Origin of the sequence: Nocardia grenadensis, from assembly GCF_050942415.1 — a bacterium.
GTDB classification, from domain to species: Bacteria; Actinomycetota; Actinomycetes; order Mycobacteriales; family Mycobacteriaceae; genus Nocardia; species Nocardia grenadensis.
Map to the genome: position 1 here is coordinate 1,601,154 of NZ_CP192054.1, position 56,770 is coordinate 1,657,923.

General features: G+C 68.8%; 52 protein-coding genes, 1 tRNA gene and 1 pseudogene (1 of these 54 running past the window's edge). 30 read left to right on the top strand and 24 right to left on the bottom strand.

Annotated elements, in window-relative coordinates:
* The first annotated feature begins 5 nt into the window (after nt 1–5).
* Nucleotides 6–248: a phosphopantetheine-binding protein gene (locus tag ACQPYS_RS07165; protein WP_063037657.1), complete on the top strand. Its 243-nt coding sequence runs from the start codon at nt 6–8 to the stop codon at nt 246–248.
* Nucleotides 249–295: 47 nt separating this feature from the next.
* Here the strand turns inward: ACQPYS_RS07165 and ACQPYS_RS07170 are convergent, their stop codons facing one another.
* Entirely contained in the window at nt 296–1,948 is a 1,653-nt protein-coding gene (locus ACQPYS_RS07170; RefSeq protein ID WP_433492064.1) for a (2,3-dihydroxybenzoyl)adenylate synthase, read from the bottom strand.
* An 86-nt stretch (nt 1,949–2,034) separates the two neighbouring features.
* Here ACQPYS_RS07170 and ACQPYS_RS07175 point away from each other — a divergent pair, with 86 nt between their 5' ends.
* The 3 genes from ACQPYS_RS07175 to ACQPYS_RS07185 all read left to right on the top strand — a co-directional run bounded on the left by ACQPYS_RS07175 (nt 2,035) and on the right by ACQPYS_RS07185 (nt 4,736).
* Nucleotides 2,035–2,841 carry an SDR family oxidoreductase gene (locus ACQPYS_RS07175; RefSeq protein WP_433492065.1) on the top strand — a complete coding sequence of 269 codons (807 nt, stop codon included), beginning with the start codon at nt 2,035–2,037 and terminating at the stop codon, nt 2,839–2,841.
* A gap of 9 nt (nt 2,842–2,850) precedes the next feature.
* On the top strand, nt 2,851–3,999 hold the full coding sequence (locus ACQPYS_RS07180; RefSeq protein ID WP_433492066.1) for an isochorismate synthase: 1,149 nt from the start codon (nt 2,851–2,853) through the stop codon (nt 3,997–3,999).
* A gap of 80 nt (nt 4,000–4,079) precedes the next feature.
* The gene (locus ACQPYS_RS07185) at nt 4,080–4,736 is read left to right on the top strand and encodes an isochorismatase family protein (RefSeq protein WP_433492067.1); all 657 of its coding nucleotides are present in this window, start codon (nt 4,080–4,082) and stop codon (nt 4,734–4,736) included.
* A 46-nt stretch (nt 4,737–4,782) separates the two neighbouring features.
* Here ACQPYS_RS07185 and ACQPYS_RS07190 read toward each other — a convergent pair whose 3' ends face one another.
* From ACQPYS_RS07190 to ACQPYS_RS07205, 4 genes are all read right to left on the bottom strand, one after another.
* Entirely contained in the window at nt 4,783–6,768 is a 1,986-nt protein-coding gene (locus ACQPYS_RS07190; RefSeq protein ID WP_433492988.1) for a 5-oxoprolinase/urea amidolyase family protein, read from the bottom strand.
* A 23-nt stretch (nt 6,769–6,791) separates the two neighbouring features.
* Nucleotides 6,792–7,415 (bottom strand): urea amidolyase associated protein UAAP2, encoded by a 624-nt coding sequence (locus tag ACQPYS_RS07195; RefSeq protein ID WP_063037961.1) that lies wholly within the window; start codon nt 7,413–7,415, stop codon nt 6,792–6,794.
* Nucleotides 7,412–8,164, bottom strand: a complete 753-nt coding sequence (locus ACQPYS_RS07200; RefSeq protein WP_433492068.1) for a DUF1989 domain-containing protein — start codon at nt 8,162–8,164, stop codon at nt 7,412–7,414. The genes ACQPYS_RS07195 and ACQPYS_RS07200 overlap by 4 nt, the downstream gene beginning before the upstream one ends.
* A 106-nt stretch (nt 8,165–8,270) precedes the next feature.
* Nucleotides 8,271–9,767 carry a sodium:solute symporter family protein gene (locus tag ACQPYS_RS07205; protein WP_433492069.1) on the bottom strand — a complete coding sequence of 499 codons (1,497 nt, stop codon included), beginning with the start codon at nt 9,765–9,767 and terminating at the stop codon, nt 8,271–8,273.
* Nucleotides 9,768–9,950: 183 nt separating this feature from the next.
* Here ACQPYS_RS07205 and ACQPYS_RS07210 point away from each other — a divergent pair, with 183 nt between their 5' ends.
* The 3 genes from ACQPYS_RS07210 to ACQPYS_RS07220 all read left to right on the top strand — a co-directional run bounded on the left by ACQPYS_RS07210 (nt 9,951) and on the right by ACQPYS_RS07220 (nt 13,990).
* Nucleotides 9,951–10,616, top strand: coding sequence for a helix-turn-helix domain-containing protein (locus ACQPYS_RS07210; RefSeq protein ID WP_433492070.1), 666 nt, complete (start codon nt 9,951–9,953; stop codon nt 10,614–10,616).
* An 83-nt stretch (nt 10,617–10,699) separates the two neighbouring features.
* Nucleotides 10,700–11,494 carry an acyl-CoA thioesterase domain-containing protein gene (locus tag ACQPYS_RS07215; RefSeq protein WP_433492071.1) on the top strand — a complete coding sequence of 265 codons (795 nt, stop codon included), beginning with the start codon at nt 10,700–10,702 and terminating at the stop codon, nt 11,492–11,494.
* Nucleotides 11,495–11,815: 321 nt separating this feature from the next.
* Entirely contained in the window at nt 11,816–13,990 is a 2,175-nt protein-coding gene (locus tag ACQPYS_RS07220) for an acyltransferase family protein (protein ID WP_433492072.1), read from the top strand.
* A gap of 188 nt (nt 13,991–14,178) precedes the next feature.
* Here ACQPYS_RS07220 and ACQPYS_RS07225 read toward each other — a convergent pair whose 3' ends face one another.
* A complete protein-coding gene (locus ACQPYS_RS07225; protein ID WP_431938608.1) occupies nt 14,179–14,646 on the bottom strand; it encodes a MarR family winged helix-turn-helix transcriptional regulator in 468 nt (155 codons plus the stop codon).
* A gap of 155 nt (nt 14,647–14,801) precedes the next feature.
* A pseudogene (locus ACQPYS_RS07230) lies at nt 14,802–15,190 on the bottom strand (NAD-dependent epimerase/dehydratase family protein); the annotation flags it as partial.
* Nucleotides 15,191–15,521: 331 nt separating this feature from the next.
* On the opposite strand from ACQPYS_RS07230, the gene ACQPYS_RS07235 reads away from it, so the two are divergent.
* Nucleotides 15,522–17,252, top strand: a complete 1,731-nt coding sequence (locus ACQPYS_RS07235) for a BCCT family transporter (RefSeq protein WP_063037627.1) — start codon at nt 15,522–15,524, stop codon at nt 17,250–17,252.
* 43 nt (nt 17,253–17,295) lie between these two features.
* On the opposite strand, the gene ACQPYS_RS07240 is transcribed toward ACQPYS_RS07235, so the two are convergent.
* Nucleotides 17,296–17,535 (bottom strand): DUF6374 family protein, encoded by a 240-nt coding sequence (locus tag ACQPYS_RS07240; RefSeq protein WP_063037625.1) that lies wholly within the window; start codon nt 17,533–17,535, stop codon nt 17,296–17,298.
* 66 nt (nt 17,536–17,601) lie between these two features.
* Nucleotides 17,602–18,252, bottom strand: coding sequence for a TetR/AcrR family transcriptional regulator (locus ACQPYS_RS07245; protein WP_433492073.1), 651 nt, complete (start codon nt 18,250–18,252; stop codon nt 17,602–17,604).
* A gap of 154 nt (nt 18,253–18,406) precedes the next feature.
* Between ACQPYS_RS07245 and abc-f the strand changes: the two genes are divergently transcribed.
* From abc-f to ACQPYS_RS07260, 3 genes are all read left to right on the top strand, one after another.
* The gene (abc-f, locus tag ACQPYS_RS07250; RefSeq protein ID WP_433492074.1) at nt 18,407–20,014 is read left to right on the top strand and encodes a ribosomal protection-like ABC-F family protein; all 1,608 of its coding nucleotides are present in this window, start codon (nt 18,407–18,409) and stop codon (nt 20,012–20,014) included.
* 95 nt (nt 20,015–20,109) lie between these two features.
* Nucleotides 20,110–20,718 (top strand): CatB-related O-acetyltransferase, encoded by a 609-nt coding sequence (locus tag ACQPYS_RS07255; RefSeq protein WP_433492989.1) that lies wholly within the window; start codon nt 20,110–20,112, stop codon nt 20,716–20,718.
* A gap of 11 nt (nt 20,719–20,729) precedes the next feature.
* Nucleotides 20,730–21,905, top strand: coding sequence for a macrolide family glycosyltransferase (locus ACQPYS_RS07260; protein ID WP_433492075.1), 1,176 nt, complete (start codon nt 20,730–20,732; stop codon nt 21,903–21,905).
* 303 nt (nt 21,906–22,208) lie between these two features.
* Here ACQPYS_RS07260 and ACQPYS_RS07265 read toward each other — a convergent pair whose 3' ends face one another.
* Nucleotides 22,209–22,484 carry a hypothetical protein gene (locus ACQPYS_RS07265; protein WP_030524066.1) on the bottom strand — a complete coding sequence of 92 codons (276 nt, stop codon included), beginning with the start codon at nt 22,482–22,484 and terminating at the stop codon, nt 22,209–22,211.
* 220 nt (nt 22,485–22,704) lie between these two features.
* Between ACQPYS_RS07265 and ACQPYS_RS07270 the strand changes: the two genes are divergently transcribed.
* Both ACQPYS_RS07270 and ACQPYS_RS07275 read left to right on the top strand, forming a co-directional pair.
* Nucleotides 22,705–22,998, top strand: coding sequence for a hypothetical protein (locus tag ACQPYS_RS07270; RefSeq protein WP_431938603.1), 294 nt, complete (start codon nt 22,705–22,707; stop codon nt 22,996–22,998).
* Nucleotides 22,999–23,090: 92 nt separating this feature from the next.
* The gene (locus tag ACQPYS_RS07275; RefSeq protein ID WP_245664625.1) at nt 23,091–24,536 is read left to right on the top strand and encodes a DUF1254 domain-containing protein; all 1,446 of its coding nucleotides are present in this window, start codon (nt 23,091–23,093) and stop codon (nt 24,534–24,536) included.
* A gap of 19 nt (nt 24,537–24,555) precedes the next feature.
* Here ACQPYS_RS07275 and ACQPYS_RS07280 read toward each other — a convergent pair whose 3' ends face one another.
* On the bottom strand, nt 24,556–26,628 hold the full coding sequence (locus tag ACQPYS_RS07280; RefSeq protein ID WP_433492076.1) for a TerD family protein: 2,073 nt from the start codon (nt 26,626–26,628) through the stop codon (nt 24,556–24,558).
* Between ACQPYS_RS07280 and ACQPYS_RS07285 the strand changes: the two genes are divergently transcribed.
* Entirely contained in the window at nt 26,627–27,112 is a 486-nt protein-coding gene (locus ACQPYS_RS07285; protein ID WP_433492077.1) for a hypothetical protein, read from the top strand. The genes ACQPYS_RS07280 and ACQPYS_RS07285 overlap by 2 nt on opposite strands.
* A 4-nt stretch (nt 27,113–27,116) precedes the next feature.
* Here ACQPYS_RS07285 and ACQPYS_RS07290 read toward each other — a convergent pair whose 3' ends face one another.
* Together ACQPYS_RS07290 and pabB are read right to left on the bottom strand one after the other, a co-directional pair.
* Entirely contained in the window at nt 27,117–27,506 is a 390-nt protein-coding gene (locus ACQPYS_RS07290) for a hypothetical protein (protein WP_063037613.1), read from the bottom strand.
* A gap of 79 nt (nt 27,507–27,585) precedes the next feature.
* The gene (gene pabB / locus ACQPYS_RS07295; protein WP_433492078.1) at nt 27,586–29,058 is read right to left on the bottom strand and encodes an aminodeoxychorismate synthase component I; all 1,473 of its coding nucleotides are present in this window, start codon (nt 29,056–29,058) and stop codon (nt 27,586–27,588) included.
* 79 nt (nt 29,059–29,137) lie between these two features.
* Here pabB and ACQPYS_RS07300 point away from each other — a divergent pair, with 79 nt between their 5' ends.
* The 7 genes from ACQPYS_RS07300 to ACQPYS_RS07330 all read left to right on the top strand — a co-directional run bounded on the left by ACQPYS_RS07300 (nt 29,138) and on the right by ACQPYS_RS07330 (nt 37,538).
* Nucleotides 29,138–30,202, top strand: a complete 1,065-nt coding sequence (locus ACQPYS_RS07300; protein WP_433492079.1) for a phosphotransferase family protein — start codon at nt 29,138–29,140, stop codon at nt 30,200–30,202.
* Between the two features lie 303 nt (nt 30,203–30,505).
* Entirely contained in the window at nt 30,506–31,636 is a 1,131-nt protein-coding gene (locus ACQPYS_RS07305) for an NDMA-dependent alcohol dehydrogenase (protein WP_433492080.1), read from the top strand.
* A 296-nt stretch (nt 31,637–31,932) separates the two neighbouring features.
* Complete coding sequence (locus ACQPYS_RS07310; RefSeq protein ID WP_433492081.1) at nt 31,933–32,763, top strand: serine hydrolase domain-containing protein; 831 nt, start codon at nt 31,933–31,935, stop codon at nt 32,761–32,763.
* A gap of 96 nt (nt 32,764–32,859) precedes the next feature.
* Nucleotides 32,860–33,393, top strand: a complete 534-nt coding sequence (locus ACQPYS_RS07315; RefSeq protein WP_433492082.1) for a DUF3145 domain-containing protein — start codon at nt 32,860–32,862, stop codon at nt 33,391–33,393.
* Between the two features lie 76 nt (nt 33,394–33,469).
* A complete protein-coding gene (locus tag ACQPYS_RS07320; RefSeq protein ID WP_431938594.1) occupies nt 33,470–34,087 on the top strand; it encodes a TetR/AcrR family transcriptional regulator in 618 nt (205 codons plus the stop codon).
* Between the two features lie 183 nt (nt 34,088–34,270).
* Nucleotides 34,271–37,051, top strand: a complete 2,781-nt coding sequence (locus tag ACQPYS_RS07325; RefSeq protein ID WP_433492083.1) for a P-loop NTPase fold protein — start codon at nt 34,271–34,273, stop codon at nt 37,049–37,051.
* Nucleotides 37,011–37,538, top strand: a complete 528-nt coding sequence (locus ACQPYS_RS07330; protein WP_433492084.1) for a YunG family protein — start codon at nt 37,011–37,013, stop codon at nt 37,536–37,538. Before ACQPYS_RS07325 ends, ACQPYS_RS07330 begins: the two co-directional genes overlap by 41 nt.
* A 98-nt stretch (nt 37,539–37,636) precedes the next feature.
* Here ACQPYS_RS07330 and ACQPYS_RS07335 read toward each other — a convergent pair whose 3' ends face one another.
* A complete protein-coding gene (locus tag ACQPYS_RS07335; protein ID WP_433492085.1) occupies nt 37,637–37,783 on the bottom strand; it encodes a helix-turn-helix domain-containing protein in 147 nt (48 codons plus the stop codon).
* A gap of 307 nt (nt 37,784–38,090) precedes the next feature.
* Here ACQPYS_RS07335 and ACQPYS_RS07340 point away from each other — a divergent pair, with 307 nt between their 5' ends.
* On the top strand, nt 38,091–38,534 hold the full coding sequence (locus ACQPYS_RS07340) for a hypothetical protein (protein ID WP_433492086.1): 444 nt from the start codon (nt 38,091–38,093) through the stop codon (nt 38,532–38,534).
* 250 nt (nt 38,535–38,784) lie between these two features.
* On the opposite strand, the gene ACQPYS_RS07345 is transcribed toward ACQPYS_RS07340, so the two are convergent.
* The 4 genes from ACQPYS_RS07345 to ACQPYS_RS07360 form a co-directional block, all read right to left on the bottom strand.
* A tRNA-Val gene (locus ACQPYS_RS07345) sits at nt 38,785–38,859 on the bottom strand.
* A gap of 31 nt (nt 38,860–38,890) precedes the next feature.
* Nucleotides 38,891–39,355, bottom strand: coding sequence for a peroxiredoxin (locus ACQPYS_RS07350; RefSeq protein ID WP_063037596.1), 465 nt, complete (start codon nt 39,353–39,355; stop codon nt 38,891–38,893).
* Nucleotides 39,356–39,422: 67 nt separating this feature from the next.
* Nucleotides 39,423–39,845 (bottom strand): DUF3052 domain-containing protein, encoded by a 423-nt coding sequence (locus tag ACQPYS_RS07355; protein ID WP_063037586.1) that lies wholly within the window; start codon nt 39,843–39,845, stop codon nt 39,423–39,425.
* 129 nt (nt 39,846–39,974) lie between these two features.
* The gene (locus tag ACQPYS_RS07360) at nt 39,975–40,529 is read right to left on the bottom strand and encodes a hypothetical protein (protein ID WP_030524043.1); all 555 of its coding nucleotides are present in this window, start codon (nt 40,527–40,529) and stop codon (nt 39,975–39,977) included.
* Nucleotides 40,530–40,772: 243 nt separating this feature from the next.
* On the opposite strand from ACQPYS_RS07360, the gene aceE reads away from it, so the two are divergent.
* From aceE to ACQPYS_RS07395, 7 genes are all read left to right on the top strand, one after another.
* Nucleotides 40,773–43,583: a pyruvate dehydrogenase (acetyl-transferring), homodimeric type gene (aceE, locus tag ACQPYS_RS07365; RefSeq protein WP_218020785.1), complete on the top strand. Its 2,811-nt coding sequence runs from the start codon at nt 40,773–40,775 to the stop codon at nt 43,581–43,583.
* A gap of 10 nt (nt 43,584–43,593) precedes the next feature.
* Nucleotides 43,594–44,928, top strand: coding sequence for a PucR family transcriptional regulator (locus ACQPYS_RS07370; RefSeq protein WP_063037946.1), 1,335 nt, complete (start codon nt 43,594–43,596; stop codon nt 44,926–44,928).
* Between the two features lie 128 nt (nt 44,929–45,056).
* A complete protein-coding gene (locus tag ACQPYS_RS07375; protein ID WP_433492087.1) occupies nt 45,057–45,971 on the top strand; it encodes an ACP S-malonyltransferase in 915 nt (304 codons plus the stop codon).
* Nucleotides 45,972–46,100: 129 nt separating this feature from the next.
* A complete protein-coding gene (acpM, locus tag ACQPYS_RS07380; protein ID WP_030524039.1) occupies nt 46,101–46,403 on the top strand; it encodes a meromycolate extension acyl carrier protein AcpM in 303 nt (100 codons plus the stop codon).
* 10 nt (nt 46,404–46,413) lie between these two features.
* Nucleotides 46,414–47,664: a KasA/KasB family beta-ketoacyl-ACP synthase gene (locus ACQPYS_RS07385; protein ID WP_063037580.1), complete on the top strand. Its 1,251-nt coding sequence runs from the start codon at nt 46,414–46,416 to the stop codon at nt 47,662–47,664.
* 123 nt (nt 47,665–47,787) lie between these two features.
* Complete coding sequence (locus ACQPYS_RS07390) at nt 47,788–49,221, top strand: acyl-CoA carboxylase subunit beta (RefSeq protein WP_431938590.1); 1,434 nt, start codon at nt 47,788–47,790, stop codon at nt 49,219–49,221.
* Between the two features lie 291 nt (nt 49,222–49,512).
* Complete coding sequence (locus ACQPYS_RS07395; RefSeq protein WP_433492088.1) at nt 49,513–51,549, top strand: Eco57I restriction-modification methylase domain-containing protein; 2,037 nt, start codon at nt 49,513–49,515, stop codon at nt 51,547–51,549.
* Nucleotides 51,550–51,557: 8 nt separating this feature from the next.
* Here the strand turns inward: ACQPYS_RS07395 and ACQPYS_RS07400 are convergent, their stop codons facing one another.
* From ACQPYS_RS07400 to sigJ, 4 genes are all read right to left on the bottom strand, one after another.
* A complete protein-coding gene (locus ACQPYS_RS07400) occupies nt 51,558–52,175 on the bottom strand; it encodes a TetR/AcrR family transcriptional regulator (RefSeq protein ID WP_433492089.1) in 618 nt (205 codons plus the stop codon).
* 64 nt (nt 52,176–52,239) lie between these two features.
* Nucleotides 52,240–52,425 carry a hypothetical protein gene (locus ACQPYS_RS07405; RefSeq protein WP_063036889.1) on the bottom strand — a complete coding sequence of 62 codons (186 nt, stop codon included), beginning with the start codon at nt 52,423–52,425 and terminating at the stop codon, nt 52,240–52,242.
* A gap of 179 nt (nt 52,426–52,604) precedes the next feature.
* The gene (locus tag ACQPYS_RS07410) at nt 52,605–53,120 is read right to left on the bottom strand and encodes a gamma carbonic anhydrase family protein (RefSeq protein ID WP_433492090.1); all 516 of its coding nucleotides are present in this window, start codon (nt 53,118–53,120) and stop codon (nt 52,605–52,607) included.
* 72 nt (nt 53,121–53,192) lie between these two features.
* Nucleotides 53,193–54,125: an RNA polymerase sigma factor SigJ gene (gene sigJ, locus ACQPYS_RS07415; RefSeq protein ID WP_433492091.1), complete on the bottom strand. Its 933-nt coding sequence runs from the start codon at nt 54,123–54,125 to the stop codon at nt 53,193–53,195.
* A 229-nt stretch (nt 54,126–54,354) separates the two neighbouring features.
* Between sigJ and ACQPYS_RS07420 the strand changes: the two genes are divergently transcribed.
* Complete coding sequence (locus ACQPYS_RS07420; protein ID WP_433492092.1) at nt 54,355–55,320, top strand: cobalamin biosynthesis protein; 966 nt, start codon at nt 54,355–54,357, stop codon at nt 55,318–55,320.
* Nucleotides 55,321–55,428: 108 nt separating this feature from the next.
* Here ACQPYS_RS07420 and ACQPYS_RS07425 read toward each other — a convergent pair whose 3' ends face one another.
* Both ACQPYS_RS07425 and ACQPYS_RS07430 read right to left on the bottom strand, forming a co-directional pair.
* Nucleotides 55,429–56,295, bottom strand: coding sequence for an SURF1 family cytochrome oxidase biogenesis protein (locus ACQPYS_RS07425; RefSeq protein WP_063036881.1), 867 nt, complete (start codon nt 56,293–56,295; stop codon nt 55,429–55,431).
* Nucleotides 56,295–56,770, bottom strand: the 3' portion of a protein-coding gene (locus tag ACQPYS_RS07430; RefSeq protein WP_433492093.1) for a low molecular weight protein-tyrosine-phosphatase. It continues 31 nt past the right edge of the window; 476 of the gene's 507 nt are visible here — the last part of the coding sequence; its start codon lies off the right edge, out of view — the gene reads right to left on this strand; it ends in the stop codon at nt 56,295–56,297. Before ACQPYS_RS07430 ends, ACQPYS_RS07425 begins: the two co-directional genes overlap by 1 nt.

Consider the following 56,770-nt stretch of genomic DNA (forward strand, 5'->3'; position numbering starts at 1 on the left):
CAGAGATGACGAACGAGCCGACCGCGGTGGCCGGCCGCGACCACTTCATCCGCGATGTGGCCGATCTGCTGGGCGTGGCGCCGGAGGAACTGTCCACCGACACCAATCTGCTCGACGCCGGACTGGATTCGGTGCGCATCATGCAGCTGGTGGAGAAATGGCGGTCGGAGGGACACGAGACCGTCGACCCGTTGATGTTGGCCGGTGACCCCGTACTGGAGTCCTGGCTGGAGGTGCTGTGCCCGTGACCGGGCACCGCGGACCGCGTGCCCGGCGCGGTCCGCGGCGGCGGGGGTCATGCGGTGCGGTGCCCCTCGGCGAGCAGCCGGCGCAGATCGCGACGGCTGGTCTTGCCCACTCCCGTTTCGGGGAATTCGGCGACGGTGACCACCGCGTCCGGCATCTTCCAGGCCGCGATACCGCGTTCCCGGACGAAAGTGCGCACCGTGGTCAGCGTCGGCGGGGTCTGCGGGTCCAGGGGCTGGACGAAAGCGCAGATCCGCTGCCCGAGTACGGGATCGGGCGTACCGATTATCACCGCGTCCCGGATTCCGGGATGTTCCAGCAGATGGGCCTCGAGCTCCTCGGCCGATACCTTCTCGCCGCCGCGATTGACCCAATCGCCCGCCCGGCCCTTCACGACCAGGTTCCCGTCCGGCCGCAGCGCGACGATATCGCCGGTGCGGTACCAGCCGTCCGCGGTGAAACTGCGGGCGTCGGCCTCGGGATTGTCGTAGTAGCCGCGGATCGTGTACGGCCCCTGGGTCAGCAGATTTCCGTCGGCGCCCGGTGTCACGTCCGTGTCCGCGTCGTCGACGACCCGGATCCGGTCGTACTCCGACATCGGCCGGCCCTGGGTGCCGACCACCACGTCGATCGGATCGTCGAGCCGGGTGTAGCAGACCAGGCCCTCCGCCATACCGAACACCTGCTGCAGCGTGACACCCAGCGCGGGGCCGACCCGGCGGGCCAGTTCGTCCGGGCAGCGGGCGCCGCCCACCTGGACCACCTGCAGACTGGACAGATCGGGGAGTTCGCCGCCCTGCTCGGCCCGTTCGACCCACAGCCGCGCCAGCGGCGGAACCAAGCCGGTGATGGTCACACCGAAACGTTCGATCGCCGCGAACGCCGTCGAGGGGGTCGGGTCAGGGGTCATGGCCACCGTGCCGCCCGCGTAGAGCGCACCGAGGATGCCCGGGGAACTCATCGGGAAGTTGTGCGCGATCGGCAGTGTCGCCAGATAGACGGTATCGGGACCCAGTTCGGTGATCTCGGCACTGCGCCGCACGCTGTACAGGTAGTCGTCGTGGGTGCGCGGAATGAGTTTCGGGATACCGGTACTGCCGCCGGACAACTGCAGGAACGCGATATCCCCGGCATCCGGCCCGGCGAGTTCGCCGGGCTCGTCCCGGTAGTCGGCGAGGTCTGCGGCGCCCTCGGCGAATTCGTGCGCGGGGTCGTCGGCGACCAGCAGTACATGACGCAGTGTCGCGACCTCGCGCCGGACCGTATCGGCCAGTGCGGCATGGTCGAACCGCTGATGCCGGTCGCAGGTGACCATCGCGACCGCCCCGCTCGCCGTGGCGATAGGGATCAGTTCGGCCTCTCGGAGCGCGGGCAGGCAGAACACCGGCAGGGCGCCCAGGTGGAACAGCGCGAAGATCACTTCGACGAATTCGGCACGGTTGGGGAGCTGGACCAGGACCCGGTCCCGCGGCCGGATGCCCCGCCGGGCGAAGCCGGTGGCCAGCGACCGCGACCGGTGCTCCAGTTCGGCGTAGGTCCAGCGGTTCGCCGCGTCCACGACCGCGATCGCCTCGGGGCTCGCGGTGGCGCGAGCTGTCAGCAGGGACCCGAATGTCTCACCTGTCCAGAGCTTTTCGGCTCGGTATCGGTCGATCTGGTCCGGCGGCCACGGTGTGATACCGGGGAGGGCGGGCGATGGCATGGAGCACCTCTTTCCGATCGGCGATCTTGTTCGATGTCACACCGCAATGCTGGCCTTACGGTGTAACTTCAGGTTAGGCTAACCTAATGGTCACGAAGCAATGGGGCGAAGGGGTCATCGTCACCGGAGCCGCAGGGGGAATCGGTGCGGCGATCGCCGCCGAACTCGCCGGCGATTCCGCTCATATATCGCTGTGGGACAGGGACTCCCGGGTGCACGAAGTCGCGGCCCGGCTCGGGCGGCAGCACGAGGGCACCGGTGTGACATCCGCCGAAGTCGATATCAGCGACGCGGCAGCGGTCGCCGAAGCGTTCGACGAAGAGCTCGCCGAACGCGGCACACCCCGGGTGGTCGTGCACGCCGCAGGCGCCATGATCGGCGGCTCGGCCCTGGATACCTCTCCGGAGGAGTGGCAGCGCTGTGTGGCCGTGAACGCAGGCGGCGCTGTGTACGTGGCCCAGCGGGCCGCGCGCGAAATGATCACGGCGGGAACCGGATCCATTGTGGTCGTCTCCTCCAACTCCGCCACCGTCCCCCGGGTGAATCTCGCCGCCTACGGCGCCGCCAAGGCCGCGGCCACGGCGTTCACCCGCTCGCTCGCGCTGCAGGTGGCACCGCACGGGGTGCGGGTCAACCTGGTCTCCCCGGGTTCCACCGATACCCCGATGCTGCGCGGAATGTACGCGGACTCCGACGAGAACGGTCTCGGCGCGGCCGGGCGGGCCGGCCTGCTCGACGGCGACCCCGAGAACTACCGGCTGGGCATCCCGTTGCGGCGGATCGCCGATCCCGCCGATATCGCCGCCGCCGTCCGCTTCCTGGCTTCCGATGCCGCGCGCCACATCACCATGCACGACCTGCGGGTCGACGGCGGTGCAACGCTGGATATGTGACACGAGAGGATGACCACCATCAACGCCGAGAACCCCGCGTCTTCCGCGGATCCCGCCTTTGTCCTGTCCCGGCCGCAGCGCACCGTGACCGCGTCTGCCGGAGGGCGTGTCTTCCACAACCCCGCCGAAGCCGTCGCGCAACTGCGTGCGCGCCGGGTCTCCCATATCGTCGGCGCGCTGCCGTTCACACCCGGCGCGCCGGCGGCGCTGTGGGCTCCCGAAACCATCTCGGTGACCGACGGTCCGCGGACCGCCCGGCCGGTCACCGCGCCCGATATCGCGGTCACCGAACACCTCCCGGAACCGGAGGAGCATCTGCGCCGGGTGGGCGCCGCGGTACGGCTGCTGGCCGATCCCGCGCAGCCGCTGCGCAAGGTCGTCCTCGCCCGGGCGCTGCGGGCCCGGGCCGATCGCACCGTGCGCGCCGTCGATCTCCTGGATCTCCTGGTCTCCACCGATCCCGCCGGTAACGGCTACCTGGTGGACCTGTCCGCGGCCGGCGGCCTGTTCACCGGCCGTCACCTGGTGGGTTCCAGCCCGGAGATCCTGGTGCGGCGGATCGGTACCGAGGTCACCAGCCATCCGCTCGCGGGTTCGGCCCGGCGGGTGCCGCAGAACGCGCCGGCCGATCGGCTCGCCGCCGAGAACTTGCTCGGGTCGGCGAAGGATCAGCACGAGCACGGCTTCGTGGTGGAGCATGTGGCGGGGGTACTGCGTGATCGGTGTACCGATGTGCGTACGCCCGCCGGCCCCGGTCTCACCGAGACGCCGGCCATGTGGCATCTGGGCACCACCATCGGCGCGACTGTCCCGATGGCCGGGCCGTCGGCGCTGGAACTGGCCGCCGCACTGCATCCGACCCCGGCCATCTGCGGTACCCCCACCGCGGCGGCCGCCCGGCTGATCGCCGACTTCGAAGGTGAACGCGGTTTCTACGCCGGCGCGGTCGGCTGGTGTGACGCCGAGGGCAACGGGGAATGGATGGTCAGCATCCGCTGTGCCGAACTCGCCGCCGACCACCGGACCCTGGTGGCCTACGCCGGTGGCGGCATCGTCGCGGAATCCGATCCCGAGGACGAACTGGCCGAGACCACCGGGAAATTACAGCGCGTCCTCGGACCGCTGGGTGTGGCCGGCCGTCCGGCGACGGTGCCCTGACCCACCACCTTTTCGCCACTGCGCCCGGGCGCGCGGCCTTCCAGAAGGTCGCGGGCCACACGAGATGAGGAGTTCTGGACATGCCCATGCAGCCGATCGCACCCTATGCGATGCCGCCGTTGGACGACGAGATCACCAACAGAGTGGCCTGGAGACTCGATCCCGATCGCACCGCCCTGCTCATCCACGACATGCAGAACTACTTCCTCACCGCCTACCAGCTCGATCGCGATCCGGCCCGGACGATGATCGCGAATATCGTCCGGCTGCGTGATCGGTGCCATGAGCTGGGCATACCGGTGATCTACAGTATGCAGCCGGGGGACCAGCATCCCGACCGGCGCGGCCTGCTCGCCGATTTCTGGGGTACCGGTATGTCGGACGGCCCCGATACCGAAGTTATCGCCGCACTGACACCGCACGAGCGGGACATCCGGGTCACCAAATGGCGTTATTCGGCGTTCCAGCGCACGGATCTGCGTCAACTGCTCGGCTACCGTAACCGTGACCAGCTCGTGGTCACCGGCGTGTACGCCCATATGGGCTGCATGCTCAGTGCGGCCGAGGCGTTCATGAACGATATCCACGCGTTCCTGGCGCATGACGCGGTGGCCGATTTCAGCCGGGAGGAACATTTGATCGCCTCCAAGTACACCGCCCGCCGCTGCGGCATGGTGCTCGGTACCGACGAGATGTTGAGCCAGTTGCAGCCCGCGGTGGTGGCGTCGGGGGCCTGAGCCGAGGCGGCGCGCCGGCCGGTGTGGCCGGGCGGCGCGCCGGCGTTCAGTGGGTCCGGCCCAGTTCCCCGGAGCGGCGCCAGGATTCGCGTTCGGCTGCGAAGGCGGCCGACTGCCGGGCCCGGAACGATTCGATGGAGTCCGCTTCCTCGGTGAGGAATCCGCGATGCGCCGCGAGGCGGAATTCCCCCGGGCCGGCGCGTAATTCGCCGCGGCCGGCGGCGATATCGGCCCGGAGGTCGAGAAGTTCGGCCGCGCTCACCGGATACCAGCGGATCCGGTCGAAGAAGCGCAGCAGCCACGGGGTTTCGCTATCGGTGCGTCGGCTCCACACCTGGGTGGTGCGCCCCACGAACTGATATCCGCCCGGGCCTTCCATTCCGTAGATACACAGGTAAGCGCCGCCGATACCGACCGCGTTCTCCGGGGTCCAGGTCCGGGCCGGATTGTATTTGGTGGTGATCAGCCGGTGCCGGGGATCGATCGGGGTGGCCAGCGGCGCGCCGAGATAGACATCCCCCAAGCCCAGTACCAGGTACTCGGCGGCGAACACGGTATCGAAGACGTCGTCGACGGTCTCGAGTCCGTTCATCCGCCGAATGAACTCGATGTTCCACGGGCACCACGGTGCGTCGGCGCGGACGCCGTGCGTATAGCGGGTGATCGCCTCCCGGGTCGCGGGATCATCCCAGGACAGCGGCAGATCCACGGTGCGGCTGGGGACGACCAGGTCCTCGGCGGCCGGAAGCCCGGCCTCCGCCTCGGCCAGGAGATCCAGGGCCGTGCCGATCCGCAGCGTGCGCGGTTCGACCCGGACCTGGAGCGAACGGACGCCCGGGGTGAGTTCGGTGATACCCCGTTCACCGCGGGCGCGGAGGTGCTCGTGCAGCGCGTGGACGCGGGCGCGTAGTTCGAGATCCAGGGTCATGGCACCGTATTCGACGAGGATCCCGTCATCGCCCGCGCGTCGGTAGGTCACCGGCGTACCGTCCGCGGTTTCCCCGTGCCGCAGGATGCCGTCGTCGCCGTCGCCGCCGGTGGACAGGACGATCGGCCAGCCCGCTCGGCGTTCGGGACCCAGTTCGGCCGGTGACGCGGCCCGCTCCGCGCGCACCGGCACGAAACGCACCCGGTCGCCCGGGCACAACTGGCCGAGCTTCCACAGGTCGGCGGCGGTCACCGTCACCGGACAGACGAAGCCGCCGAGGCTGGGCCCGTCGGGGCCGAGCAGGATGGGGGTGTCGCCGGTGAAATCGAGCGCGCCCACGCTGTAGGCGGTGTCGTGGATATTCGACGGATGTAATCCGGCCTCGCCGCCGTCCGGGCGAGCCCAGCCTGGTTTGGGACCGATGAGCCGGACCCCGGTCCGGTCGGAGTTGAAGTGCACCTCGTAGGCGGTGGCGAGCAGTGTATCGATATCGGCGCGGGTGAAGAACTCCGGTGCGCCGTGTGGCCCCTCGGTGACGGCCAGTTCCCAGTCGCGGGCCAGCACGGGTTGTGCACCGCCGGGTATCGCGCCGGCCGGCGGGCCCGGTGCGGGGCCGACCGGGAGAACATCCGCGGCGGCCAGTGCGCGCCCGCCCACGCCGCCGAAACGCCCGAGAGTGAACGTGGCCCGGCTGCCGAGGTACTCGGGGAGCGCCAGTCCGCCGGATACCAGTACATAACAGCGCATTCCGGGGCCGCGAATCGTACCGATATCGAGAACCTCTCCGGCCGGTACGAATACCGGGCGCCACAGCGGCACCGGACGACCGGCCACCGTCACCGTGACGGGAGCGCCGGTCACACACACCCACGTCGGCTCGGCGAACCGCAATGCCGGACCGGCCATGGTGCATTCGAGCCCGGCCGCGCCCTCGGGGTTGCCCAGGGCGCGGTTGCCGAGCCGGAACGACAGATCGTCCATGGGGCCCGACGGCGGTACGCCGACATGCCAGTAGCCGGTCCGGCCCGGCCAGTCCTGCACCGTGGTGAGCAGACCGGGACGTTCGACCACCGCGTGGCGGGTGGTGGTCACCGGGGCGGACAGTGGGGCAAGCGTCACCGGGGCGGTCACCGGGTCACCACCATGCGCACGGGCGTGGGGTCGAAGCCGTTGCAGGGGTTGTTGATCTGGGGACAGTTGGACACCAGGACCAGGGTGTCGATCTCGGCGCGCAGCGATACCGTCTTGCCCGGTGCGGACCGGCCGTCGACGATACCGAGCGTGCCGTCGGACTCCACCGGTACGTTCATGAACCAGTTGATGTTGGACACCAGGTCCCGTTTGCCCATACCCCATTTCGCCGCTTCGGCCAGGAAGTTCTCCACGCAGGCGTGCTGGTGGCGGGTGTGGTGGCCGTAGCGCAGCGTATTGGACTCCTGGGAGCAGGCCCCGGCGATGGTGTCGTGGTTGCCGACCTCGTCGGCGAGCACGGTCATGAGTGCCGTGCCGCGGTCGGTGCGCAGCACACTGCCGGTGGTGAGGAATATATTGCGCTGCGCGGTGACCGTCGCCTGGGCGCTGTAGCGGTCGGTGTGGTCGGCCGCGGCGTAGAGCAGGCAGTCGACGGCCTGATTGCCGTGCAGATCGATGATGTCGAGACGATGCCCCGCCCGTACGACCGCCGACCACGGTGCACGGGCCAGGACCACTTCGTCGAGCACGACGGTCGCTGCCGGGGTCGCGGTGTTCATATCCACTCCTGTCGGGTGCGGGCGGCCGACCAGGCCTGTTCGGTGTTCTGGACGGCGCGCAGGTATTCCGGGTCGCTGTTGGCGGCGGCCGCGGCGGCGCGGTCGCCCGGCCAGGCGACCAGATCGAGGTCGGTGACCGGGGCATCGTCGAGAGGGTGCGCGGTGGCGGCCACCAGGACGATCACCGGCAGTTGGACGATCAGGTCGACGTAGGCGCCCGCGGCCGCCGGGCCGGTGGCAGTGAGGGTGCCGTCACCGTCCACCCGCACACCGCGGAAGAACGAGAGAGTGGGGCCGATATCGCGCGGGGTCAGCCCGTGTTTCGCGGCCGCGCGTTCCAGGAGCAGCCGGCCTGCGGGGGTGGGCCCGCAGAGCGCGTCGTGGTGGCCCGAGGTGTCGGTGATCACGGTGGCCAGCAGCCGGCCCTGATCGGACAACAGTGGGTGCCCGGCACCGAGATAGGCCTGCCAGGGCACTTTCACGGTGTCGGCGATATTGAGACGTTCCCACGGTGCGCCCGCGCGCAGCAGGAACAGGTGCGCGCAGGCGGCGCCGTGCGGGTCGGCGAGTCGCAGCCGGGTGCCGCGGCCGAGCACGGTGCTCGCGTAGCCGCCGGGTGGGAGCCGGACGGTCCAGGTGGTCGCGTCGAGCGGGACCCCCTCGGGCAGTGCGGGCGTGGTCGCGGTCGCCGATGCCTGGGCGCGGGCGTGCGCGCGGGCGCCGGTTGTCGAGGCGGTGGTGGGTGTCATGCTCTTTCCTTGTTCGTCGGGTCTCGGCGGGTGCGCCGGCCGTGCGTGGATGTCCGATCCGCAAGCACGGCAGCGGAATACGGCCCGATTCGCGGGCGGACGGCGATCAACCGTGCTGGACAGCGGGTTCCGGCACGGGCAGCGGGGCAATATCCCCCGCAACCGCGGGTCTTCCGGCGGGCGCACGCAACCGCTGCACGGCGAGGGTGCCGAGGAAGGCCAGCAGTGAGGCGAGGAAGCCGAAGAAGGTGGGCCAGCCATCGAAACCCGGGCCGATCAGCGCATTGTCGATATGGAGAACGGTATTCGGTACCCCGTACATGGTGGGCGTGAGTACGAACAGGACCAGCCGGACACCGAGCCCGGCCACCATGGCCGCGACCGCGGCGGCGGTGGTGGTCCGCGAGGTGAGGTGGCCCGCGATGAACGGCACGATCAGCGCGGCGAGCATGAGGTCGAACGCCAGGGTGAGCAGGATGCCGGTCTGCGGTACCTGCACCGCGAAGAAGATCGCCACCGCGACGACCGGGATCATGGTGAGCCGCACATCCCGCAGCAAGGTGTCGCGTCCGGCGGCGTCGGTCCGGTCGGTGCGCCCGGCGATATTCCGGGTCGCCACCGAGGCGGTGCCCAGGATGGCGCCGTTGGCGGTGGAGCACGATGCCGCCACAATCGCCGACAGCACCAGGATCGCCAGACCCGCCGGGGCGTGTTCGTCCAGCAGGGACAGCAGTCGCGGACCCGATCCCTCGCCGACGAGATCGGTGGTGGCGAGGGCGACCAACGCGTAGGGGATACCGACCACAGCTGTTCCGGCCGCGCCCACGAAGCAGGCCCGGCGGGCGATTTCGGGGGAGCGGGCCGAGAAGATGCGCTGCATGAAGTCGATGGCGACGATATCGCCGATACCGAGGGCGATCAGCGTCGCCCAGTTCACCACGGCGCCTTCGGAACTGTTGCCGAGCTGTCCCAGGTCGAACGGTCCCATACCCTCGGGAATGGTGATCCCGTAGGTCGATCCCACCCAGATGAGCAGGGCGAGCGACCCGATGACGGTGATCACCATCTGGGCGAGTGCGGTGTAGGCGTCGCTGAACATGCCGCCGGTGACGGTGTAGGTCAGCACGATCGCCACGATGAGCAGGACACCGGCGGTGTAGGGGATCCCGAGGAAGCGTTCGAACAGGAAACCACCGGCGACGAGGTTGCCCGCCAGCAGGATGCAGAAGCTGAAGATCATCAGGATCGAGGCACTGAATTCCACCCCGCGGCCGTATTTGATCCGGTAGAAGTCCGGCAGGGTCAGCAGGCCCATCCGGTTCATCGGCTTGGCGAAGAAGATCCCGGTGAGCAGCAGGCACAGACCGAGGCCCAGCGGTAGCGACGCACCGGCCCAGAAGCCGACCGAACCGGCCAGATCGGTATTGCCGAGGGTGGCGTTGGAGTCGACCGCCTGGCCCATCAGGCCCGCCGCGACCAGCGGGAGACCCAGCGATCGGCCGGCGACCAGGAAGTTCACGCTGTCACCGTCGACCTTGCGGGCGACCAGCAGGCCGATGCCGATCACCGCGACCACACTGATCGCGATTCCGAGAATGATCATGGCCGGGGCCCTTCATCCGACACGAATATCTATCGGTTGAAAGGTTCCTCGGCTTCCGCGACATGGTGGTGACGGCGATGTATCCGTATCGCGGCCGGGCGTAACGTCTGCGTTGCCGATATTTCTGTCGAATGACAGAAATCTCCCCGCGGTGCTGATCCGCTGGTCGGCGACAATGGAGGCATGACCCAACTCGGTCCGGGCCGCCCGCGTCTCGCGCCGCGTCGCCGCCAGGGGCAGACACCGCGCGCCGAAATCCTCGACGCCGCCGCCGAACTGTTCACCACCCAGGGGTACGGAAGTACCTCGACCCGGGCCATCGCCGAGGCGGTCGGTATCCGCCAGGCATCGCTGTACCACCATTTCGCGGCCAAGGACGACATTCTCGACGCCCTGCTCGGTGAAACCATCGCGGGGGCGACCGAACTCGCGACGCGCCTGGAACGGCGACCGGAACCGGCCGCGGTCCGGCTGTACGCCCTGGCCCGGTTCGATATCGGTCAGCTGTGCGACGCGCGCTGGAATATCGGTGCGCTGTACTTCCTGCCGGAGTTGCGCGGGGATCGGTTCGCCCGGTTCCGGGCGCGCCGTGACGCCCTGCGCACGAGCTACGAACGGTTGGCCGCGCGCGTGGTGGCCGGGCCGGGCGCGAACGGGGTGGCCGAAGCGCAGACCCTGCCGTTCCGGTTGGTGGAGACGGTGATCAATATCCGCTCGGACGCCGGCGGGGTGCCCGAGGGGGTGCGGGAGGCCATCGCCGCCGCGGTGCTGCGGGTACTCGGCTGGGACGGCGATCCGGCCGAGATCCGGGAGGCGGCCGGCGTCCTCGCTCGGGAGTTACAGGTCTGAACCACCGCCGGCCGGGCCCTTCGGCCGACCACGAACTAGAACGTGTTGTAATTCTGGGGCAGGGGTCTGTGCGAGAGGAGCCGATGGGCGTGTTCGCGTTCTTCACCAGGGAGGGTCAGCAGTACCTGCCCACCCGTAAAGCCATGTCCAGCTGGAGCCCGACCCAGGTGGGCGGACCGGCGATCTGCGGACTGCTGACGCGGGAACTGGAAACGCGCTCCCCGGGGGCGGAGTTCGTCCCCGCCCGGGTGACCGTGGACCTGTTCCGCCCGGTCGTCGACGAGCCGGCCACGCTGCGCAGTGTGGTGGTGCGGGAGGGTAAACGTATCTGCGTCGCGGATGCCGAACTGCTGCAGCGCGGGGCGGTGCGGTCACGGGCGACGGTGGTCTACCTGCGCACCGGGGCGGTGCCCGCCGGCGACCTGTGGCAGCCGCCGCACGACTTCCCGGTGCCCGAGATTCCCGACACCTCGGAGGCCGGCGCCCACCCGCTGTTCAAGAGCGGGGACGGCGACTGGACCCGCGATTTCGTGGCCACGCAGAACGCCGAGCGCAAGGCCATCTGGCAGAACATGCTGCCGGTGGTCGCGGGTGAGCCGGTGACGCCGCTGCAGCGAGCGGGGATGGCCGGTGACGCCGCGAGCTTCATGTGCAATTGGGGCACCGAAGGGATCGGCTATATCAACTCCGATGTCACACTGACGCTTGCCCGGGTGCCGTCCGGCCCGGGGATCGGGGTGCTGGCACAGGATCAGGTGGCCTGTGCGGGTGTCGCGGTCGGCACCACCACCCTGTACGACCGGAGCGGCCCGCTGGGGACGGCCGTGGTGACCGCGTTGTCCAATGTGCGCCGCCAGGTCGATATGCGGCGCTTCTGAGATCGATCGCCTGGGGCGTGTATCGAAGTAGCTGGTGGGGTGGCGCCGCCGATCGGTGCACCCACCAGCGGTTTCATGAAGTGCCCGTGCCGAACCGGCGGTCGGGCAGGTACGGCACCGTACTCGGTCCGGAGCGGGACAGGACCCCGGGAGGGGCGACAGGGCGTCCGATACAGTGGAAGCAAGTGGGAAATGGTGCACACGGTCCGGCACCGCACAGGTCGTGCCGCCGCGTGGAGCCTGGTGTCGAGCGGCAGCGGCGGGCATCCGCCCGCACGATCACGCGACCGGCTCCACGGTGGTTAGGGAATGGGTTTTGGCATGACTGTGTCGGATTCGCCCGGCCGCGTGCCTCGGGTGGCGGCGCGGGCTTGTCCCGGTATCGGCGGCGGTGCGGTAGCCGATAGAACGTCGGCCGGAGCCCGGACCGGTGCGGCGTTCGCCGGGAATGATCCATCGGCCGCGGCATACCGCGCGGATCTCGACGGCCTACGCGGAATAGCGATCGCGCTGGTGGTGGTGTTCCACATCTGGATGGGCCGCGTGTCCGGCGGGGTCGACGTGTTCTTGGTGCTCTCGGGCTTCTTCTTCACCGGATTGCTCCTGCGCCGGGCCGATGCCACCGGGTCGGTGGGTGTGTGGTTCACGGTGCGCCGGACCCTGCGCAGACTGCTGCCGGCGTTGATCGTGGTGCTCATCGCGGTTGTCGGCGCGGCCGTGGTGCTACGGCCCTATACGCAGTGGGCGGATATCGCCACTCAGACACTGGCGTCGATGTTCTACTACCAGAACTGGCAGCTCGCGTGGAGTTGGTCGGACTACCTGGCGGCGGATCCATCGGTGAGTCCGCTACAGCACCTGTGGTCGATGTCGGTGCAGGGCCAGTACTATCTGGCGGCGCTACTCGTCGTGGCGGGGGTGGCCGGGCTGTGCCGGGGGCATCGCCGCCGGGCCCGGCCGGTGCTGGCGGTGCTCGTGGCCGGGGCCGCGGCCACATCGTTCGGGTATGCAGCGTACGGCATGGTCACCTATCAGGGCTGGAATTATTACGACAGCTACGCCCGCGCCTGGGAACTGCTGGCGGGCGCGGCCCTGGTACTCGCCGCGCCGTTCTGGTCACCCCCGCGCCCGCTGCGTCATGTCCTGGCCTGGCTGGGACTTGCCGGGGTGGTCGGATGCGGATGGTTGATCGTAGACGGCGCCAACCGGTTTCCCGGTCCGGCCGCCCTGGTGCCCGTGGGTGCCTGCGTGGCACTCATCCTGTCCGGTAGCGGTCTTGCCCCGGAATTCCGGCCGTGGCCGAATCGGATCCTGGCCACATCCACAGCGCGCCGGCTCGGCGATATCGCCTACCCGCTGTACCTGTGGCACTGGCCGATTCTGATCTTCTATCTCGCCTACCGGGAACAGCCGGAAGCGGGTCCGGCCGGTGGGATGGCGATCATCGCACTGTCGGTCCTTCTCGCCTGGTGCACGCACCGCTGGGTCGAACAACCGCTCCGGTTGCGCTCCCGGCCCGGCACCACCGCGGGTGGTGGGACGCAGCGATACCAGAGGATCGCCGGATCGATGGTGTCGGTCGGCGCGGTCGCGCTGGTCGCGGTAACGGTGGTCTGGCAGGCCCTCGTCGTAGAGCGGGCGACCGTACCGAGCGATCTCGAGCCTCCCCGGTATCCCGGTGCGGAAGCGCTCGCGTCCGATGCGCCTGTTCCGGAGGCCCCGGTGCGTCCCGGCCCATTGCAGGTCGCGGCGGACCTGCCGCCTTCGACGCTGGACGGCTGCATCGCCGATTGGGATACCCGTGATGTCATCACCTGCACCTACGGCGACCCGGGTGCGGATCGAACAATCGCCTTGGCGGGCAGTTCGCATGTGGAGCACTGGCTGCCCGCCTTCCAGGTACTCGCCGAACAGCACAGTTTCCGCATCCGTACGTACCTCAAAATGGGCTGCGCCTTGACGATTGCCGAGGACGCCACCTACCGGGGGGAGGCCATCCCGGACTGTCGTGACTGGTCTCGCGAGGTGATCGAACGGTTGGGGGCCGAACGTCCCGATTGGGTATTCACTATCGGCACCCACCCGCGTTTGGAGAGCGGCGACGAAACCCCGCCCGGCTATCCGGACGTCTGGGCGGCTCTCGCCGATCAGCGCCTGAATGTGATCGCGATCCGGGATACGCCCTGGTTGCGCCGTGACGGTGGCGTACCGTACCGGGCAGGTGATTGCCTCGCCTTCGGCGGTACCGCGATCGACTGCGGAATGCACCGCATCGATGCGCTGGACGAGATCAACCCCGGGCTCGAACCGGCGTCCCGTTTCCCGAATGTCTTCCCCATCGACCTCAGTGACGCGGTCTGCACCGCTGAGGTGTGCCCGGTCGTCGTCGGCAATATTCTCGTCTACCACGACGAACATCATCTGAGCGCAAGCTTCTCCCGCTCGCTGGCCGGCCCACTCGGGCGCGCGCTGCATCCACTGCTGCGCTGGTGGTGATATCGACCGTGGATTCGGCACCGGAACCGCACTCGGGTGACCTGTCCGTCGCGATCGGGGCGCACGAACAGTCGACACGGATCTCCCGGGCCGGCGGCGGAACCGGCGCCCGCGTTCGGAGCGCCTGCCGCCGGGCGGTGCGGCCTGCCGGTCTCCCTCGGTGGGCGCCGGTGGCGTGGCTGTGGGCCTTAGGGCCGCCGCTCGGTGCGGGAGGGACGCGGCCAGGGGCGCGCCTCCCGGGCCTCGAGATCGGTGTTGAACCGTTCCAGGTACGCCGCGAAGGTCTCGACGTCCTCGCTGCTCCAGCCGCGCAGCAGGCGGTCGAGGGCGCTGACGTTGTAGTCGCGGTCGGCCCGGACCCGGCGTTCACCCTCGTCGGTGATCCGGAATTTACGGGCCAGACCGCCCTCGGGATCGGGGATACGCTCCACCAGCCCGGCTTTCAGCATGGCCGCGGTCTGCCGGTGCACGGTCGAGGTGTCCAGGCCGAAGGCCTCGCTGAGTTCGCCGATGGACATGGGTCCCTCGATCCGTAACCGGCGCAGTACCAGATAGGCACTGCGCTCGAGGTGGTCCGGGCGGCGCAGATGGGCATTGAGGCTGTGCCGGCCCAGGAGCATGGTCTCGAATTCGATCAGATGCGTGGGTTTATCCATGGCGGGTGTCCTGCTCGTACTCGATGCCGTGGCGGCGCGGCGGGCGTCCCGTCAGTCGTTATACCACGCGGCCGGGAGCGTATTGCATATTACACATTGTATGTAGGGTGCAATCAGTGCGCCGTGCGCACCGTCCGTCGTCTGTCGCCGGACGGTTCGTCGGCGACACCGCCCGGCCGGCGTCCGATGGTGGCGGCGGAACTGGTGAAGACGAACCGCCGCGGTCCGGCGGCGCAGGCGGCGTCCAGCACCTGGCGCAGGCCGGCGATATTGGTCCGGAAGAGGGGTTCGGGATCGCGGAGCCAGGCCCGGGTGTCCACCGCGCAGTGGTAGATCTCGTCGCAGTCGCGCAGGGCAGTGCGCAGTGCGTGATCGTCGACCAGGTCACCGTGGTGGATCTCCACCGGCAGGTCCGTGATGGCCCGGAGATCGCTGGTACGGCGGACCAGGACGCGGACGGCGCACCGGTCGCCACCAGTTGGCGGCTCAGGTGCGAGCCGAGGAATCCCGAGGCTCCCACCACCGGTTTCGTGGAGTCCGCCATGTGGTGTGCCTCCCGATCGGTTCGTCGGCCCGGGTACGAGTTCGGCAGGGTCGGGGCATTTATGTACAGATAACCGGTCGAACGTCCGTACTGTAGTTCGGACAATTGTCCTGATCGTGGATCCAGGGCTTTCCGGGCCGTATTCGGCGGCCTCCGGAGCGGACGCGCTGCTCGCTGTTCACGTGTTCGACGCAGCGTTCGAATCGGGGGCGAGTACGGTTTTTCCGGAACATCCGGTTCGGCGGCGTGGTCGCGGTGCGCGGAGTGGCCGGGTAACGGCCGGCTCGCGACCTCGGTGCCGGACGCACGTGCGATCTGAAAGGACTCGTCCATGGCGATCGACACCGGCGGGAAACCCGCGACGCGTAACAGCGGTGTGCCGGGCCCGCCCAGACACAGACCAGTGGGCCGCAAGCTCGACTGGCTGGTCTTCGGCATCACCTCGGTAGGGTCCGTGGCCTTCGTACTCTGGGGGATCTTCGACCAGGAAAGTCTGGCCACCTTCGCCTCGAACGCCCAGTCCTGGGTGATCACCAATACCGGCTGGTTGTTCGTCCTGGTGGCCACCTCCTTCGTGGTCTACGTGATCTGGCTGGCGCTGAGCCGGTACGGCAAGATCCCGCTCGGCGCCGACGACGAACAACCGGAGTTCCGGACAGTCTCCTGGATCGCCATGATGTTCAGCGCCGGTATGGGGATCGGCCTCATGTTCTGGGGTGTCGCCGAGCCACTGACCCATTTCACCGCTCCGCCGCCGGATACCGCCGAGGCCGGCAGCCCGCAGGCCGCCGAGGTCGCGATGGCGACCACGCTGTTCCACTGGACGTTGCACCCGTGGGCCATCTACGCCGTCGCCGGGCTGGCCATCGCCTACGGCACCTTCCGGCGTGGCCGGTCCCAGCTGTTCTCGTCGGTGTTCCGGCCGCTGCTCGGTCGGCACGCCGAGGGCCTGGGGGGTAAGGCGATCGATGTGATGGCCATCTTCGCCACGCTGTTCGGTTCGGCGGCCTCGCTCGGTCTGGGCGCGTTGCAGATCGGAGCCGGGTTCGAGTTCAACGGCTGGGTGGACGCCGTCGGCAAGATCGGCCTGGTGGCGGTGATCACCGGGCTCACCGTCGCGTTCATCCTCTCCGCGGTCTCCGGCGTCGCCCGCGGTATCCAGTGGCTGTCGAATATCAATATGGTGCTCGCGGTGATCCTGGCGGCCTTCGTCTTCATCGCCGGGCCCACCCTGTTCATGCTGAACTTCCTGCCCACCGCCGTCGGTGACTACATCGCCGAGCTACCGACCATGGCCTCGCGGACCGGGATCGCCGGCGGCGCGGAAATGGAGACGTGGCTGTCGAGCTGGACCATCTTCTACTGGGCGTGGTGGATCTCCTGGACCCCCTTCGTCGGGATGTTCATCGCGCGGATCAGCCGGGGCCGCACCATCCGGCAGTTCGTGGCGGGCGTCCTGCTGGTGCCCAGCCTGGTGAGCCTGGTCTGGTTCGCGGTCTTCGGCGGCGCGGCGATCCGCCAGCAGACCGATACCCACGACCTCACCGAAGCCGACGGCAGCGTGAACCCCGATTTCGCGCTCTTCCACCTGCTCGCGGAGTATCCACTGACCTCGATCACCACCGTGCTGGTGATGATCCTGGTGGGTATCTTCTTCGTTTCCGGCGCGGACGCCGCCTCGATCGTCATGGGCACCCTGTCGGAGCGGGGCAATATCGAACCGTCCCGGCTGACCGTGATCTTCTGGGGTACCGCCACCGGTGCGGTCGCCGCGATCATGCTGGTGATCGCCGATTCGAGCGATCTCGGTGGCGCATTGACCGGTTTGCAGGCACTCACCACCGTGGTGTCGCTGCCGTTCATGGTGGTGATGGTGCTCATGTGCGTCTCGCTCTACCGCGATGTCCGCAGCGATCCGCTCATCGTGCGGGCGGACCTGGGTGTCGAACTGGTCGAGGGCGCGGTGCTACAGGGCGTGGCCAAGCACGAGGGCGAGTTCGAGCTCGTCACCTCGCCCATCGAGGTGGTGGACGGGGAGCCGGTGGTGGAGGGCGACCGGTGAGCCGATAGCGCCGGCCCGGTCCGCGTCACGGCGCGGGCCGGGTTCAGCGCAGGTGTCCGCGGAAATCCAGGCAGGCCCGGCCGGGTACCGCCGGACGCGGGGCACGGGGCGCGCTGTTCTGGGTCGCCTCGATGTAGATGCTCAGGCCGGTGTTGAGCTTGCCGGCCAGCGCCTCGAGCTGATCGGGCGAGAGGGACTCGCCGAAGGCCGCCGCGGCGAGAAGTCGTTCCCGTACCTGTTCGAGATTGAGCCGGGCGAACGGGATGGGGGCGAGTTCGGGCATGCGGGTAACCGTACCCGAATTCGAACATATTTTCGATAAATGGTTCCCCGGCCGGTGTAGACCGGTCTATCGGCTCACTCGGTCGGGGTCGACGGCCCCTGGGCCGGTGAACGCGCCGCCGTGCGCGGCCAGGGCCGCGGCGGCCGCCGCACGGTCGGGAAGGTGCGAGTCGGGCGGTGTTCGCAGCAGTGTCAGCTGGTGGTAGACCGGCGCGGTGGCCGCGATCAGGACGGCCCGCGCGTCGACGCCGGGGGCCAGTTCGCCCCGGTGCACGGCGCGTTCGACCACCACCTCGGACTGGGTATATCGGTTCTCCCACAACTGGCGCAGGGCGCGGGCGGCCTCCTCGGAGCGGAACGACACCGCGATCAGCGCCGCCGCGATCGACGGTTCCTCGACGAGCGAATCCTGGATCTCCTGGTTGAGCGCGGCCAGATCCCCCCGGAGGGAACCGGTGTCGCGGGGGTGCCAATCGATATCGGCGGCCGCGGCGAAGACGTCGGTGATCAGACCGCCGACATCGCGCCAACGGCGGTAGACGGTGGTGCGGTGGACGCCCGCGCGGGCGGCGACGGTGTCCACGGTGAGTGCGTCGTAGCCGTGTTCGGTCAGTTCCGCGTGTACGGCTTCCAGGACCTGGGCGCGGATGCGGGCGGTGCGTCCGCCCGGTCGCGGCGCCGGGCGCGGGGTCTCGCCGGCCGAGGGTGGAGAAGTCATATCGATCATCCGGTTGCTCTGGGGGGCAGGCTGTGACATCATGCTAATGCAACATTCGTCGCACTAGTGAGGTCGCCGATGCTCATTCGAAGCGTTCACCCCGTCCTGCGGTCCCCCGGGGTCGCGTCGTACTCGAATGCTTCGGAGAGTGTCCATGCCCACGCAGATCACCGCGCTCGCGGTCACCAAGTCTTTTCATGGCCGGCGCGTTCTCGATGAGGTGACGTGTTCGCTCGCCACGGGCGAGCGCAACGGCATCATCGGCGAGAACGGATCCGGTAAGTCCACCCTGCTGCGTCTGTTCGCCGGGCAGGAGCGGCCCGACGCCGGCGAGATCGTCCTCCGGGCCGACGGCGGTGTCGGCTATCTCGCCCAGGACGAGCAGCTGCCGCCGGCGGCAACCGTTCAGCAGGTCATCGACCGGGCCTTGAGCGAGCTGCGCGCGATCGAGGGCCGGATGCGTGCCCTGGAGGCCGCCATGGCGGCCGGCGACGAGTCCGGCTTCGCCGAATACGGCGAACTGACCACCATCTTCGAACTACGCGGCGGGTACGACGCCGATGCCCGCGTCGAGCGTGCCCTGCACGGTCTCGGCCTGGGTCTGGTCGCTCGCGGCCGGGAAGTCGGCGGGCTCTCCGGCGGCGAACAGGTCCGGTTACGCCTGGCGGCGGTACTGGCGGCCGGGTCCGAGGTGCTGCTGCTCGACGAGCCCACCAACCACCTCGACGACGACGCCCTGACCTGGCTGGAAAGCCATCTGCGCACTCGGCGCGGTACCACGGTGGCGGTCTCCCACGACCGGGTCTTCCTGGAGCGGATCGCGACCTCCCTGCTGGAGGTCGACGCGGACCGGCGGCGGGTGGTCCGGTACGGCAACGGCTACGCGGGTTTCCGTGCGGAGAAGGCCGCGGCGCGGCGGCGGTGGGTACAAGCCCACGAACAGTGGCAGACCGATATCGAGCGGCTGCGGGAAGCCGCCGCCACCACGGCCCGCCGGGTCGCCCCGGGGCGGGCGATGAAGGACAACAACAAGATGGCCTACGACCGGGCGGCCGGCCGGGTGCAGCAGTCGCTGGCCGGGCGGGTCCGCAATGCCGAGGAACGTTTGCGCCGCTTGCTCGCCGACCCGGTGCCGCCGCCCCCACAGCCGTTGCGTTTCACCCCGGCACTGCGGTCCGGCGGTACGCCCGGCACTGTCCTCGACGCCACCGGGATCACTGTCGCCGACCGGCTGGACCCGACCGACCTCACCCTCGCCGCCGGAGAGCGCCTGCTGATCACCGGCCCGAACGGCGCGGGCAAGTCCACACTGCTGCGGGTGCTGGCCGGGGTCCTCGCACCGGACGGCGGCACCGTCGTCCGCCGCGGCCGGGTCGGCTATCTCGCGCAGGAGCCGCCGCCCGCCGTGCCGGGGGAGACGCTGGCGGCCGCCTTCGCCCGCGGCCGCACCGGTGAGACCGAAGGGCACGCCGAACGACTCCTGGCCCTGGGCCTGTTCGACCGCGCGCAGCTCACGACCCGCGTCGCGGAGCTGTCCACCGGGCAGCGGCAGCGGCTGGCCTTGGCGCGGCTGGTCGTGGAACCGTTCGACGTGCTGTTGCTCGACGAGCCCACCAATCACCTCTCACCCGGGTTGGTCGAGGATATGGAGACCGCGCTGGCCGACTACCCGGGCGCGCTGGTGATCGTCAGCCACGACCGCCGGCTGCGCGCGCGATGGCACGGTGACCGGCTCGCGTTGCGGGCGCCGGTATCCGTCTGAACCTCGCCGAATCCGGCACATCCACGTATCGAAGGAGTTTTGCTGTGCCCGCCGACCCCGTCACGCTTCCCGCCGACCCCACCGTGTTGCACCCCATGCCCGGGCAGCCGCGCGTCGTCCTGCTGAAACCGCTGATCGGCTCACCGCTGATCGAGGCCGGGGAGTTCTCCTACTACGACGACCCCGACGACCCGACCGCGTTCGAAACCCGCAATGTGCTCTACCACTACGGGCCGGAGAAGCTGATCATCGGAAAGTTCTGCGCGCTGGCCACCGGCGTGCGGTTCATCATGAACGGCGCCAACCACCGTATGGACGGTCCGTCGACCTTCCCGTTTCCCACCATGGGCGGCGGGTGGGCCCACCACATCGACCTGCTGAGCGATCTGCCGAACCGGAGCGATACCGTCGTCGGCAACGACGTCTGGATCGGTAACGGCGCGACGATCCTGCCCGGTGTGCGGATCGGCCACGGCGCGATCATCGGCGCCGGCGCCGTCGTCACCGCCGACGTACCCGACTACGGTATCGCCGGCGGTAATCCGGCCCGCCTCATCCGCACCCGCTACGCGGAGCCCGATATCGCCCGGCTGCTGGCGGTGGCCTGGTGGGACTGGCCCATCGAACACCTCACCCGGCATGTGCGCACGATCATGTCGGGCGGTATCGCCGACCTCGAAGCCGCCGCCACGGAACTGAAATGAGGGAAACCGCTGTGCCTTCCCACTCTGCCCATATCGCGATGGTCGGTATCCCGATCGTCAGTCACGTGCTGCCGAGTCTCGCGATCATCCGTGAGCTCGTGGTTCGGGGTCATCGCGTGACCTGTGCCAACGATCCGGTGGTGGCCGATCTGCTCACCGCTACCGGCGCCGAATTCGTCCCGTGCGCGTCCGGGTTGCCGGTCGCCGACGACAACTGGCCCGACGACCCGATCGCCGCGATGGACCTCTTCCTCGACGATGCCGTGGCGGCCCTTCCACAGTTGTCCGCGGCCTACCGGGCCGATCCGGCCGACCTTTACCTGTACGACATCGGCGCCTACGCCGGCCGCGCGCTCGCCGAAACGCAGAGTCGGCCCGTCCTGCAGCTGTCCCCGTCCTTCGTGGGCTGGGACGGGTACGAGCGGGAGGTCGCGGTACAGCTGCGGCAACTACCGGGTGCCGACGCCCATCGGGCGCGGTTCGCCCGGTGGCTCGCCGACTGCGGTGCGGTGACCGCCGATGTGGACGCCTTCTCCGGTGTGCCCGACCGGGCCCTGGCCTTGATACCCCGGGCGATGCAACCGCATGCCGACCGGGTGGATGCCGGCAAGGTGACCTTCGTCGGACCCTGTTTCGACCCGGACGGGTCCGACGCGGGCTGGGTGGGTCCGGCCGCGGCCGACAAGGTCCTGCTGATCTCGCTGGGTTCGGCCTACACCGACCGGCCGGAGTTCTACCGTCGCTGCCTGCGCGCCTTCGGCGACCTGCCCGGCTGGCATATCGTCCTGCAGATCGGAAAACACACCGACCCGGGAGAACTCGGCGATATCCCGGCCAATGTGGAAGTGCACTCGTGGGTTCCGCAGCGGGCGATACTGGACCGGGCGGACGCGTTCCTCACCCATGCCGGGATGGGCGGGTGCGGCGAAGGGTTGCTGGCCGGTGTCCCGATGATCGCCGTACCGCAGGCCGCCGAGCAGTTCCTCAATGCCGACCGCCTGGTGGAACTGGGTGTGGCGCGCCGGATCGACACCGACGACGCCACTCCCCAGAACCTGCGTGCGGCGCTGATGGACCTCGTCGGGGACGCCGCGGTGGCCGACCGGTCGGCGCGACTGCGCGCCGAGGCACGGACCGAAGGCGGCACGATGCGGGCCGCCGATCTGATCGAGGCGCTGCTGCGCTGATCTCCGCTCGGCCGTCCGCGCCGAGTTGCGTCCTGGTCGACCCGCACGCGGTCCGGGATCCTCGCCTGCCGGCGGAGGGGCGGGTGCGGTTGTTCGGGGTCCAGTGGCAGCTGTCCCGGACCGGCTGGACACTGGCACGGGCACGGCGGCGATCCACGTTCCGCCTCGGGTGTGGATATGTCGAGGACGCGCGCCTACTACGACGGAATCGAGCGCGGTCCCGCCGCGGTCATCGACGCGAACCCGCGTGCGCTGGGTGTCGATCCGGACGAGACGCCCCGGGGTCGAGCGGAATGCGGCGCGTCAGCCGATCACGGCGTTCATGATGGTGCCCGCGCTGGTCGCGATGACACCACCGATCATGGCGCCGGCCACCATCTTCGGGGACTCCAGACCGCCGCCGGACCATTTCTCCCAGGCGAACTTGCCGCCGGCGTAGATGATCGCGCAGATTCCGGCGAGCAACACGAACCAGGTGAGATACCTGACGAGTTGCAGGAATTTGTCCGAGATGGGGGGTGCTTCGGGTGTGGGGTTACCGATTTGCGCCAGCGTATCGGTCACAGCGGCCAGTATCATCTCGCAGCTCACTCTAGTTTCGGGGTGGGCGGGAACGCTAACGCATCGTAACCGCTCGCCGGGTGGTATGCAGTAATCCCAGGTCCGGGCAGGTGTTCGGGTCACCAGCGGTTATAGCGTGAAAGCCGCTGCGCGGCAAGAACTTGCGCCGCACCGGTATCTGTCTGGATGATGGAGGCGGGGCCGTGCGCCCCGGACGGTATCGGTAAGGGAGCAGACGGTGAGCAGCATCGCGGCGTCGGTTATGGACGCAGTATCGGTATACGCGCAGGTCAGCGACCCTACCCCGGAGCCGCCGCCGCTGGCGGACAAAATCGATCAGTTCGTCCGGTACGGCACCTGGCTGGCCATTCTGTCGGGCACGATCAGCATCATCTTCGCGGGCGCGAAGTTTGCCTGGGAGAAATGGTCCGGGAGCGGGATGCAGTCGCCGAAGATGGTGGCCGGCGCCATGATCGGAGGTGTCGTCGCCACCAGCGCGGGCACTATCATGAACACGGTTCTCGCCATCTGAGAGCGGCCGCGCCGCCCGCATCCGCAACGTTCCAGCTATCTCCGCGTATCCTGCTCGCAGTCCGTCGACAGCGATGAGCAGGGAGAGTGCGAATGCGCGAAGTGCCCGCCGCGGCATCCGGAGACATGACGCAGCCGGTGGCGGACCGGTTCAGCATGACCCGGCGGTCGATGCTGGGTCTCGTCGCCGTCACCGGTCTGGCCGCCTGCGGGGGCAAGGACTCCGGTACCGCGGTTCCGCCGTCGGGTACCCCGGCCGCCCGACGGGAGGTGGCGGCCGATGCCTATATCTTCGGCTACCCGATGATCGTGATCGATACGTTTCGCCGAAAAGTAATGGACTACGCATCCACGAATCGGTTCCAGCACACATCCTCCCTGCCGCCCGCGAGCCAGCGCACGGTGGTCCGGATCGACCTGGACAACCTGTATTCGATCGCCTGGCTGGATCTGCGTAAGGAACCGGTGCTGTTCGAGGTACCGGAGATCCAGGATCGGTACTGGGTGATGCAGGTCCTCGACGCCTGGTCCAATACGGTGTCCACGCCGAGCAGCGTGCGTCCGGAGGCCGAGCCCGGCGCGGTGCCGCCCTATACCTACGCGGTCACCGGGCCGGGATGGGCCGGGAAACTCCCGCCCGGTGTCGTGCAACTCCCGGTGCCGACCGCGGATGCCTCGCTCTACGGGCGGATCGAGGTGCGCGGTAGCGCGGACGTTCCCGCCGTTCGCGCTCTACAGGCCCAGCTGCGGCTGGCGCCACTCAGCGCGTGGAACACGCGGGCGGCCACGGAATCCGAGTCGATACCGGGTAACCAGGACTGGTCGGGACCGGTGGGCCGCGATTCGGTCGCCGCGATGTCGTCGCGCGAATACTTCGACCGCTTGTGCGAGTTGATGAAGGACAATCCGCCGGCACCGGAGGACGAACCGGCGATGCGGCGGTTCGCCACCATCGGCATCCGCCCGGGTGGGGCCCCGCAAGGCGTGAGCACCGGCGAACTCGACGCGGGCGTCGACGCGGCGAAGAAGAAGATAGCGGCCTACGTCGATCCGGCCTCCCGGATGCGCGACGGGTGGGTGGTAGCGCTGAACGTCGGCCGGTACGGCGCCAACTATCTGCTGCGCGCCACGACCGCCAGAAGGGGGGTCGGCGCGAATATCGCCGAGGCCATGCTCTATCCCGCGCTGTTCGACGAGGCCGACAAGAACGGTGACCCGCGGGAGTTCACCCTGCGATTCGAACCCGGCCAGGCGCCTCCGGTGAAAGCGTTCTGGTCGATCACCGCCTATGGGGCCGACGGCTACCTGGTGCAGAATCCGGCGGACCTGCATACCCTCGGGCACCCAGTGGCGCCGCGGCTCGCGCCCGACGGTGCGTTGGAGTTCGCGGTGCAGGCTGCCGACCCCGGCCCCGGGGTTCCGCGGTCCAACTGGCTGCCGATTCCCGAGCAGGGCCAGTTCTCGCTGATCATGCGGTTGTACGAGCCGGAACCCCGGGTGCTGGACGGCAGCTGGTCGCCGCCGCCACTGGTGCCCTAGTCTTCCGGCCCCGCCGCGATCAGATATTGGCGCCTTTGGTGCGGTTACAGCCGCGGCACAGGATCTGCAGGTTGGCCGCGCTGGTGGCGCCGCCGCGGCTGAGCGGGATCACATGGTCGAATTCCAGGTAGTGGCTGTCCCCGCATTCCACGCAGCGGCCGCCGTCGCGCTGCCACACCTCGGCTTTCACCTCCTGCGGGATACTGCGCGAATCCCGTTGGCCGGGGGCCAGGACCAGACGTTTCGCAATACGCAGCGCGCCCTCCAGCGCGGCCGCGAGGTATTCCGGGTCGGTGACGGCGAAAGTGGCGCCACCGCGGGCCGACGTCGCCGCGACCACTACGGTGTCGTATTCGGCGGCCACCGAGACGATTCGCGACCACGGCAGTTCGACGCCCGCCCCCGTACCCACGAAACGTAGCTTCTTGGTGCTCACGATCAATCGGCCGTCGGTGTGCTTGGGCCCGCGGGCCAGCTCTCGGATATGGGTGGCATCGACATCGAGATACACCAGTTCCTCGGCGTCCAGATGCAGACCCGGCGTGGCGATGGCGGGCAGATCACCCTCCCGCAATCGCGACAGCGCGCGTCCGCGTGTCATCCGCGACCGCAGCTCGTCGATCAGGGGGCCGCGCAGACCGAGCTCGGTGACGGCGTATTCGACCTCATCGAATTCCTCGGCGGTGATCTGCCCGTCGGCGAACGCGAAGGCGACCCGGCGCTCCACGTACTGCAGGGCCGCGGGTTGCAGCGCGGCGTGGGCCGCGGCCGCGTCGATGCGCTGATAGCGCAGGGAAGCCCACAGTGCCTCCCACTCCGGGCCGCGCGGCCCGGACGAGGCGAGCAACCGGGCCGCCCGGGTGTGCCAGTGGATGAGGAATTCCTCGATCTCCGCCGCACAGGACGGGCACGGGTGATGACCGCCGAAGACCCGGCGCCGCCGGCGCGCGCCGCAGCGGTCGCAGTCGTGGGCGTGCGGGCGCACGGCGGGACGCCGGTCGGCGGTCCAGCGTTCCCCGTCCCACCAGCGCAGCCGTACCGGGTCCTCGGGGTCGGGGTACCAGTCGGCGCGGCCGGGTTCGGGCGGCGGAGGCAGGTGTACCGGCTCGGTGGTGGCGAGCCGGCGCAGTGACACCGTGCCGGGGAGCTGCCGGGTGGGCTGTCGTTCGGCGAAACGGTCCCAGGGTGCGGCGGGGGCCGTGGCGGGCGGGTTCTCGTCGAGACGGTAGTGGGCGTTGCCGGGATGTGCCCCGGGGGACGCGGTGCGGGTGCCGTTCCCGGTGGCGGTCCGGTCCGGGCCGCGGCGGGGGGTCGCACGGTCACCGGTTGGATCGTCGGTCGCCGTACCGGTGCGGCGGTGCCCGGGATCGGCGGGCCGATCGAGGACCGCGGTACTGCGGTCCCCGGCCGGTCGCAGTAGTTCCGTGGCGTCCTCGCCGGCCGCCCGGGCCGAGCTCTCGCCGCGAAGCGCCGGCGGGGCGGTCCGGCGTGCCGCCGGAGCCTCGTCGACCTGGATGCCGAACTCGGTGATCAGCCCCGCCATCCCGGCGGCCCAGCCCTGCCCGACGGCCCGGAACCGCCAGCCGTCGTCCCGGCGATAGAACTCGCCGAACATCATGGCCGATACCGATTCCGAATCGTCGACGGTGAACACCGCCACCGGGCCGTCGACCGCGAAGATCGTGAGCGTGACCTCGCCGAGATCGGTGAAGGTGGCCTCCTCGAGTGAGCCCGACACCACGATGCGGTCCACCTCGGCCTCGGTACGCGGCAGCGAAACGCTCAGCCGGGCCGTGCCCGGATCGGGGTCCTGGTCGAGGGTGACGGCCTGGGATATGTGGCGGGGTGCGTTGTAGAAGACCAGATCCCGGTCGCCGCGCACCGATCCGTCGCTGCCCAGCAGGAGGGCGTGCGCGTCCACCGTATGGTCCGACCGCCAGGAAATCACCACGGCCAGAAGCGATGTCGGTATCGGCGTATTGGCGCCCTTGCTCAGTTCCATCGTCGTCGAACTATGCCATGTGCCGCCGACACGCCCGTAGGTGTGCAGGTCGTAGCGGTTCTCGTCATCGATGCGGCAGAGTTGTCGCATGACCGATCCGGGGCAGCCGGGGGACAAGCGGCCGGGGGCCCGGCGGGTGCCGTCACCCGCCGATGTATTCGCCGCCGCGCAGACCGCGGTGGACGCCGCGCAGTCCGCCGCCGGTCAGGCCCTGGAAGCCGCCCAGCTGACCGCCGGCCAGGCCTTCGACGCCGCGGTGCGGTTGCCACCGGCGTCGGCGCAGCTCGCCGCGCAACTACCCGATGTGCTGGAGAATCTGTCCAGTGCCATCGACCGGCTCAATGCCACCATCGACCGGCTCGACCGCACCCTGGCCCTCGCCGATCCCGCGTTCGCCGCCTACGACCGGCTGCTGCCGCGGCTGGAGGCGATGATCGCGCTGGGGGAGGATCTGTTCGGGGCGCTGTCCCGGTTGCCCGGAGTCGGCCGGCTCGGCCGGATGGCCGGTCTCACCGCGACCGGACCTCCGGAACCGGAACCCGAACCGAAGAAAAGGTCCCGGCGCCGGTCCTGAGCGCTCAGGCCGGGTCGAGGGCCCGGCCGTTGTAGGGGGTGTCGTGGGTGGTGCGGTCGTGGACGGGGCGTACCTGCACCTCGGCGTCGTCGAAGGTGATCTGTGCGTTCTTGTTCGCACTGAGCAGAATCAGCACCAGTTGATCGGCGATCCGTCCGGCGGCCTCCCCGCTGGGATACCGCCCCAGGACCCGGACACTCGGTCCGACGGTGCCGCTGCCCCGGTCGTAGTCCCATTGCCCACTGCCGGTCGCCACCGCCAGCCGGGCCACGACCTCGACGGCGCCCGGACCGTCGTGTGGGCCGCGTTCACGTACCGATTCCGTGCCGATCTCGATGATCTGGTCGGCCCGAAGCCAGTCCCCACCATGTGTTCTCACCCAGAGCTGTGCCATCGCTCCATTGTCGCGCTGTTCGCCGGATCGGGCCGCTCGTTTCCGATGGCCCGCAATACTTCTCGGGCCGTCGCGGCGCTCATCCGGCCGCGGTGACCCCGGTGGCCGGCGCGGTGGCGGCGACCGGGCCGGTGGCCAGGGCGCGGTACACCGCCGCGGCCTTGAGCAGCATCTCGTCGTATTCCGCCGTGGCCACCGAGTCCAGCACGATGGCGCCGCCGGCACCGATCTGCCAGGTCCCGCCGTAGCGCACCGCGGTGCGGATGACGATATTGAGGTCGGCTGTGCCGCCCAGCCCCAGAAACCCGATCGTCCCCGAATACACGCCGCGCGCGCGGGTTTCGAGGGTGTCGATGAGCTGCATGGTCCGGATCTTGGGTGCCCCGGTCATGGAACCTCCGGGGAAGCAGGCGCGTAGACAGTCGATGACCCCGGTGTCGGCGCGCAGGGTGCCGCGCACGGTCGAAACCAGCTGGTGCAGGGTCGAGTAGGTCTCGGTGGCCAGCAGCTCGCGTACCCGCACACTGCCGATCTCGCAGACCCGCCCGAGATCGTTGCGCAACAGGTCCACGATCATCACGTTCTCGGCCCGGGTCTTCGGGTCCTCGGTCAGCGCGCGGCGCAGCTGTTCGTCCACGATCGGGTCGGGGTCGCGGCGGGCGGTGCCCTTGATCGGTTTCGTCTCGACGGTCCGGTCGCGGTCGATCTTCAAGAAACGTTCGGGGGAGGAGCAGGCGATCTCCAGATCGCCGAACCGCAGGTAGGCCGAGTAGGGCGCGGGATTGGCCCGGCGCAGTGTGCGGTAGACGTCGAGCCCGCCGGAAGTGGCGGGGAAGACGAGCTGGTCGGTCAGCGTGATCTCGTACGATTCACCGGCCCGCAGGGCGGCCCGGCAGTCGGCGATATCACGCAGGTAGCGCGTCCGGCCGCGGACCAGGTGTTCTTCCAGGCCCGCGGTATCGCCCGCCATGGTGATCGGGGGCGGATTCGACCAGGTCGGCAGTGTCTCCAGGATCGCCGCGGTGGCGCGCAGCCAGGTCTGCGCCGCGGCGCGGCCGGAATCGTCGGCCAGGGCGAGCAGATACGTGCGCCCGGCGAGATGGTCGACGACCACCACCCGGTCGGCGAAGATCCACTGGGCGTCGGGCGCCGGGGCACGGTGTGCCGCGGACCCGCCGCAATCGGCCTTGACCTCGTAACCCAGGTAGCCGACATAACCTCCCGCGAAATCGAACGGGAAGTCGTCCGGCAGCGGCACCATCCTGGCCCGTAGCGCTGCGGCCAGATGATCCAGGATGGTGCCCCGTTCCTCGCGGACGGCGCCGTCGGCGGTGCGGACGGTAACCGTACCGCTGCCGACCCGGTAGCCGATCACCTCGGCCAGCGGGCCCGAGGCGTCGCCGAGGAACGAGAAGCGGTCCATCCCCGGCTCCACATGCTCGCTGTCGAGCCAGAAGGCGGCGGGCGCGGTGCTGCACAACCGCAGGAAGGCGGTCTCGGTATCGACGGCCCGTTCGAGTACGCGGTGCTGGAGGGTCACGGAGAAAGACATCGTGGCCCGAACCCTACGCCGCGGACGGGTAACGAACTGTCGTCGGTTGCCCGCAGTTTATCCGGGCGGGTGGGGCACAATGTCAGGCATGTCTGTTGCGCAGCCGGTAGGCGTGGATCGTGAGCACGTCGACTTCACCGTGGTAGGGAACTGGATGGACGAGCGAGGGCTCGCCGGCGGTGAGTTCCGGGAGGTGAAGGCGCTCGGCGGCGGCACGCAGAACATCATGCTGCGTTTCACTCGGGGCGGCCGCGACTACGTACTGCGCCGCGGCCCGGCGCATCTGCGCCCGAAGAGCAACGAGGTCATCCGCCGGGAGGCGCGGCTGCTGGGCGCGCTGGCCGATACCGATGTCCGCGCCCCGCGGGTGATCGCCGCCGAACCCGATGAGTCGGTGCTGGGCGCGGTCTTCTATCTGATGGAGCCGATCGAGGGCTTCAACCCGCAGAACGAACTGCCCGCCCCCTTCGCCGAGGACCCGGAGGCCCGACGGCAGATGGGCCTGTCGGCGGTGGAGGCCATCGCTCGGCTGGGCGCGCTGGACTATCGGGCGCTGGGCCTGGACGACTACGGCAAACCGGAAGGGTTCCTGGAACGGCAGGTCGGTCGCTGGACCCATGAGCTGGAGTCGTACGCGTCGAACGAGGGCTATCCCGGCCCGCGAATCCCGGGTCTGGACGCGGTGGCGGATTGGCTGGAACGCTACCGACCGGCCGAATGGACCCCCGGCATCCTGCACGGTGACTGCCATCTGGCGAACATCATGTTCTCCTACGAGCGGCCCGAGGTCGCGGCCCTGGTCGACTGGGAGATGTCGACCATCGGTGATCCGCTGCTGGATCTCGGCTGGCAGATCGCGACCCGGCCCGAACCGGGCACCTCCGGTGCGGCGCTGATCGGCAAGCTCGGCGAGGCCGGTGCGCTGCCGACGAGCGCGGAGATGGTCGAGCACTACGGCAAGTTCTCCGACCGGGACCTGAGTGCCGTCACCTGGTACACGGTGCTGGCCTGCTTCAAACTCGGCATCGTGCTGGAGGGCACCTACGCGCGGTCCTTCGCGGGCAAGGCGCCGAAGCGGGTCGGTGAGTTCCTGCACGCGAATACGCTCGAACTCTTCGCGCGGGCGCGCGGACTCATGGAGTGAGAACAGGTTTCATAAATCCGATCCGTCCGGTGTGTGCCGGTGCTTCTCCCGGCCCGAGCCGGGCGGTATCGCGGCGGGCTCTTCGTAGGCCGGGTCCCGCGGGTATCGGCGGTGGAAGTGGACGATTCGTGAGTTGCTCGGCGGGCGGCCGGCGGTGGGTTTCCACTGTCGGCCGCTGCATCATGGTCGGTCGACCAGTTCTCCCGGGAAAATCTTCGCCAAACCACTAGAACGTGTTCCAGTTCGTATCGTAGTGTGGAGGCCGTCACATGAAAGCCCGCGCATGCGAGAGGTCGGACACGAATGAAGACGAAGGGCGCGATCCTGTGGGGGATCGACGAACCGTGGTCGGTCGAGGAAATCGAACTCGGTGACCCCCGCGCCGGTGAGGTGCAGATCCAGCTGGAAACCGCCGGAATGTGCCATTCGGATCACCATATGGTCACCGGTGCCACCCCGATGCCGTCGTTCCCGGCCATGGGCGGCCACGAAGGCGCGGGTGTCATCACCAAACTGGGCCCCGGCACCCCGCCCGACCTGGCCGTCGGCGATCATGTGGTGCTGTCGTTCATCCCCGCCTGCGGCCGCTGTCCGGCGTGCGTATCGGGGAATATGGCCCTCTGCGATCTCGGGATGGGCCTGCTGTCCGGGCAGTCCATCAGTGACGGCAGCTACCGCATCCAGGCCCGCGGCAAGGACGTCATCCCGATGTGCCTGCTCGGCACGTTCTCGCCGTATATGACGGTGCACTACAGCTCGGTGGTCAAGATCGATCCGGAGATCCCGTTCGAGGTCGCCTGCCTGGTCGGCTGCGGTGTGCCCACCGGATTCGGCTCCTCCACCCATGTCGCCAATGTGATGCCCGGCGATACCGTGGCCATCGTCGGCATCGGCGGTGTCGGGATGAGCGCGCTGCAGGGCGCGGTGCTCTCCGGGGCACAGAAGGTCGTCGCCATCGACCCGAATCCCTGGAAGCTGGAGCAGGCCAAGAAGTTCGGCGCCACCCACACCTACACCGGCATGCCCGAGGCGATCATGCCACTGATGGAGGCGACCGAGGGCCGGATGGCCGACAAGGTCATTCTCACCATGGGTGAGATGCAGGGCCAATACATCGAAGAGGGTCTGATCCTCACCGCGAAGGCGGGCACTCTGGTCGTCACCTCCATGGGCCGGATGGACGCCGCCGATGTGAAGATGAACAACTTCCTGCTCTGCATGCTCCAGAAGACGGTCAAGGGCTGCATCTTCGGTGGCGGCAACGCCCGCCAGGACATTCCGCGGCTGCTGTCCATGTACAAGGCCGGCCAGCTGAATCTGGACGATATGGTCACCCGCAGCTACTCCCTGGAGGACGTCAACCAGGGCTACAAGGACATGCTGGACGGCAAGAACATCCGCGGCATCATCAAGTACACCGACGCCGACCGCTGATCGGCGAGTGTCCCCCGCGCGTTCCCGGGTGGGCCGCCCCCTCACCGGCCCACCCGGCTCGCCCGCTGCGGCGCTCTGATTTCTGCATATCCGAGGTACCTCGCTCCCCGGCGCCGCCGGTCACCGGGGCGGGCCGACGCGTGCGGCCCGTCGGCGCGTACCACCTGGTGATCTGCTCCGCCGCAGCGCATTTGCGGCACCCGGGCCGACCGTCGGCCCGCGGTGGCATCCCACTGCTCGCCGGCAACGGCTCGGCCGGGTTCCGCGGCCCCGGTTCCGTCTCGTAACCTCGGGGTGTGCGCGCACTCGAGCAGATCCAGGAATGGCCGGTCAGGCATGCCGCGGCGGGTGTGATCACCCGGGACGGGAGCTGGTCGGCCGGTGAGACGGACCGGGTCTACCGCCTGGCATCGGTCACCAAACCCCTGGCCGCCTACGCGGCGCTGGTCGCCGTGGAGGAGGGGGCGATCGAGCTCGATCAGCCCGCCGGCCCGCCCGGCGCGACCGTCCGGCACCTGCTGGCACACACCTCCGGCGTGGCTTTCGACACCGCCGATATCCTGGCCCGCCCTGGTGCCAAACGGATCTATTCGAGCGCTGGTTTCGAACTGCTGGCCGACACGGTCGCCGAACACACCGGTATCCCTTTCCCGGAGTACCTGCGCGAGGGCGTCTTCGAACCGCTGGGCATGGTCGATTCGGAGTTGACCGGTTCGGCCGGGCACGGCGCGAATTCGACTCTCGCCGACCTGTTGCGTTTCGCTGCCGAACTTCTCCAACCGCGCCTCATCTCGGCGCAGACCCTCGCCGAGGCGACCAGCGTCCAGTTCCCGGGCAGCGACGGTGTGCTGCCGGGCTTCGGCTCGCAGCGGCCCAACGACTGGGGCCTGGGCTTCGAGATCAAGGACGGGAAGTCGCCGCACTGGACCGGTAGCACCAATTCGCCCGAGACCTTCGGTCATTTCGGGCAGTCCGGAACGTTCCTGTGGGTGGACCCGCGCCCCGGTGTGGCGTGTGTGGCCTTGAGCGACGAGAATTTCGGTGACTGGTCGCGCGAAGTATGGCCTCCGTTCAGTGATTCGGTCATTGCGGAGTCAACACTTGCCCGCAACACGGCAGGCAAGTAACACGTGTAACACCGGGCACTCGAGTACACTCGGGCAACGCCTTTTCGACGGACCCGTTGGGGAAGACGAGCATCGTCGAAACCGGAGGTGTACGTGGTGCGCGGATCGTCCCGATACGCGGAGGCAACGGCGGGTGTGGTGTACATCCACTCGTCGCCCGCCGCGCTGTGCCCGCATATCGAATGGGCGCTCGCGGCCGCTCTCGGCGCTCCGGCCGCCCTGCGCTGGACGGCGCAGCCCGCCGCCCCCGGCCAACTCCGGGCAATGACCGAATGGTTCGGCCCCGCCGGTACCGCATCCCGTATCGCGCAGTCGCTGCGTTCCTGGCCGGTCCTGCGTTTCGAGGTGACCGAGGATCCCAGTGAGGGAGTCGACGGGGAACGGTACAGTTTCGTGCCGTCGCTGGGCCTGTGGCACGGCTCCACCAGCGCCAACGGGGATGTGATGGTGGGGGAGATGCGCCTGCGGGTCCTGTTGCAGGCCGACCGGGAACTGGGCCGGTACGCCGGGTTCGATCTGGCAGGCGAACTGGACCGGGTGCTGGGGACGGCCTGGGACGAGGAGTTGGAGGTCTACCGGACCGGCAGTGAGGGCGCCGAGGTCACCTGGCTGCGTCGCGAAGTGGGCTGACCGGCGCGCTCGCCGGACGGTCGGGTCGGCCGACGAGTTATGGACAGTTCGTTACATAATACGTTAGGGTCGGCGCATGGCCAGACCCCGCAGCTTCGAACACGAGAAGGTGCTCGCGGCCGCCATGAGTCAGTTCCAGCGCGCCGGGCTGCACGCCACCAGTGCGGAGGATCTCTGCCGGGCGACGGGGCTGGGGCGCAGCAGTCTGTACAACACCTTCGGTAGCAAGGACGAACTCTTCGCGCAGTGCCTCGATGCCTATCTGGCGAGCAACCTGACCCGCGCGCAGGAGATCGTCGGTGACGGTTCGCTCGGCACCGTCGAACGTATCGAGGTGCTGTTGCGCCGGGTCGCGGCCGAGGAGGCCGAACGGGCCGAGTCCGGGTCGCCGCGGGGTTGCCTGGCGGTGAACACGGTGGCCGAACTGGCCGACGATCCCGTGCACGAGAAGAGCGTCGAGCGGATCGGCCGGGATACTGCCGCCCGCTTGGACTTGTTGAGCGCCGTCCTGCGGGCGGGGCAGGCCGCCGGAGAGGTCACGACAAGCGTTTCCGCCGAAGGGCTCGCCGCTTTCGTGAACTCGGCGGTCGCGGGCCTGCGCATCTCCTCGCAGGGCCGGGTCGCGGCCCCGTGGTCCGGGGAGATCGTCACGGCCACACTGCGCGCGCTGCGCCCGGATCCGGCGAACGACTGAACCGCTCCTGGATTCGGGGTTCCAAGGCGACAGATAGGTCCTGGCCGCGTTCGTGCGGTGGCAGTCGTGCGACAACACTGTCGGACGGTCGGTATTCCGCCGACACATTATGTGCGCGAGTCCTTCTCGCGTGCACGGATGGCATACTCGGCACCGCGTGAACGCGACCGGGGGAGATGAAGAATGACAGCATCGGACGCCGTCGACATCACCGAACTCGGTGTGATCGGCGCGACGCGGTTCTCCTTGGCTTTGACGAATCGCCCGTGGGAACTCGATATCGATACGATCGCGGTGTCGGTGGGAGCCGGGGTCGGCTCGCTCGGGAGTGCGTTACGTGAGGCATATCCGGACGCGGCCTGGAATTCGATCCGATACGAGCTTATCGACGCCCGCCGTCCACGATTCTTCGCGCTCTCGTCCACGAGGCCGGAACAGGCGCTCCTCGTCAACCCGCGCGAGTCCGGCGGTGACGAGAGCGCGTTGTCGGACGACGTCCTCCGGCTGGCCGTCCAGGAAGCCATCCGGACCGCGGTCGGCGGCGGCACCCGGGTTCTCGGCCTGCCACTGTTCACGGCCGGGATCCTGAACCGGCCCGAGACAGAGGTCGCGGCGGTGGTGGTCGCCGCCGCAGTGGAATCCGCGTGGGATCCGCCCGGGCAGCGATTGGACGGTGTCGTCTTCTTCTGCCGTGAGCGGAGCGAGGTGGCGGCCATCGCGGCGGAGTTCGCCCGATCGGTACCCGACCTGTCCGGTGGCCTGGCCGGTAGCCTGTCCGCCGATCTGGTCGATCCGAATATCGGGATCCCGCTGGACCGTGACCAACTCGGCGTCGCACCATATGTGTCCATGCTGGCCACAGTGATCGCCGACCGTGCGACACCACTGCCGCTGTCGGTCGGCGTCTTCGGGGCGTGGGGTTCGGGCAAAAGCTATTTCATGGCGATGCTGCGGGACCGGATCGAGGGACTGGCCGGAACCGGCGAACGGTACTGCACCGAGATAGTGCAGATCGGTTTCAATGCGTGGCATTACACGGACAGCAATCTGTGGGCCAGTCTCGGGGACGAGATCTTCCGGCAGCTCGCCGGCGCCGAGCCCGGTTCGCGGGAGCGGGCGGAGCGGATCCGCCGGGAGCTCGCCCACCGGGTCGACCAGCGCAGACAGCTCGAGATCGCCACCCGGGAGGCGGGCGATACCGCGGCGGCACTGCGCGCGGAGATCGACGAGGCCACGGCGACCCGTGAGACGACCGCCGGCGACCTCCTGGTGGCGCTGCGCAACTCCGAGTCGTTCCGGGGCCGCGTCGACGGCCTGTGGCGCCGGCTCGGCATCACCGACGACGCCGCCCGGGCCAGATTGCTGGCCGAGGAGATGCACGGCACCCTGACCGAAGCCGAGGCGCTGCGGCGGGTCCCGGCCGATCGGCGCGGCCGGATCGCGCTGGCGGTGGCAGCCGTCCTGTTGCTCACCGGCCTGCTGGCCGCGGTTCTCGCGCCCGGCCTGCGGGACTGGCTGACCGGGGCCGTCGCGCTCTTCGGTGCGTGCGCCGGCACCGGGGTCGCGCTGCTCGTCCGGGCGCGCGCCGGATTGCAGACACTGCGGGAGATCGCCGGGGAACTGCACACCGGTATGCGCGGCGCGGCCGACGCGGCGGTGGCCGAACAGATGTCGGACACGCTGGACCGGCTACGGGCCGCCGAGGCGCGACAGCAGGTGGCGCAGGCGCAATTGGACGAGGTCGTCACCCAGGTGGGCGAACTCGGCCGGCAACTCGCCCAGCTCGCGCCGGGGCGGCGCCTGCACGGTTTCATCGCCGACCGGGCGCGCAGTGACGACTACTCGGGAAGTCTCGGGCTGGTCTCCACAGTCCGCAAGGATTTCGAACAGCTCGTCGAACTGATGGTGGAATGGCGGGCGAGCGACCAGGAATGGGACCGGTCCCGGCGGCCGGTCGACCGGATCGTCCTCTATATCGACGATCTGGACCGGTGCCGGCCGGCGCAGGTGGTCGAGGTATTGCAGGCGGTACACCTGCTGCTGGCCTTCGAACTGTTCGTGGTCGTGGTCGGTGTGGACCCGCGGTGGTTGCTGCGCTCGCTGCGCAGCAGCTACTCCGATCTGCTGGCGATGGACGCCGATGACGACCCGGACGCGTTCGGACGCACCCCGGAGGACTACCTGGAGAAAATCCTCAATATCCCGCTCGTCCTACCAGCGATGTCGTCGCACGGCCTGGGCCGCCTGCTCCGCTCGATCAGTGGACCCGATCCCGTACCTGCCCCGACGGTGGAGCCGGTCGAGGACACGCCACCGCCCGTACCGGCGCCGCCGACGATCGAGCCCCGGACCGCCGGCGTGATCACAGTCGAACGCGGATCCGAGGTCGACCGGCAAGAACAGGACGGGCTCCGCACCCCGCCACCACGTCCGATGACCGAAGCCGAGATCGCCCTGCTCGCGGCATTGGACACACTGATCGAGACACCCCGCGAGGCGAAACGTCTCGTCAACCTGTACCGGATGGTCCGCGCCACCCGCGATCTGTCCGAGGCGTCCCGCTTCCTCGGATCCGACGGGCAGCCGGGCGAATACCAGGCCGTCATCATTCTGCTGGGCCTGCTCACCGCCGGTACGCAACTGCTCGGCGTGGTCCTCGACGGACCGCCGAGGACGGGGGACGGGGTCGACGGTGGACTCGCGCACCGACCACCCGGCACCCCGCTGCAGCGGTTCGTCGCCGACCTGGAACCACGTTCCCACGACGATGGATGGACGAATCGTATCGCCGGAACGCTGCCGCCGGGCCGGATCGGACAGTGGCACCGGCTGCACGAGGGGCTCGCGCGGGTAGCGGGAGCCACCGACCTGACCGACCTCACCGCGTTGCAGCTGTGGCTGCCGCGGGTGCGGCGTTTCTCCTATGTGCTGCCTGCCGTGGGCAGCCGGGGAGTCGCGCCGTAGTTGCGTGTGGGTTGACCCGAAAAGCCGCAGCGGGCCCAACCTGCGTCGGACAGCCGGCCGGGATGGCAACGTATCCTCCCTGTATGGGTACCGTCACCCTGGACGTTCTCAGCGATGCGACCGATCATCATGGTCGGCGGAAACCAGCAGTGCACCGGCCGAGCGGACCGGCTCTCCGGCGAAGGGTCAGTGCGCGGTGACGGCTTGCGTCGTACACGACTATCTCGGGGGAGGAATTCTCCACACGGTCGCCACGCTGCCCAGCGGCGAGACGGTTTCGCATTACCTCAATCACATCGACGGACAGACTGTCGACCTGACCGCGCAGCAGTTCCCTCCTGGCACCGGATTCACGTCACCGATACCCAAGACCAGGGGAATGCCGTCGACGCGGGAATACTGTCTGTCCTACGACGGCACACGCAGACGGTACGAGCTGCTCAGCGCACGTGTAGCGGAATCTCTTCGGATCGCCCGCCGGTCATGATCGGGCAGTCCCAATCCCCAACAGCTCCTTTTCAACTCCGCCTCCTCGTCGGACGGCAGCAATGTGCTGAGCGGGACCTGCAATGCTGTCGCTACGCGTCACAGGACGCGGATATCGTAAGCGGCGGGGCCGTCGTGCTCGAGCTGCGATACGGCGGGTTGGGTGAAATGGATGAGCGCCCCGAGCTCTGACTGAGTGAGGCCGCCGGACTTGCGTATTCGCCGGATGGTTCCGCCGATGGTCACAGAATCCCGTCCTCCGTTCCGTTGTGCCGCAGGCATTGTCGGTACCTCGCGCGGGATGGATTCTGACCCAAGGGTCTCGCGCCCGATCGCACGATATACCGATCTGCACATATTTCAGAAGAAGAGGCATATCTGTCGCTGTGCCAGTCGATTTCCGGGATCTACGTTCTCTCTGGTCCCCGGCGCCGGGACGACGCCGCCGCACCCCCATGCGTGGCGCACCGCCTGGCCGACGGGAGGCAGTCGGTGGCGAAAAGCCCCCGGTGCCGGGTGCCGAACCACCACGGAACTTTGGACGGGGCGAACAATGGGCGAAACACAGCGAGCAGTCGGGCTGGTCCGCAAGGACTTGGATGGACACAGCGGTGCGGATATCGGCAAGCTCGCGGAGCGGCACTGGTATCGCATGGTGTGGACTGTGTTCCTCGATACCGGGCCGCTGGCCTCAGCGCTCATCGTGGTCAGCACGGTCTATGAGCACAACGCCTCGGCGGTCGTCGTGCCGTCGTTCGCACATGTGGACGCGTATCGGGACGCCGTCACCGACGTGGCTGTGCTCATTACCCCCATGCGGCTGTATCCACGGGGGTTCCATCGGCCCACCACAGCTCCGGAACCCGGCCAGGACGAACGTAGCGCGGATGACCTCCCTGGGCTTGTCGGTTGCCGCCGGGATTCCGCTCCTCGTGCTGCTGTGGTGCCTGATCTGGCCGACGCGCTGAGAGGCCACACCATTGTGGACCGCTGGTAGTTGAACAGACGACGACGGTCGTATCTGCGGGAAGCTCGGTGCTCCGGAATGCCGAGTACGAGGGGTGGGTCCACCTTGGTGGCGGTCGCGGTCAGGACGAGGTCGGTTGCCGCTTCTGCTCCGGAAGCCGATCGATGAGCGACTAGATCTCGAGGGCGCCGGCAATACCCGAACCGAGTGGTTCATCCAAGTGAGGACCCGTGCGCTTCGATTCGTGCGAATCGCAGGTACCTCAGTGCTGTGCTCATACTGGTGGGCGCAGAGGGGTTCGAACCCCCGACCGCTGGTGTGTAAAACCAGAGCTCTACCGCTGAGCTATACGCCCGGACCCCCGGACAGTGTCCGAGGGGAACGGTCTATGAATCTAGCGCGGCGAGCGCTTTCTCCCAAGCCGCCTGGTCACGGGGCTCTCCGGGGCCGTTCATCTCCGCGAATCGGATGATTCCCTCGCGGTCGACGACGAAGGTGCCGCGGTTGGCGAAACCCGTCACGTCGTTGAAGACGCCGTACTGCTGGGCCACTGCGCCGTGCGGCCAGAAGTCCGACAGCAGCGGGAAGACGTAGCCCTGTTCGGCCGCCCAGATCTTGTGGGTGGGCGGCGGGCCGACGGAGATCGCGAGGATCTCGGTGTTGTCGTTCTGGAACCGCGGCAGTTCGTCGCGGACCTTGCACAGCTCGCCCTGGCAGATGCCGGTGAAGGCGAGTGGGTAGAACACGATCAGGACGTTCTTCTCGCCGCGGTAGTCCGCCAGCGAGACTTCCTGATTGTTCTGGTCCTTGAGGGTGAATTCCGGCGCCTGGGCACCGACCTCTATGGGCATGAGGGTCCTCCGAATCTCGGGTGCGCGCACCCCGGCCCATGGGGTGCGCGGAACAGTTGTGGGCGGCTCAGCGCTGCTTGGTGGGGGCCTTGGGCTGCACCAGCCGGCTGGCGGACCATTCACCGAGTTTGATGGCGGAGGTCTGGGTGAGCCCCGCGGTGGGTGCGGCCTCGGCGATCTCACTGGGATCGACATGGCCGGCATTACCGGTCTTGGGGGTGAGCACCCAGATGAAGCCGTCGTCGGCGAGTGGGCCGATCGCCTCCATCAGCTCGTCGACCAGGTCACCGTCGCCGTCCCGCCACCACAGCAGGACGACATCGATGACCTCGTCGGAGTCCTCGTCCAGCAGTTCACTGCCGGAGGTCTCCTCGACGTCGGCCCGGAGGTCGTCGTTGGTGTCCTCGTCCCAGCCCAGCTCCTGGACAACCATGCCGTGGGTGATGCCAAGCTTCTGAGCGAAATTCTGATCGTCCGCCGCGGCGACCACGGTGGCGTCCTCCTCAACTCCCGACTACAGATATCTGCAAGCGAACATGGTTATCGGCCCTAACGCAAGCCGATCGGGTGGATCGAATTTTCTATGTCGTCCGAAACCGCTGGTGACGGGCGATCCGGGTTACTTGGGGCAGGCATCGCGTACCGCGTTGCGCGCGTCGTTCACGCGCTTGCTGGCGTCGTTGAGCGGTCCGACGGGGGAGGTGTAGGTCATCTCCCGGGTGGCCTGGGCGAGGGCCCGGGCCGAGTCGACGTAGGCGACGAACTTCGTCCGCAATTCCTCGGGCAGCTGCGCGCCCGCGGTGTTCACTCCGCCCTCGACCTGTTTGGCGGCGTCCTCGAGCGCGGTGACGGCGCCGTCGCGTTTGGCGTCGTAGTCGGGGGCGTCGTTGTCGTGGGCGTCGACGAACTCGTTGTACTTGCTCACCCCGACCCCGGTGGTGCCGGGGAAGAGGGTGCAGTTGTCGGAGATGGCCTTGTCGCGGGCGGCCGCGATCTGGGACGAGGTGGCGGCGGCGGACGAGGACGAGGCGTATTCGCGATAGGAGGTCGCCTCGGCGGCGTTCGGTGTCGCGATACCTTCGACCTGCTGCGCGCAACCGGCCACGGCGGCGCCGGCGACCAGGGCCGTCGCGGCGCATACCAGCCCGAACCGGCGCGGGTCCAGCCCTTCCATCGTCCTCCCGACTCCTCGGTAACCGCAGTGAGACGTGCCTGTCGAACGGTACTGGATCGGCGGCTGACATGATGATGTGGGACGTGCCACGCGAGTGCGTGGGTACGCCCGGAAAAGTCGTCACGAGTGATCCGCACACCAGCGGGCCACTCGGGGTCACCGCAGCCATCAGCTCGACCACCCCCTGTACGAGGAGCAGTTTTGACCGATCTGATCCACTCTGGCGTCCCGGCGGAATCCGCTGTGCCGGGTTCCGCTCCCACCCCTCGCGACGCCCACGGTGCGCCCGCCGGTGGCCGAGTCCGTGTGATTCGTGAAGGAGTGGCGTCTTACCTACCGGATATAGATCCGGAGGAAACCAGCGAATGGCTCGAGTCGTTCGACGAGATGCTCGAGCGCGAAGGTCCCGGCCGGGCCCGCTACCTGATGCTCCGGATGCTCGAACGCGCCGGTGAGCGACGGGTCTCCATTCCTTCGCTGACGTCCACCGATTACGTCAACACCATCCCGACCGAGAACGAGCCCTGGTTCCCCGGCGACGAGGAGACCGAGCGGCGCTTCCGGGCCTGGATCCGCTGGAACGCGGCGATCATGGTGCACCGCGCGCAGCGGCCCGGTATCGGCGTCGGCGGGCATATCTCCACCTACGCGTCCTCGGCGGCGCTCTACGAGGTCGGGTTCAACCATTTCTTCCGCGGCAAGGACCATCCCGGCGGCGGCGATTCCATCTTCATCCAGGGTCACGCCTCGCCCGGTATCTACGCCCGCGCCTTCCTCGAGGGCCGGTTGAGCACCGATCAGCTCGACGGCTTCCGCCAGGAGTACAGCCACGGCGGCCTGGGCAAGGGCCTGCCGTCGTATCCGCATCCGCGGCTGCTGAGCGATTTCTGGGAATTCCCGACGGTGTCGATGGGCCTGGGCCCGATGAACGCCATCTACCAGGCCCGGTTCAACCACTACCTGCACGATCGCGGGATCAAGGACACCTCCGAGCAGCATGTGTGGGCGTTCCTCGGCGACGGCGAGATGGACGAACCCGAATCGCGCGGTCTCGCCCATGTGGCGGCCATGGAGGGTCTGGACAATCTGACCTTCGTGGTGAACTGCAACCTGCAGCGCCTCGACGGCCCGGTCCGCGGTAACGGCAAGATCATCCAGGAACTGGAGTCGTTCTTCCGCGGCGCCGGCTGGAATGTCATCAAGGTGATCTGGGGCCGGGAGTGGGACGCGCTGCTGGGCGCCGACCGCGACGGTGCGCTGGTGAACCTGATGAACAGCACGCCCGACGGCGACTACCAGACCTACAAGGCCAACGACGGTGCCTACGTCCGCGACCATTTCTTCGGCCGCGACCCGCGCACCAAGGCGCTGGTGCAGGATCTGTCGGATCAGGAGATCTGGAACCTCAAGCGCGGCGGTCACGACTACCGCAAGGTGTACGCGGCCTACGCGGCGGCGCTGGCGCACAAGGGCCAGCCGACGGTGATCCTGGCCAAGACCATCAAGGGCTATACCCTCGGCAAGCATTTCGAGGGCCGCAATGCGACCCACCAGATGAAGAAGCTGACCCTGCAAGACCTCAAGGACTTCCGCGACCTGCAGCGGATCCCGATCAGCGATGCCGAGCTGGAGAAGGACCCGTACCTGCCCCCGTACTACCACCCGGGCCCGGAGACCAAGGAGATCCAGTACATGCTGGATCGCCGCAAGGCCCTGGGCGGGTTCCTGCCGGAGCGGCGTACGAATATCGCACCGCTGAAACTGCCCGGCGACGAGGCGTACAAATCGGTGCGCAAGGGTTCGGGTAAGCAGAACGTGGCCACCACCATGGCGCTGGTGCGGCTGATGAAGGAACTGCTGCGCGACCCCGAGATCGGCAAGCGCATCGTGCCGATCATCCCGGACGAGGCCCGCACCTTCGGTATGGACTCGTGGTTCCCGTCGCTGAAGATCTACAACCGCAACGGCCAGCTCTACACCTCGGTCGACGCGGAACTGATGCTCGCCTACAAGGAGAGCACGGTCGGGCAGATCCTGCACGAGGGCATCAACGAGGCCGGTTCCACCGCGTCGTTCACCGCGGTCGGTACCTCCTACGCCACCCACGGCGAGCCGATGATCCCGCTCTACATCTTCTATTCGATGTTCGGGTTCCAGCGCACCGGTGACGGGCTGTGGGCCGCGGCCGATCAGCTCGCCCGCGGTTTCGTCCTCGGCGCGACGGCCGGCCGGACCACCCTGACCGGTGAGGGTCTGCAGCACAACGACGGCCATTCGCTGCTGCTGGCGGCCACCAACCCCGCGGTCGTTTCCTATGATCCGGCGTTCTCCTTCGAGATCGCCCATATCGTGCGCGACGGCCTGCGCCGGATGTACGGCGGTACGCCGGGCGTGGACGGGTTCGGTGGAGAGAACATCTTCTACTACCTCACCCTGTACAACGAGCCCTACCAGCAGCCCGCCGAGCCCGAGAATCTCGACGTCGACGGTCTGCTCAAGGGGATCTACCTGTACAAGAAGGGTGGCGCGGGTGATGTCCGGGCGCAGATCCTGGTCTCCGGTGTCACCGTGCCCGACGGCCTGCGCGCCCAGCAGCTGCTGGCCGATCACTGGGGTGTGGCCGCCGACGTCTGGTCGGTGACCTCCTGGGGCCAGCTGCGCCGGGAGGCCCTCGAACTCGAGATCGAGGCGCTGCACCACCCGGGTGAGGACGCGGGGCAGCCCTACGTGGCACGGGCGCTGGCCGAGGCGCAGGGGCCGTTCGTGGCCGCCACGGACTGGATGCGCGCGGTACCGGATCAGATCCGTAAATGGGTCCCGGGCGACTACACCACGCTCGGTACCGACGGATTCGGGTTCTCCGACACCCGGCCCGCCGCACGCCGGGTCTTCAATGTCGACGCGGAATCCATCGTGGTCGCCGCCCTGGCGGGACTGGGCCGGATCGGCAGGCTGGATCCGGCGAAGGCCGCCGAGGCCGCCGCTCGGTATCGCATCGACGATGTGTCGGCGGCGCCCGAGTTCACCGCCGGCGGGGCCGGAGACGCGGAGTGACGGCGGTTCGATGATCGAACGCAGACCACCGCGTCCGCGCCGGGTCTCCGAGGGCTCCAGCGAGCACGAGGTGTACCTGCCGACCGGCGCGCTGTCGCCGAACCGGCAGAACCGCGATCCCTTGCCGGACACGCTGCTCAAACGCGTCAAGCAGTTCTCCGGGCGGCTGTCCACCGAAGCCGTTGGGTCGATGCAGGATCGGCTGCCGTTCTTCGCCGATCTGGACGCCGCGCAGCGTGCCGGCGTGCAGATGCTGGTGCAGACCGCGGTGGTCAACTTCCTGGAATGGCTCCAGGACCCGGATAGTGATATCCGGTTCAGTATGGATGCCTTCCAGGTCATTCCGCAGGATCTGGCGCGGCGGCTGACGCTGCGCCAGACCGTGGACATGGTCCGGGTCGCCATGGATTTCTTCGAACAGTGGCTGCCCGCGCTGGCGCGGAACGACCGGCAGTTGGTCGCGCTCACCGAGGCGGTTCTGCGATACGGGCGTGAGCTCGGTTTCGCGGCCGCCTCGGTGTACGCCAGCGCGGCCGAATCCCGGGGCGCCTGGGATACCCGGCTGGAAGCGCTGGTGGTGGACGCGGTGGTGCGCGGCGATACCGGTTCCGACATGCTCTCCCGGGCGGCCACCCTGAACTGGGACGCGACCGCCCCCGCGACGGTCCTGGTCGGTACGCCGCCGCGGGATCAGGGGGTGTCGGTGGTCGGCGCGGTGCACACCATCGCCGCCCGGCACGGCCGGGCGGCGCTGGCGGTGGTCCAGGGCTCCCGCCTGGTGATGGTGGTGAGCGGCCCGCTGGGCGACGCCCTGCGCAGCTCGCCGTTTATGGACGATCTGCTCACCGAGGCGTTCTCGGACGGCCCGGTGGTGATCGGGCCGACCACGCGCACCCTCGGCGCGGCGCACAGCAGCGCCCTGGAGGCGCTCGCCGGCATGGAGGCGGTGATCGGCTGGCGGGAGGCGCCGCGCCCGGTGCACGCCATGGAATTACTGCCCGAACGCGCGTTGCTCGGTGATCGAGCTGCGGTCGACGCGCTCGTCGAGTACCTTGTCCTACCGTTGGCTTCTGCCGGTTCCGCCCTGGCGGACACCCTGGATGCCTACCTGGATTGCGGTGGTGCGGTCGAGATGTGCGCGCGTCAACTGTACGTTCATCCAAATACTGTGCGTTATCGCCTGAAGCGGATCGGGGAAGTAACCGGTCGTGATCCGCTCAATCCGCGGGATGCGTATGTGTTACGAATCGCCGCCACCGTGGGTCGTTTGACACGAACACGTAACGAATCGTCATCACAAACCTCAGAGGACTCTTTTGTCCCATCGAACAAAGACGGGCTGTAACGCGAACCCCGATTCGGTCGATTCGGACACGCCACGCGGGCTTTTGTGGAGACCATACAAAACCTGTCCGAAAGCTTCATTCACGTCGACATCTCGCAAACGCCGTCTCACAGTGTTTTCTTAGGTACGTGATCGCGTTGTTCGCCCCTGGACAGGGCTCTCAGACACCCGGCATGCTCGCGCCCTGGCTCGACCTGCCAGGCGCTCGTGACCGCCTCGCGCTGTGGTCGAAGGAATCCGGTCTGGATCTCATCCGGCTCGGGACCGAAGCGGCCGCCGAAGAGATCACCGACACCGCCGTGACCCAGCCGCTCGTGGTGGCCGCCGCGCTGCTCGCCTTCGCCGAGATCGGCGATCAGCGGGTGCCGGCCGACACCATCGTGGCCGGACATTCGGTGGGCGAACTCGCCGCCGCGGCGGTCGCCGGCGTGATCTCCGCCGACCAAGCAGTTACGCTGGCAGCCATCCGCGGTACCGAGATGGCGAAGGCGTGCGCACTGGAACCGACCGGTATGTCCGCGGTGCTCGGTGGCGACGAGGCCACCGTGCTGGCGCGGCTCGACGAACTGGAACTGGTCCCGGCCAACCGCAACGCCACCGGTCAGATCGTGGCGGCGGGACGCCTGGACGCACTGGCCGAACTGGCCGCGAATCCGCCGGAGAAGGCCCGCGTGCGAGCGCTTCCCGTGGCGGGCGCGTTCCACACCGAGTTCATGGCTCCCGCCCAGCAGGCGGTAGCGGCGGCGATCGCCGAGATCACCCCGCACGAGCCGACTCGGCCCTTGCTGTCGAACGCCGACGGCAAGCCGGTCGAGTCCGGCGCGGACGCGGTGGCTAAGCTCGCCGCGCAGGTCACCCGGCCCGTCCGGTGGGACCTGTGTACCGAAACCGTCCGGCAGGCCGGTGTTTCGGCGGTGGCGGAGCTGCCACCGGCGGGAACCCTCGTCGGCATTGCCAAACGGGAACTCAAAGGCACCCTGAACCTGGCGCTGAAGACCCCGGAGGACCTCCCCGCGCTCGCCGAGCTCACGAGCTCCGGCTAGCTTGCCTACGGCCGTGTTTCCGACGAACCCTCGACGGGAGCACGGCACCGGGTCGACGTAACCGTGCGTCGTCTCGGCCCGAAGAAATATGTAGAGCCCTACCGAGAAAAACAAGAAGGGAGCCACGAAGTGGCCGCTCTGACCCAGGAACAAATCGTCGAGGAACTCGGCAAGATCATCGAAGAGGTTACGGGTATCGAACCCTCCGAGGTGACCGTCGAGAAGTCCTTCGTCGATGACCTGGACATCGACTCGCTGTCCATGGTCGAGATCGCGGTTCAGACCGAGGACAAGTACGGGGTCAAGATCCCGGACGAGGATCTGGCCAGCCTGAAGACCGTCGGCGACGCCGTCGCCTACATCCAGAAGCTCGAGGCGGAGAACGCGGACACCGCCGCCGAGCTCAAGGCCAAGTTCGACAACGCCGAGTAGGGCCGAAACCGTGACCACTCCTTCCACCTTGAACGGGAACTTCCCGAATGTCGTCGTCACGAGCCTGGCGGCGTCCACGTCGATCGCGGGTGACGTCGATGCGACGTGGAAGGGTCTCCTCAACGGCGAGAGCGGCATCGACGTTCTCGAGGATTCCTTCGTCGAGGAATACGACCTACCGGTCCGCATCGGCGGCCATCTGAAAGTTCGTCCCGACAGCCTGCTGAGCCGGGTCGAGATCCGCCGGATGGCCTACGTCGAGCAGCTCGCGACCGTGCTCGGCCGCGAGGTCTGGCGTAATGCGGGCAGCCCGGAAGTCGATCCGGATCGGCTGGGTGTGGCCATCGGCACTGGACTAGGTGGCGGTGACGCGCTCATCGATTCGGTCGACAAGCTGAAGAACGGCGGATATCGCAAGATCTCGCCGCTCGCTGTTCAGATGGTCATGCCGAACGGGCCGTCCGCCGTCGTCGGTCTCGAGCTGCAGGCCCGGGCAGGAGTGGTCACTCCGGTCTCGGCGTGTTCGTCGGGCTCGGAAGGTATCGCCAACGCGTGGCGCATGATCGTCATGGGTGATGCCGATATGGTCGTCACCGGCGGCGTCGAAGGTTTCATCGACGCCGTGCCGATCGCCGCGTTCACCATGATGCGTGCGATGAGCACCCGCAACGACGACCCGAAGGGTGCTTCGCGTCCCTTCGACTCCGACCGCGACGGCTTCGTCTTCGGCGAGGCCGGCGCGCTCATGGTCATCGAAACCGAGGAGCACGCCAAGGCGCGCGGTGCCACCATCCACGCCCGGCTGCTGGGCGCCGGTATCACCTCCGACGGTTTCCACCTGGTCGCGCCGGATCCCGAAGGCACGGGCGCCGCCCGCGCCATGACCCGGGCCATGCAGACCGCGGGTCTGTCCAAGCAGGACATCACCCATATCAACGCCCACGCCACCGCCACCCCCATCGGTGACACCGCCGAGGCGAAGGCGATCAACAAGGCCGTCGGCAACCACGCCTCGGTCTACGCGCCCAAATCGGCGCTCGGACATTCCATCGGCGCCGTCGGCGCACTGGAGTCCGTGCTCACCGTGCTGGCCATCCGGGACGGTATCGTGCCGCCCACCCTGAACCTGGAAAACCAGGATCCGGAGATCGACCTCGATGTGGTGAAGGGCGAAGCCCGCCGCCAGGAGATCGAGTACGCGATCAACAATTCGTTCGGTTTCGGTGGGCACAATGTCGCGCTCGCCTTCGGCCGGGCCTGACGGTCCGACCGAACTGTTCGACGACCCATAGACGGGGCCGCCGGGTTTCATCCGGGCGGCCCCGTCCGGGCTTCGACACCAAGTGGCCCGCGTCTCGGGCGCACATTTTCGAGGAGGAACGCGATGACGACTATCGCTCCGGCCCGCCATCAGGAAACTGCGACCGATCCGCGTGATCCCCTCGGGCGGCTCCAACGCTTCTTCGACCCCGGCACCGTGCTGCCGCTGCACGCGCGCGACAAGTCGGGTGTGCTCGCGGCCGTCGGTGAGGTCGACGGCGTCCGCACCGTCGCCTACTGCTCCGATGCCACCGTGATGGGTGGCGCCATGGGCGTGGAGGGCTGCCGGCATATCGTCGACGCCATCGACACCGCCATCGATTCCGGCGCGCCGGTGGTGGGCCTGTGGCATTCCGGAGGCGCCCGGCTCGCCGAAGGTGTGGAGGCCCTGCACGCGGTCGGCCAGGTCTTCGAGGCCATGGTCCGCGCCTCCGGCCGGGTCCCCCAGATCTCGGTGGTACTCGGCTTCGCGGCCGGTGGCGCCGCCTACGGCCCCGCGCTCACCGATATCGTGATCATGGCCCCCGAAGGTCGCGTTTTCGTCACCGGCCCCGATGTGGTGCGCAGCGTCACCGGCGAACAGGTCGATATGGCCACCCTCGGCGGCCCGGAAACCCACGGCAAGAAATCCGGCGTCACCCATATCGTCGCCGACGACGAAGCCGACGCCGTGCACCGCGCCCGCCGCCTGGTCTCGATGTTCGCCGAACAGGGCGAATTCGACCTCGTCGCCGCCGAACACGGCAATATCGACCTGCAGGCCATGCTCCCGGCCTCGGCCAAACGCGCCTACGACGTCAAACCGCTGGTCCACGAACTGCTCGACAATGTCGACGGCGAATCCAGCTTCGAAGAACTCCAGGGCGGCTACGCCCGCTCCATGGTGACCGGCCTCGGCCGCCTGGCCGGCCGCACCGTCGGCGTTCTGGCCAACAACCCGCTGCGGCTCGGCGGCTGCCTGGACTCCAAGAGCGCCGAGAAAGCCGCCCGGTTCGTGCGCCTCTGCGATGCCTTCGGCATCCCGCTGGTCGTCATCACCGATGTCCCCGGCTACCTGCCCGGCGTCGGCCAGGAATGGGACGGTGTGGTCCGCCGCGGCGCCAAACTGCTGCACGCCTTCGCCGAAGCCCGGGTCCCGCGGGTCACGCTGGTCACCCGCAAGATCTACGGCGGCGCCTACATCGCCATGAACGCCCGCTCCCTCGGCGCCACCGCGGTCTACGCCTGGCCGGGCTCGGAGGTCGCGGTGATGGGCGCGAAAGCCGCGGTCGGGATCCTGCACAAGAAAGCCCTGGCCGCGGCGCCGGAAGAAGAGCGGGAAGCGCTGCACGAACGGCTCACCGCCGAACACGAGGCCATCGCCGGCGGGGTGGAGCGGGCGGTGTCGATCGGGGTGGTCGACGAGGTCATCGACCCGGCGCATACGCGCAGCAAGATCGCGGCCGCGCTGGCGGCGGCGCCTTGCCGGGCCAGCCACCACAAGAACATCCCGCTGTAATTTTGGCGCCGCCTGCGGCGTCGCGGGGTTGAGGCCCCCTTGGTCTCGCCGTTCAGCCGTCGAGACTCGCGCCTACGGCGCATGCACTTCGACAGCTGAACGGCGAGACGGGCCTCAACCCTTTGAGGTGTCTCGCAAAACTCGACGCAGGGGGTTGCGTCGCGATTCGACGCAGGGGTCGGCATGTGGACCCGCTTCCGGGTGGGTCGCGGTCGGCGTAGGAACGCGCCCACAGGGCGCACTTCCTCCGAAAGCGTCTGGTCTAGGGGTCCGGTCGACGACAATGCGCTGATGGGACGCGATGGAGCGGGGGCTCGCGAGCGTAAACGTCATGGCCGGCACTACACGCCCGCGACGCTTGCGGGTTTCCTGGCCGGGCGGGTGGCCGCGCGGGTCGACTCGACCGGGCCGGTGCGGGTGCTGGACCCGGCCTGCGGGTCCGGGGAGCTGTTGTTCGCCATCAGGGACGCGCTGGCGGGGCGGCTGGCCGGAGTGCCGGTCGAGCTGGTGGGCTACGACCTGGACCCGGCGGGATTGGCGCTCGCGCGGCGGCGGGCCGCGGGGTCGGGGGTGGAGGCCGAATGGCGGCAATCGGATTTCCTGGCCGACTGTGCGGGACTGCCGGACGAATCGTTCGACGCGGTGATCGCCAACCCGCCGTATGTCCGGACCCAGCAGTTGGGTGGGGCAGCGGCGCAGGCGCTGCGCGGGCAGTTCGGGTTACAGGGGCGGATCGATCTGACACATCCGTTCGTCGCGGCGCTGCCGCGCTTGATGATGCCGGGCGGGGTACTGGGTCTGCTGTGCGCGAATCGGTTCCTGACTACGAAGGCGGGGGCCAATCTGCGGGCGTTGCTGCTGACCGATCTGACGCCGGTGGAACTGTACGACCTGGGCGACACCAAGCTGTTCGAGGCGGCGGTACTGCCGGCGGTGACGATCGCCGTGCGCGGCGCGGCGCGGGGGGAGTGCCGGTATGTCTCGGTCTACGAGGAGGAGGGCGGGATCGCTCCGGCCCCGGGGTCCGCGGGCACGGAAACTGCGGAACCGGAAAGTGCGCGTGTAAAAGACGGAGGCCTGGACGCCGCGGGGTCGGATGATGCGGATCTGGAGGCCGCGGATCTGGAGGCCGCGGATCTGGAAGCTGCGGCGCCGGCCGGTGCGGTCTCGGAAGCCGCTGGTGTGGACGGCGCGGATCCGGAAGGTGCGGGGTCGGGAGGTGCGGGCGAGAAAGGCGCCGTGCGGGCCGTGCTGTCTCCGCGTCGGGGCGGACCGCTGGAGGGCGATCCTCCGGATCCGGCGCCGCGGTGGCGGGGAGCAGAGAGCGCGGCCGGTGGCGGGGCGGATACTCGAGCCGGAAAGCGGGTCCGCGGACCGGACTCCGTTTCGGGCGCCGCGAACGAGGAGCGGGAACTGTTCGCGGCCCTGGACGGAGCCGGCGATGCGACGGTGTGGCGACAGGGCCGCCGGTTCGCGGTGACGGTGGGGGAGCTGGCGACCGAATCCGGCGCGGCGGCGGCAACGATGGGATGGCGGATGTCGCGGGCGGGGCACGACGACTGGTTGCGCGGGGTCGCCGCCCGGATGTGGCGCACCTTCGGTGACCTGGGGCGTATCCGGGTGGGGATCAAGACCAATGCGGACAAGGTCTTCATCGCGGCGCACTGGGGTGATCCGGCGGCCGAACCGGAACTGCTGCGCGACCTCATCACCCATCACGATCTGCGGCCGTGGCGGATCGATCGGACCCGCCACACCAGGGTGCTGTATCCGTACGACCTCACGCGCACGCACCGGGTGCCGGTGGATCTGACGCGGTATCCGCGGACCGCGGCCTACCTCGAGCAGCACCGGGAGGCGCTGGCGGCGCGGGGTTATCTCACCGGCGCGGGCCGGGAATGGTTCGAGCACTGGGTGCCGCAGCGGCCGCATCTGTGGCGGACTCCCAAGGTGGTGTTCCCGGATATCAGCGACCGGCCGCGATTCGCGCTGGATCGGTCCGGCGCGGTGGTCAATGGCGACTGCTACTGGATTTCGCTGGCGGACCTGGGCGGGGATGCCGGCGCCGAAGATATGGCCTGTCTGATGATGGGTATCGCGAATTCGTCGCTGGGACTGCGCTACTACGACGCGGTCTGCGGCAACCGGCTCTATTCGGGCCGGCGGCGCTGGATCACCCAATACGTCTCCCGGTTGCCGCTACCGCATCCGGGAACCTCGGCCGCGCTCGCGATCGTGCACCGGGTGCGGGAGCTGGCCGCGGAACCGGAGTCGGGACCGGTGGGCCAAGCGGAGTTGGACGAGCTGGTGGACCGGGCGTTCGCGTGATGAGCGGGTCAGCTCGGGCTGTGCCAGGCGACCATGGGCAGTAAGGTGCGGCGGGCGAATTCGCGGCCGGCGGCCTCGTCCTGGATGGGGATCAGGCCGTCGGGGGTGAGCGCCAGCGACAGCGCCAGGCGAGCCATGATCTCGGCGACCAGGTCCGGATCGTAATCGTTGCCGCTGTCGTGCAGTTCCCGCAGTTTCGCGGCCAGATAGGTGCGGCCGACGGCCAGGATCGGGCCGGCTTCGGTGGTGAGCCGGGGCAGCACGAGATCGGGTTCGGTGCGCAACAACCGGATCAGGAGCGGGTTGCCGGCGATGGCGGAGATGAAGGCGACGAAGATCTCCACGAGCTGGTCCTCGGAGCCGGCCACCGTGCGCACCCGGTTGTCGATCTTGGCGACGAAACGCTGCGCTTCCCGGACGGTGACCGCTTCGACCAAGTCGTTCTTGGACTCGAAGCGACGGTAGAGGGTCGCGGGGCTGATACCGGCGCGGCGGGCGATCTCGCCCATACTGGTGCGTTTGATCCCGAAATCCAAGAATGCCGAGAGCGCGCTGTCGAGCACTTTCCCGCTGTCGGCGGGCGGCTCGGTCAGGATGCGTTGCAGAATCGGCGGTACGGGCGACATGGTTCTCACACCTTATCCGACACCGGATGCGCCGGTGACCTGCGCATTGGTTTCGTGCTGGGTATCACTCCGGCCGCAGATCGAGTTCGGCCATCTCGTGTTCGATCGCGTTGGCCGCGAAATCGACTCCTCGGGAACGCAGTTCGTGGACTCTGCGCCGCAGGGCCTCGATACCTCCTGGTTGCGCGGCGATATCCGCCACGCTCACCCGCCCGGCCGACCGGCGCGTTTCGGACTGCTCGCACGCCACCCGTCATACCTCCTGCCGGGCACGACGCCGTGCCCACCTGTACGGGTCGCCCGAAACACCGACGCCTTGCAGGACAGCGGGTTTCGGGTCCGACCCGTCTCCCCGGATACGTGTTCCCATGGTATCAGTCACCTACTGGACGCTTGTCCAACAAAATGTCCGGGTGGCGGGCGGCGCGGTCAGATCTCCTTCGCCGACCGATGCTCGGACATATGGTGCAGATACACCATGGCATTGAGCTCCACCCCGCGCTGCTGCTCCGCGGTGAGTTCGCGGCGGACCTTGCCCGGCACCCCGGCCACCAGCGAACCGGGCGGAATCCGCGCGCCCTCGGGGATCAGCGCGTTGGCCGCGATGAGGCTGCCCCGGCCGATCACCGCGCCGTTCAACACGGTCGCGCCCATCCCGATCAGGCAGTCGTCCTCGACCGTGCAGCCGTGCAGGATCGCATTGTGCCCGACCGAGACCCCGGCGCCCACGGTGGCCGGAAAGCCCGGGTCGGCGTGCAATACGCAGCCGTCCTGGATATTGCTGCGCTCCCCGACGGTGATCAGTTCGCTGTCACCGCGCAGGACCGCGTTGTACCAGATGCTGACCTCGGCCCCGAGCTTCACCCGGCCGATCACGTTCGCAGTGGGCGCGATCCAGGCGGTCTCGTCTATTTCGGGGCGATGGCCACTGACTTCGATCCTCATATACGCAACCTAACCCGCCCATTCCGGTGCCCGGCGAGGCGGTGGGGACCGTGCCCCGCCGGCGGGGTGCCCTCAGCTCTCGCCGGAGTCACGCAGAATCCATTCCGGCCCGGCGTCGGCGGGCAGGTCACGCAGCTTGTCCGGATTGCGGACGACATGGAGGGCGGTGATGCGGCCGTCGTCGACGGTGAAGGAGAACACGCCGTGGTGCCGGCCGTCGAACACCAGCAGTCCGGGCATACCGTTGACCTCGATGGTCCGGCCCCAGCCGCCCGCGGCGGTGGGCACGTTGTACCAGCCGAGCAGCATCTTCGCGATGACCTCGGCGCCCGTGACCGGTTTACGGATGGCGGGCACCTTGCCGCCACCGTCGGCGGTGAGGGTGACCCGGTCGTCGAGCACCCCGAGCAACGCGCCCAGATCGCCGGACCGCCAGGCCACCGCGAAGGCCGAGACCACCTTCTCTTGTTCGCGAGGGGACGCCGGGAAGCGCGGGGTCCCGTCCTCGACCCGTTTGCGGGCGCGCGAGGCGAGCTGCCGGACCGCGGCGGGGGTGCGGCCCACCACCTCGGCCACCTCCGGGCCCGACATCCCGAACACGTCCTGCAGGACGAACGCGGTGCGTTCGGCCGGTGACAGCGATTCCAGGACCACCAGCAGCGCCATGGTGACCCGCTCGTCCTGGGAGATCCGGTCCGCGGGATCCTCCCAGTCGGTCACCGTGGGTTCGGGTAGCCACTCACCCACGTACTGTTCGCGCCGCCTCCGCGCCGAACCGAGCTGATCGAGGGCCAGGCGGCCGGTGACCGTGGTCAGCCACGCCTGCAGATTGTCGATGGGCGCCCCACCGGACTCCTGCTGCCGCTGCAGCCGCAGCCACGCCTCCTGCACCACATCGTCGGCGTCGCTGAGGCTGCCGAGGGTGCTGTAGGCGAGGCGGCGCAGGTAGGGGCGCAGTTCTTCGAAACGCCGGGCCAGTTCGGCGGATTCTGTTCGGTCGGTCACTGCGGCTCCCCGTTCGGTCGATGCCCGGCGGGCGGGCAATGGTCTCGCCGAGTCGACGACGGGCGCGCCCGATATGTGACATCGGTGCGTCCCGGTCGCCGGGTGGTGTTGCCGACGACCGTATCCGGTCGCGCGGGCGCCACCTGTCGGCGTGGGTACCTGGCGTGGGAACTCCGGCCCCGATCGTCCCCGGCACGGACCGCCGGCCGGGCCTGGATACGCTCACCCGGTGCGCAGAGGTGTTTCGACCGCGGCGGGTCTGCTGATCGGCTTCGCCATCGATCGGGCGGTCGGGGACCCGCGGCGCGGGCATCCGGTGGCAGGATTCGGGATGGTGGCCGCGGCGGTGGAGACGGTGACGTATGCCGACCAACGCCGGGCGGGGATGGTGCATGAACTGGCGCTGGTGGGGTCTGTGGTGGGCTTGGGCGCGGCGCTGCGCCGGGGCGGTGCCGTACCGGTGGCGGCGGCGACCTGGACGGTGCTCGGGGGCCGCAGCCTCGCCCGTACCGGGCAACTGATGGCCGACCGGCTCGAGACCGGGGACCTCGCCGCCGCCCGCGAACTGCTGCCCGCCCTGTGCGGACGCGATCCGGCGGCGCTGGACGCGGACGGTCTGGCCCGAGCGGCCCTGGAATCGATCGCCGAGAACACTTCCGACGCCGCGGTCGCGCCACTGCTGTGGGGCGCGGTGGCCGGAGTGCCCGGACTGCTCGGCTATCGGGCGGTGAACACCCTCGACGCCATGATCGGCTATCGCAACCAGCGTTACCGGCGGTTCGGGTGGGCGGCCGCGCGCGTGGACGATCTGGCGAATCTGCTACCCGCCCGGGCGACCGGGCTGCTCACCGCGCTGATGGCGCCGCTGGTCGGCGGCCGGCCCGGCACGGTACTGCGGACCTGGCGCCGGGATGCCGGAAAGCATCCGAGTCCGAATGCCGGGGTGGTGGAAGCGGCGGCGGCCGGGGCGCTCGGGGTGCGCCTCGGTGGGCGCACCGAATACCGGCACGGGGTCGAGCAGCGGCCGGAACTGGGCGCGGGGCCGGCGCCGACGGTCGGTGATCTGCGTCGGGCCGTGCGGTTGTCCGAACTGGTGCAGTACGCGGCAGTGGTTGCGGCGGCGGCGGTCGCGGTGTCGAGCGCGGGGCTGTGGGAGCGGTTGCGCGCTCCTCGCACCCGGGCTCTGGCCGGGTAGCCCGCAGGTTCGAACAGTGCGGGTGGTTCGATGCGCGAGGTTCCGGCCGCGGGCGTTACGGGCTCCACGGCCGCGCGGCAGCACCGCGCACCCGTGCGCGGTGCACGGTCAGGGGCGGGTGCGGCCGTACCGGTCGGCCAGACGGGCCTCGGTGGTGACCGGTTCGGGGCCGGCCGGCCCCGACTCCTCGGGATCGGACGTGGCCTTCGCCGCGGGCCGCTGCCTACGGCGTTCGCGGATCTCGGCCCAGGCGAAATAACCCAGGCCCAGCGGCGCCATGATGCCGAATGCCAGCCATTGCAGCCCGTAGGAGAGGTAGGGGCCCGCGTCGAGCTGGGGCAGCGGTACCGGGGTGAATGCGCCCGGCTGGTCCTGCGACAGCTGCAGATAGGAACCGCGCTCGCCGACCGGGAGCGGGGTGAGCGGTAGTCCCAGGACCGTGGTCTCCTGCGGGACATCGATCGAATAGACGTGCGGGACGCCGTCCTGGGCCGTGGGTGCGCGCTGCGGGTCGACGTTCTCGGAGACCCGGATCCGGCCCTCGATCCGTTGCACGCCCGACGGCGCGGCGTCGATCGGCGGTGGCTGCGATCCGTCGACCGCCGCCACCAGACCGCGATCCACGAGCAGGGTGCGGCCGTCGGTGAGGGCGAACGCGGACAGCACACCGAAACCGGGCGCGCCGTCGAGATGCCGCAGGCGGACCAGTACGGTCGAATCGGGTACGTAGCTGCCCTCGGCGAAGACCTTCCGCCATTCCGTGGCCGCGTCCGCCGCCGTGCCGTCGAGAACCCCGGTGACCGCCACCGGATCGGCGTGCACCGAATCGGCGATCAGCTGGTTGCGTTCGGAGGTGGACTCGTTCTTGCCGAGTTGCCAGGGGGCCAGCACGGTGAAACACAGGTACGCGAACGCGACCACCACCGCGGCCAGGATCAGCCAGCCGGGACGCAGCAGGAAGGCGAGGCGGCGCATCAGGCCGCACCGCCGGTCACCGGCGCTCTGGCGGCGAGCGTGGCGTGGACCCAGGTCAGCAGGCCCGGGAGCGCGGCCTCGATCTGCTCGCGAACGAGCTCGAAGCCGGCGATGTCGCCGTAGTACGGATCCGGCACGTCGGTGCCGTCGGCGTGCGGGTCGAAACTGCGCAGCAGACGGCGGCGTTCGAGGGGGATACCGCGGACGGCCAGGTCGCGGTCGTGTTCGGTGGTCATGGCAACCACGAGGTCGGCGTCGGCGTGCTCGGCGCCGAAACCGGCGGCCCGGTGCCCGGTGGGGTAGCCGTGACGGCGCAGGGTTTCGGTGGTGCGCGGGTCGGCATCGGCCCCGGTATGCCAGTCGTGGGTGCCCGCACTGCTGACCCGTACCCGGTCGTCGAGCCCGGCCCGGGACAGATGCGCCAGCGCGATCTTCTCCGCCATCGGCGATCGGCAGATATTGCCGGTACAGACGA

Coding starts and splice junctions, on each gene's coding strand:
- ACQPYS_RS07265 (WP_030524066.1), bottom strand. CDS start 22,484: ATGATACTGGCCGCTGTGACCGATACGCTGGCGCAAATCGGTAACCCC.
- ACQPYS_RS07185 (WP_433492067.1), top strand. CDS start 4,080: ATGCCCATGCAGCCGATCGCACCCTATGCGATGCCGCCGTTGGACGAC.
- ACQPYS_RS07400 (WP_433492089.1), bottom strand. CDS start 52,175: ATGTCGCCCGTACCGCCGATTCTGCAACGCATCCTGACCGAGCCGCCC.
- ACQPYS_RS07275 (WP_245664625.1), top strand. CDS start 23,091: ATGCGCGAAGTGCCCGCCGCGGCATCCGGAGACATGACGCAGCCGGTG.
- ACQPYS_RS07210 (WP_433492070.1), top strand. CDS start 9,951: ATGACCCAACTCGGTCCGGGCCGCCCGCGTCTCGCGCCGCGTCGCCGC.
- ACQPYS_RS07175 (WP_433492065.1), top strand. CDS start 2,035: ATGGTCACGAAGCAATGGGGCGAAGGGGTCATCGTCACCGGAGCCGCA.
- pabB (WP_433492078.1), bottom strand. CDS start 29,058: ATGTCTTTCTCCGTGACCCTCCAGCACCGCGTACTCGAACGGGCCGTC.
- ACQPYS_RS07220 (WP_433492072.1), top strand. CDS start 11,816: ATGACTGTGTCGGATTCGCCCGGCCGCGTGCCTCGGGTGGCGGCGCGG.
- ACQPYS_RS07410 (WP_433492090.1), bottom strand. CDS start 53,120: ATGAGGATCGAAGTCAGTGGCCATCGCCCCGAAATAGACGAGACCGCC.
- ACQPYS_RS07255 (WP_433492989.1), top strand. CDS start 20,110: ATGCCCGGGCAGCCGCGCGTCGTCCTGCTGAAACCGCTGATCGGCTCA.
- ACQPYS_RS07350 (WP_063037596.1), bottom strand. CDS start 39,355: ATGCCCATAGAGGTCGGTGCCCAGGCGCCGGAATTCACCCTCAAGGAC.
- ACQPYS_RS07205 (WP_433492069.1), bottom strand. CDS start 9,767: ATGATCATTCTCGGAATCGCGATCAGTGTGGTCGCGGTGATCGGCATC.
- ACQPYS_RS07240 (WP_063037625.1), bottom strand. CDS start 17,535: ATGCCCGAACTCGCCCCCATCCCGTTCGCCCGGCTCAATCTCGAACAG.
- ACQPYS_RS07165 (WP_063037657.1), top strand. CDS start 6: ATGACGAACGAGCCGACCGCGGTGGCCGGCCGCGACCACTTCATCCGC.
- ACQPYS_RS07200 (WP_433492068.1), bottom strand. CDS start 8,164: ATGACACCCACCACCGCCTCGACAACCGGCGCCCGCGCGCACGCCCGC.
- ACQPYS_RS07360 (WP_030524043.1), bottom strand. CDS start 40,529: ATGGAAGGGCTGGACCCGCGCCGGTTCGGGCTGGTATGCGCCGCGACG.
- ACQPYS_RS07280 (WP_433492076.1), bottom strand. CDS start 26,628: ATGCGACAACTCTGCCGCATCGATGACGAGAACCGCTACGACCTGCAC.
- ACQPYS_RS07285 (WP_433492077.1), top strand. CDS start 26,627: ATGACCGATCCGGGGCAGCCGGGGGACAAGCGGCCGGGGGCCCGGCGG.
- ACQPYS_RS07340 (WP_433492086.1), top strand. CDS start 38,091: ATGGGCGAAACACAGCGAGCAGTCGGGCTGGTCCGCAAGGACTTGGAT.
- ACQPYS_RS07290 (WP_063037613.1), bottom strand. CDS start 27,506: ATGGCACAGCTCTGGGTGAGAACACATGGTGGGGACTGGCTTCGGGCC.
- ACQPYS_RS07390 (WP_431938590.1), top strand. CDS start 47,788: ATGACGACTATCGCTCCGGCCCGCCATCAGGAAACTGCGACCGATCCG.
- ACQPYS_RS07320 (WP_431938594.1), top strand. CDS start 33,470: ATGGCCAGACCCCGCAGCTTCGAACACGAGAAGGTGCTCGCGGCCGCC.
- ACQPYS_RS07325 (WP_433492083.1), top strand. CDS start 34,271: ATGACAGCATCGGACGCCGTCGACATCACCGAACTCGGTGTGATCGGC.
- ACQPYS_RS07370 (WP_063037946.1), top strand. CDS start 43,594: ATGATCGAACGCAGACCACCGCGTCCGCGCCGGGTCTCCGAGGGCTCC.
- ACQPYS_RS07195 (WP_063037961.1), bottom strand. CDS start 7,415: ATGAACACCGCGACCCCGGCAGCGACCGTCGTGCTCGACGAAGTGGTC.
- ACQPYS_RS07170 (WP_433492064.1), bottom strand. CDS start 1,948: ATGCCATCGCCCGCCCTCCCCGGTATCACACCGTGGCCGCCGGACCAG.
- ACQPYS_RS07225 (WP_431938608.1), bottom strand. CDS start 14,646: ATGGATAAACCCACGCATCTGATCGAATTCGAGACCATGCTCCTGGGC.
- ACQPYS_RS07300 (WP_433492079.1), top strand. CDS start 29,138: ATGTCAGGCATGTCTGTTGCGCAGCCGGTAGGCGTGGATCGTGAGCAC.
- ACQPYS_RS07425 (WP_063036881.1), bottom strand. CDS start 56,295: ATGCGCCGCCTCGCCTTCCTGCTGCGTCCCGGCTGGCTGATCCTGGCC.
- ACQPYS_RS07180 (WP_433492066.1), top strand. CDS start 2,851: ATGACCACCATCAACGCCGAGAACCCCGCGTCTTCCGCGGATCCCGCC.
- ACQPYS_RS07235 (WP_063037627.1), top strand. CDS start 15,522: ATGGCGATCGACACCGGCGGGAAACCCGCGACGCGTAACAGCGGTGTG.
- ACQPYS_RS07330 (WP_433492084.1), top strand. CDS start 37,011: ATGTGCTGCCTGCCGTGGGCAGCCGGGGAGTCGCGCCGTAGTTGCGTG.
- ACQPYS_RS07215 (WP_433492071.1), top strand. CDS start 10,700: ATGGGCGTGTTCGCGTTCTTCACCAGGGAGGGTCAGCAGTACCTGCCC.
- ACQPYS_RS07305 (WP_433492080.1), top strand. CDS start 30,506: ATGAAGACGAAGGGCGCGATCCTGTGGGGGATCGACGAACCGTGGTCG.
- abc-f (WP_433492074.1), top strand. CDS start 18,407: ATGCCCACGCAGATCACCGCGCTCGCGGTCACCAAGTCTTTTCATGGC.
- ACQPYS_RS07245 (WP_433492073.1), bottom strand. CDS start 18,252: ATGACTTCTCCACCCTCGGCCGGCGAGACCCCGCGCCCGGCGCCGCGA.
- ACQPYS_RS07395 (WP_433492088.1), top strand. CDS start 49,513: ATGGGACGCGATGGAGCGGGGGCTCGCGAGCGTAAACGTCATGGCCGG.